A 57,671-nucleotide genomic window follows, 5' to 3' on the forward strand; every position below is an offset into this window, starting at 1 on the left:
GCAGTACCGCGCGCGTCAGCAAGCGGAGACTCAGGGTGTGCCGTATTACGCCAGCGTTGACGCACCGCTTGCTGACGCGCGCGGTACTGCCCCGGAGCGCGCCGCCCGTACATTCAATTGCAAACTGATCTAAGGCTGACTTGACGTTTTCCCAATGTTTTACCAGTAATGATGGGCAAACGGTTTGAGACGTGTCTCGTATAACTGCCGCACCGCTTGCATCGTCGCGTCATCCAGCGCAGGCAAGTCTGCCGCCGCGCAATTCTCGGCGGCTTGGGCAGGGCGGCGCGCGCCTGGAATCGAGCAAGTCACGGCCTCGAACATCTGAATCCATCGCAATGCAAATTGCGCCAGTGTGACGCCGCTGGGCACGAGCTTTTTTAGTTCATCCACCGCCAACAACTGCGTTTCGTAATCAATCCCCGAAAACGTCTCGCCCCGATCAAACGCCTCGCCGTGCCGATTGAAGGCCCGATGATCGTCAGCGGCAAAGGTGCTGGCGCGCGTCAGCCTGCCCGTCAACATGCCCGACGACAGCGGCAAGCGCGCCAGAATGCCGACCCGTTTCTTTTGCGCTTCGGCGAAGAATAACTCCGCCGGGCGCTGGCGAAAGGCGTTGAAGATGATTTGCACTGACTGCACGCCGGGGTATTCGATAGCTTTCAAGGCTTCTTCGACGCGTTCGACGCTGACGCCATAAAAACGCAGCTTGCCTTGTTCGACCAATTTGTCCAGCGCGGCAAACACTTCGGGATGGTAATAAACGTCAGTGGGTGGGCAATGCAGTTGCAACAAATCGAGCGTCTCGGTTTCGAGGTTCTGTAAACTGCGTTCGACAAACGCCGTTAGGTTGGCGGCGGTGTAACCATCAGCTATGTGCGGATTCAAACGGCGACCGGCTTTGGTGGCGATGATGATGTTGGCGTCAGGGCGGGCGCGTTTAAGCTGCGCCAGCAAATGTTCGCTGTGGCCGTCGCCATACACATCCGCCGTGTCAAAAAAGTTGACGCCCAAATCTATGGCCCGGTGCAAGGCGGCCAGCGACTCCTGGTCATCCACCGCGCCCCAGGCGCTGCCGATGGCCCAGGCGCCGAAACTGATGGTGGAAATGCGCCAGCCTGTCCGGCCCAATTCACGATATTGCATCTACGGTCTGCTCCTCATTGATGTACAGGATAGAATTGCGAGGGGCCAATCATCTTGGCTGGCTGCGGTTTTCGCAAGCCGCCTGGGTACGCAGCGCTGCCAGCGTGCGGGACTGATTCAAAGACGCCCTAGTCTCACCGGATTTTGTGGTTTGGTGTTTTCCAGCGCCAGCGGCGCGAAATGTTTATAGCAACCAGCCGAAGCTAGGCGCTGAGCTCCGTTAGGAGCGACATCTGAGCGTCGGCAGATACCGCCCCGCTGGGGCTCGCGTGCTTTTTCGCACTCCAACTATAAACATTTCGCCCCGCCGGGGCTGTCACCACAAAATCCGCTGTGACCAGGAAAATCTGTCAATCCTGTGAAATTGTGACTTGGGTTAGCGGAACTTGGTTCCTGAAAGTGGCGAGCATGAATAGACCCTGGGTGCGTACCCAAGTTGTTTGCCAGAGCGCCGCCCCGTGTGGCAGCATCCGCAACTCATCTCTATACCCTTGTTTCGCGAAGGCATCCCTCGATATGAAAAAGTTACTGTTGGTCTTGCTCGTTTTGCTGTTGCTCGTGCCCGCTTTCCTGCATTACAGCTATCTGCCCAGCCGGGCGAAAGCCATGAATCCCACGCTCAACGCGCCACCTTACGCGGCTTCCACCGCAGCCAAAGCGCTGCATCAAATGCTGCGCGTGGCCGATATGCACGCCGATTCGTTGCTGTGGGGACGCGACCTGAATCAACGCAGCGCCTGGGGCCATGTGGATGTGCCGCGTCTGTTGGAAGGCAACGTCGTGTTGCAGGGCTTCACGGTCGTGACCAAAGTGCCGCAGAACATGAACATCGAGAGCAACACAGGAGATTCAGATCAAATCCGCTTGCTCTCCGTCGCCAGTTTCTGGCCGCCCAGCGCCTGGTCGAGCCTGACCGAACGTGCGTTGCATCAGGCCGCCTTGCTGCACAAATACGCCGCCGCTTCCGGTGGCAAACTGACGATCATCAAATCGCAAGCCGATATGTTTCAGTACATGGAACGCCGCAAACAAGACCCGCATATCACTGCCGGTTTTCTGGGTATCGAAGGCGCGCACGCGCTGGATGGCAAGCTGGAAAATCTGGATCGGTTGTATGCGGCGGGCTATCGCATGATCGGCCTGGCGCACTTTTTCGACAATGAATTTGCCGGTTCGGCGCACGGCGTAACCAAAGGCGGCCTGACGCCGTTGGGCAAACAACTGGTCGAAAAGCTCGAAGAGAAAAAGATGTTCATTGATTTGGCGCACGCTTCGCCCGCTGTCATTAACGATGTGTTGAAGCTGGCCCGGCGTCCGGTGTTGGTGTCGCACACGGGCGTGCGCGCCACCTGCGACAACGCCCGCAACCTGAGTGACGAGCAACTCAAGCGCATTTCGGATTCCGCCGGCGTCGTCGGCATCGGGTTTTGGGACACGGCCACCTGCGGCAAAGATGCCAAAGCCATCGCCCAAGCAATTCGGCACGCCGTGGATGTGATGGGCGTAGACCACGTGGCGCTGGGTTCCGATTTTGACGGGGCCATCGCCGCGCCATTCGATGCGACGGGGCTGGTGCAGATTACTGACGCCTTGCTACAAGAGAAATTCAGCGAAGCCGACATTCGCAAAATCATGGGCGAGAACGTCATTCGGACGCTGCAGTTCTTTTTGCCCTGAATTTATGTGTGAGCCACACGGCTGCCAGCATAAACCAGGTGCTGGCAGAAATGGCCGCGCCGATGAGCAAGCTCAGGGGGCGAAAGCGTAACTCGACCGTATGCTCGCCAGCGGGCAAGACAATTCCGCGAAGCAGGTAATCCACCCGCAATACTTCCGCTGGTTTGCCATCCACCGTGGCGCGCCAACCTGGGAACCACGGTTCACTCAAAACTAAGAGCGCAGTCTGCGTGTGCTTGGTTTGTGCGCGCAGATAGCCGCTCCGACGCGCGGCAATATTGACTTGGCCCGGCGTGGCTGCCGCAACAGGCGTGCTTAACAGGGAACTCACTTGCTGTTGCGCATCCGATTCGATCAAGGCGACGCGCTGTGGATCGAACTCGCCCAGCGCCGCATCGCGCGTTTCACCACGCAGTATGGCCTGCTGTTGAGTTTCATCACGCACGGCGATTTGTGACACTAGCCAGGCGCGCGGCAGGGCTTGCTGATTTTCAAAAATGTAAAAGCCCGTCGTGCCCGCCAACTCAGGACGCGCACGCCAGCGCATCACACCACGCTGGTTGAGCGCGTTAAAGCGTTCGATCAGATGCGGACGCACGACTAGATAACGCACATTCAATAAATCGAGCACGCGGTTTTGCGGTTCAACGAGGTCGAGCCGATGGCTGAAACCGGCTTCGTCAATGCCGGTCAGTTCGCGATAACGCCACAAAATCAACGGGTCACGCCCGACCGTCAGTTCGTGTCCGTAATACCAAAACGGATCGAAGGCATAAGGCCCAGGCTCGCTCAATAAATGATAGCGCAGCGGCTCTGTCGCGTTTTGTTGCGCCGCGAGTTGCGGCGCAAACCCGGTGCCCAACAGCGGCTCAAACCCGGTGCTTGAGCGAATCGGCGTCACCAGCGCGTACAACTGGTAATCTACCAGCAAGGCCAACAACAACAACCAGCACCAGCGTTGCGCCTTCACACGCGTGAAAAAGAGCAACCCCAGCGACGCCACACCTGCCGTGATCACCGGCACCACAAATTCCGCTGGTGCATTACGCAAAAAGCCTGGCGGCAAATCCCAATGCGTTGCGGCGCGCACGCAGCTTTCTACCGCCCACGGCCAACGCCACACGCTGAGTGCGAAGGCCGCACAGAGCACAAACAACAAGCTGCTCGCCCAACGCACGCTACGCCGCACTGCCGCGCCATCCAGCACGTCATTCGAGGCGCGCAACATTCGGTCAACCGCTACACCTGCCAACAGCGCGGTCGTCAGCGCCGCCACCATCCACCAGCGATTGGTGCAGCGGAAGCCGCCCAGCAAGGTGTAGCGTTGATACAACCGCGCTGCTTCACCCAGATATGCGCCACTCGCCAGCAGCAGGGCTATGAATGTCGCGACGAGCCAGAACATGCCTGCCCGGTTGCGCGCACGCACAACCAGCCACGCGCCTGCTAACGCCAGCGCCAAGGCGAGCGGCCCCAGATACAAGACTGTTTCGTTGTGATGCCAGTATGCGCCCCAGAAACCCAGTTTGTACGGGCTGACGTGGCCTACGCCGCCGTGCCAAAACGGGAAGATTGCGGTAAGCCAAGTCACCGGATGCAAACTGTTAAGCGCGAATTCTTCGAAGCGGTAATGTGGGCGAATCGAATAGCGACTGAGTTCAACCGCAGGCAGCAATTGTACGGCAGACAGTAACCCGCCCAAAACGTAGATCAACAAACAACGGCTGAGAAAGGCGAGACGGGGAACGGTAGCGCCCCGATTCTCTGTGCCAGTCTCACCAAAACCCAACATATCTTCAGGCCGCCGCCAAAACGCACAAAAGAGCGCATAGCCGCACGCCAGCAAGGCGCTGTACACCAGCATCTGCGGATGCCCGGCAAAGAATTGCCACGCGACAACGACACCGCCCAGAATGACTTCGCGCCGTCCGCCGCCACGCCAGAGCCGTTCGATGCAGTAAATCACCAGCGGCACCAATGCATAACTGCGCGGCGTGCTGGGATACAAAATGCGCCCGACCAGAAAGCCGTTGAAGGCGTAGATCACTGCTGTCACCGCGCTGGCCTGGCGCAACAATCCCATGCTGCGCGCGCAGGCATACGCCGCCAACAGCGCCAGCACGAAGGTCAAAATCTGCGAGAGCGTCAGCATCGGGCCGGTCGGGCTGAGCAACAGCGGCCAGATAAAAGGATCGAGCAACCCCGCCTGCAAATTGGTGAACAGCGGCAAGCCGCCGAAGGGGCCGGGGTTCCACCAGGGAAATTGACCCGCGCGCAACTGCTCTGCCGCCAGCTTCACCAGCGGGTACAAGAACATCGCCACATCGCCGCTTGCGAGCGTCGTGCGGCCCAGCGTCTCTTGCCAGAAAAAGGCGAAGGGCAGCAGCAGCAAGGCCAGCAGTTTTAAGCGATGTCGTGGGAACGTCGAAAAGAATTGCTTCATCGTTGCCGGGAAATCTCAAGGTCGGGAGTCGAATCTCTCCGGTTCGGCTCAGCGCAAGTGTGTTGCAGGAAACTGATGCCGAGCCGTAACGCCCAGCTATCTTAGCTTGACGCACAGATTTTGGCGACCAGCTAACCAGCGCGAGTGTCCGTCAACATTTTGCGCGAGGCTGCGACACAGCGGGCCAATAGTCGGTGCGGCACGAGTAGCGCAACCCTGCCGAGGTTGCGCGGCTTCAGGTATTTCAACCTGGGTTGTCAGTGACAGAACGGCGAAGCCCGCGCAACCTCGGCAGGGTTGCGCTACGCATGTGCCAGCCGCTCTTCCCCTCAAAACACTCCTCGCAAAACTTTGATAGGCATTCGCTGGCAGGGAATTCAGGCGAGAAACGCGCCGTCAAAGACTTGCGCCCAACCCGCGCGGCGCTGCAACAACGCGGGTTTGATGTCGCCAGCACGTTGCCCGTGCGCCTGGCAATTGGCGAGATACGCATCCGCGCCCTGGCCGCGAATGCGGAAGACGCGCAACGCGCCGAGTTGGCCGAGGTCGCGGCAATAGCGGTAATGGAAATTTTCCTGCAAGGCCGTTTCCAACGCCTCGGCCAGCGCGCGCAACATTGCCGCAGCGGCATCAATTTCGATGTAGAGCGTATAAGCGGGTGGTTGCAACGTGGTTTCGCAGGCGAGCAGCGTGAAGGTGGGCTGTAGCGACAAACGCGCGAGCACTTCAGTCAATGCTGGCGACACATGCCGTTCATTCAACTTTTCGCCGAACCAGTCGGAGACCTGCGCGGCCCGGCCCACAAAACGCAGGCGCGGGCTTTGACCTTGATGACCGGCGACTTCGACCAGGTCTTGCAGTTGGTACCGATACAACCCGCCACTGGTCGTCAGCACTACGGCATAACATCGCCCAGCTTCCAACTCATGCGCGAGTCTTGGTTGCGCTGTCTGGCACGCGCCGGTCGCCGCATCGGCGGGCAGGAATTCAAAAAAATGCGAACGCAGGGCGAGCAATGCGCCCGCTTGGTTCCAGGTTGGGAACGAGACAAAGCCTTCGGTGGCCAGCAAGCCTTTGCCTTGCAATCGGGCGTGTGGGAACACGCGCGCCAGAGCTTCGGCATACGGCGCGGCTTGCGCATCAGCCCAGCAACTGAGCACGCGCAAGCGTGGCCACAAGCGCGTGTGCAACTCGGCGGACGTGCGACTCGCTTGAAAGGCCGCGCTGATTTCAGCCGCGCGTTTTGGCGCGGGGCGCAACGCAGTCTGTAGTTCAGCGCGCACGTCAGCCGCCAACGCCACGCTCAACGTGCCGCGCGCGATGTCTTCAACCAGCGCTTGCCGCCATGCTCCCAAACCTTCCACCAGCAATGTCAGAAAGGTTGGGTTCCAAACCGAAATCAACGCCAGCGCGCGGGTGCGCAAGAGAAACAGCAACGTGACGTAACGAAACGCTTCCATCTCTTCGATCAAGCGCACGCACGACGGCACGGCCAGTACGGCTTGCGCTAGGCGGCGTTGCCAACCGCCCAGATATGCGCTGTCGTCTTCAAACCCAATCGGCACGCCGCCCGCTGTGTGCGCGGCGCGTTGCGTGACCGGCGAGACAGACCAATACGCCTGCCCGCCCAACAAACGCGGTTCGTGCCAATGCAAATCGCAGAGCCAGGCGGCCAGTGCGCGTTGAAATTCGTGTTTCAGTTCGGCGGTGTAGGGAATCAGTTTGGTTGCAGCGCTCGAACCGCTGGTTGGTTCCAGCAACAGCACAGGCGCGCGTGTCAACACCGCCTGTTGCCCAGCGCTGATGGCGGCGAGGTGCGTTGCGTAATCTTCGTAAGTCGAAAGCGGCACGCGCGCTTGATATTCCGCCACCGAATGGATCGAAGCGAAGTCATGCTGTTGTCCAAATGACGTGTCGGTATTGCGGCGCAGATAACGCAGCAGCAATTGCCGTTGCGCGCGTGCCGGATCGCGTTGCGCCAAGCGCAACTGCAATGCTTCCGGCCCACACGAGGCCAGCCAGAGGCCATTAGCGACGAGACGTGTGAGCATGCGCGTTAGGCCTGTTGGGGCTTGCGGCGGAAGAATGCCGCGCCCGCGAGCAAGCCGAGGATTGCGCCAATCACCAAACCGATCAGACCCGACGTCCACAAGACATGCTGTGACACCAGCAGCAAAACCGGATTGTCGAAGGCATCCGTCGAAGCGTGAAAGCTGCGAATCATCCAGCCATCAGTGTCTGTTGGGCCATCCGGCGTTTTGAACACAGTGATGGTGAAGCGGCTGTTCAAACCGAATCGCTTGCCATCCGTCAGCACATATTGATCGTTCATCTGGCCGTAGGAGAGACCGACGTCATTATGCACTGTGCGCGATTCGACAATCGGGTCGGCGGTAAAACTCGCCACCCGATGGCCGGGCGCTTTGAGCATGCGCTCGTAATAATCCAGCAAGGCTTGGCGGCCTTTGAGCACTGCGCCATCGGGGAAGATGATCACCACATCGGGATGCAGGTACCGTGTCAGCGCGGCGGTGTCGCCACGGTTATAAGCTTCTTTGACGGCGCTGCGCAGGCGATCCAGTCCCACCGTCGAAGTGTCGCCAGCCGTGGATGGCGCAGGTTCCGCCGCCGTGACAGGGATAGCGGCCAAGGCAAACAGCAGGCCGACAAACGAGGCGAACAGCAACGTTGATTTTGCGATCATTGGGGCTCCTTTTTTTGGTTGGTTACACCACGTGAAGCGCTGGCCAGCCAGCGCAAATAGTCAACCAGTTGACGATCTGCGCCGATCAGGTGCGCGGGGTCGTAATGCACATCGTTGAGCAATTGCGTGTCCGGTTTGAGAAAGGCGCGAATGAAATGACGTTTGACCCGCACGTCGCATTGATCGAGCGCGCGCCAGCCCGGACGCCGCCGCCGCCAGATGGTCACGCGCACGAGCGACCGCGTGGGCGTGAGCGGGCGGATTTCAGTCATACCGTAACTCGTCGTGCGCGGCGTCTCGTCACGCAAAACATCCGTGTCGTGGAAATGCGCTAGCGTAAAGGCGAGCGTGCCCGACCAAACGGTGACATCCATCGTCACTCTGCGCCCGGCCAAGCGGCGCGTCAGGCGGTCACGCCAATTTGCGCCGCTGACCTCAAAGGTCGCGACGATGCGGCGCGCTGCCGGATGCGGCGTCGTGACCGTTGGCGTGCTGACCAGATGCCGGTCGTGCGCGGCGGCGAAATGTTGCACGTCAAATCCGTTGGTGCCGATCAACCACCACGGGCAATCCAACGTGAATTCAAAGGGCGGCGCGGCGCTCAATTCGGCAGCTTCGGTCGCGGCAAAAAACGGCAGCGGATAGGCCGCTGTTGCCGCCGGAAAGACAAAGACGCGACCGGCGCGTTCAGCGGTGCAATAGGCCTGTTGTTGGGCCGCGCGCGGGATGTGCGCTTGTGTGGGAATCCAGGCGCATTGCCCATCCGCGCCGAAACGCCAGCCGTGGAAGGGGCAAACGATTTGATCGCCGCGCACACAACCTTTCGCCAGGTCAGCGCCCAGATGCCAGCAACGTGCGTCCAGCACGACCGCCTGGCCGCTGCCGGTGCGATACGCCACCAGGCGGCGGCCAAACAGATCAAGACTCAGCGGCTGTTGCGTCACTTGAGCGGCTTGGGCCGCCAGATACCAGCCAAACGGCCACGTGGGAAACGCTGTCGCCGGAGGCGTTAATGCGGACTCAGTGGCAGTTGCGAATGCGCGCGTCATAAGGCTCCTCGTTCAGCCAGGCGTATCGTTGCGGTTGAGCTGCTGCGCCAAGCCCACCAATGCGCCAACCAGCCCAGCGTAATGCCGGGCGGCAGATCCACCCAATAATGCTGCTTGGTGGCGAGCGTCGCGTAACCGATCAACGCGACCCACAGCGGCAGCAACACATTCAACCAGCGCCGCAACGCGCCCGCCGTCACCGCGCTGGCCGTGCAGGCGGAATACGTCGCCAGCGCCATGTGCAGCGACGGAAAGCTATTCGCGGTCGTGTCGTAGCCCACCAGCAAGCGATACAGCGCCTCATCAACAAACGCCGTTGGGCGCGGGCCTGCCACCGGCCAAAGCAAGAAGCAGGTGAAGCCGATCAGCATCACCAGCACAAAGCCGCGCGCATAACGCCGCAACTGCGCGGTGGATTCGCACAGCCACGCCAACGGCAGCAAGAGATAAACGGATTGATAAACCCAAACCCAGCCGGGCGCGAACGGCACGGCGCGATCAACGCTCGTCAATTCAAACTCGGTGGCGGGCCGCCACGGATAATACTCAAGCGCAAAGTAGCCCGCGCAAAAGACCACGGTCAGTGCCGTGCCGAGCGCGAGTTTCAGCGGCCAATGCGCCAGCAAACGATTGCGCAGATGACTAGGCATTGTCTCTCAAAGGATCAGTCGGCGGCTCAACTTTGCGCCCATCCGCCCAACCGGCAAAGGGCGTGAGAATACGACGGCCCGGTGAAACCTCGCCGGGGCCGACCCACGAACCCGGCAGCAAGATTGAATACGCGCCGACCAGCGCATCATTGCCGATGCGCACGGGCGCGGCCAGCAACACTAATTGGCCGCTGTGATTGGGCAGCATCAAATGCGGGCTAATTTTGACGCCCGCGCCAAAGGCTACGCGGTCGCCGATGTCGAGCAACGAACGATCGAGAATCTGCAAGCCCGGTGTCCAGTAAACGAACTTGCCGACGCGCGCGCCCCACAAACGCAGCCAGGTTGAATAGAGTCCCGGCACCAAGCGCAGTAGTTCTTCGAGCCACGGCAGCCGGTTGAAAATCACCTGCCATTGCGAACTGAGCCACCACGTCAGAAAGGGCGCGGAACCGAACGCCATTTGGCCGTCGGGCAAAGGCCGCCACTTCAGCAGCGCGCGCACGGCCAGCGGCGGCAGCAGCAATAACCACGCGGGCGCGAGACACCACGTCCAACGCGGCCAGCGCCCCGTGGCGGGCAAGAAAACGAGCAAGACCGTGCAGACGACATTCAGAAACGGGACATAGCCAGCGGCGATCATCAGCAGGCGTTGGCCCAGCGTCATCGTTAGCGCCGGGTTCGCGGCGCGCGTGCCTTCGCGCAAAAAAGGTTCGGTGGTGGATGGAGTCATAGCGTTTGTTCAACGAATCACTTTGCCCGCAAATCGGTTTTCGACACGCTCCGTGGCCTTGCGCGGCCCGGCCCACATGCGCAGATAAACCCAGGGCAGAAAGACGCGATCATCGCCCGCCGCCCGGCCCAGCTTTTCCAGATGAAGCCAGGAAACCGTCGGATGTTCGTGATGCACGCGATGCCAGTTGTGATTGAGCCACAATTTATCCAGCGGCCACCACAACCAAACGTTGCGCGCGCCCCGCGTGATGTGGCGTTCGGTGGCGTAATGGTGGAGGTATTGCAACCCCGACCACAGCGCGCCGAACACGCCATAAATGACGAGATAATGCGCCAGCGGAATCTGCATCCACCAAACGATCAGCCCGTGCAATACACAAACGCCGAGAGCTTCGAGTTGAATCAGACGGCGGTATTTCGGATTGAGCGCCTCCATAAACGCCGCGCTGGGCCGGTCAAACGCGAACCAGCGGCGTTTGAAGACAAAGGGCAGCAGCAAGACGGCCAAATTGCCGAGCACGATGATCAGATAGAACAGTCCGGTCAAAATGCCGATCCATTGCGTCCATTTCCAGAGCGGTGCTTCGCCCTCGAACCACAGATCAAAGGCCTCGTCATCCGAACGGTTGCGCAGGTGGTGGCCTAGATGGCCCTGCCGCAACAGATGAAACTGCACGGGGAAGAATGCTGCCATCACGACGCCGCCCGCCAGATTGGCGCGCGCGTTGGTGAAGAGCATGCCGTGTTCAGCTTCGTGGATGATGCTGTAAACGCCCACCATCAAGAGCGCGAAGCCGCACGCCAACGCCGCCAGCGCCCACGGCCCAACCACCACGGCAGCCGCGTGAAAGCACGCGAAGATGGCCAGCAGTTGCAACACCATGATCGCTGCATTCAAGCGGTCGGGGATGCGCCAGATGTCGGCAGGCAAACGCTGCAAGGCCGCCGTGTCGAGTGTTTCGCGATAATCCGCTTCGCCTGGCAGCTTGGGCGTGGCGTTGAAGGCGGCGCTGTTCATGCGCTGCCTCCTTCCGCAAAGAGGCGGCGGCGCAAATGGGCGAATTCCGGCAGCCGGTCAAACAACGCGCGGCTGATCGGCGTGGCTTCGGGCGAATACATCATTTGGCGGTAGCCGGGATTCTCAGCCAAGCCCGCCACGGCGTTGAGCAACTGTGGCCGTCGCGTCTCCAAGTCAGGGAATTCCGCCAGTAGTAATTCAATCAGGCGGACGTTGGTGCGTTTCGGTTTGAACAGGAACGCCGTCAAAACGCCCGTCAGCAGCCAGACATTCAAGCGTCGCAACCAGGCCGGGCGGCGTTGATAAAACGCTTCGAGCAAATGCCAGTCGAGTTGCACGTGCCTGATTTCGTCTTCGGCGTGCGCGCGATAAGCGGCCTGGAATTGCGGCTCAACCGTTTCCGCCGCCAGCGCCGCGTAACGCTTGCTCATCATGAGCGAACGCTCCTCCATCAACAGCATCAGCCACAGCAGCAGCGGGAACACACGCGGCCGCGCTGTCATCTGGCGCAGCAACAGCAGGAACAGGCGTGGCAGCCGCACAATGTGATAATCGCTGGTGGCGTACCATTGGCTGGTGGCCAGTTGATTCAGGCGGCGAAACATTTGGGTATGTTGCTGCTCTTCGGTTTGAAAGTTGCGCAAAGCCGTCGCGAGTTCCGCTGGCAGCGGGTTGCGCAACAAACTCGTGAGCACAGGGCCGCCGATTTCCAGTTCAAAAAAACAAATGAGTTCGTTTTGCAGCAGCCCGACCAGTTGGTTGTAGCGCCGCTGTTGCGCGGGGCTGAGTTCGGCAAAGACCGCCGTATGCGCTAGCGGAGCCAGGCTCGGACAAGTGAACAGCCGCGTGTGATCTAGCGGGCGTTCCAATGCCAGCCGCGCCGTCGCCGTGCCGTGCTGGGCGGCTTGGGCGTTGATGCGTTCGATAGGCATGCGGTTGCGCTGGGCAATAGTTAGGTTCATGGGCGGCACATATTGTTCATTGTTCATTTGTCATTGTTCATTGGTGATTGTCAGAAGCGCGTCTGGCTCAGTCGCACTGACAATGAACAATGAACAATGACAAATCCTCAAAAATCATACCTGGTATCTCATCCGCCAACCATCCGCGCGCCTGCGGGCGTCAGGTTGGCGCGCGTCAATTCCGTCAAACATGCCAATTCATCGCCGCGCGCGTGCCCCGGATTCGCCTGCGCAAAAAAGGCGACGTGCGGGTCTTGCAGGCGTTGCGGCGTGAGTTCGGCCACGCCCGGTTGCAGCGGCGCGCTTTGGTTGAATCGAATTACGCCGCCGGTCGCGTCGTATTGCGCACCGAATTTCTGTTGCCCCAATTGATCGAGCAAGCCTTTGAGCGGCGGCGGCGTGGGTTGTTGATAATTCGGATAAAACGCGCGAAAGAAGAGCGGCAGATAGCGATAGGTTTTGTAACCCGAACTGATGAGGAACCAATATGCGCGCGCCGCAGGGATTTGCTCGGCCAAGCTGAAAACATGGCGGCTCCACAAACGCGGCAGCGCCGTTTCGCCCCAATACTCACGCTGAATGATCGTGTCGCCGGAAAAGAACGCGACGACCGGTTGCGCGTCGAGCGTCGCTTGCAAGCGCATCAGCGTCGAAAAGCCGCGCACCCGTTCGGTCAGCGCATCGCGCAAAATGATGGCCCATTCTTTTTCGGCCAGATCGCTTTCAAACTGTTGGCGCGTCGGCCCGGCAAAGTAACGCGCGAGCAGCGCATACATTTGCTCAAGCTCGCGCGCACGCAATGCACTTACGCGCAGCACCTCACCCACCAGCCGGTTTTCGCCCGGCGTTTCAGAGTGTGGCGATTTCGAGCCATGGGGTTCGGTCATCAAGTCGCGCATAAAACTCCTCTCCTCCTTCCCAAAAAGCCAGATAGAGCTGACTCGGATAAGCGATGTGCGCATAGGCACGTGCGGCGGGCAATAGCGCATCGCGTTCCGCCAACCCGATCATCAGATAATCGTGGCCGCGCCGCACCGCCGAGTTATAAAGGGCGCGCAGCAGCGCCTGAAAAATTTCAACGTCGTCATCGGCGATGCAAACAAAGGCGGCATAACCATAGCGAATCTCAGCGCCGATGGGCGGCAAACGCGGCCCGCCCCGCAGCCGCGCCCAGGCGTTGTAAAACGGTTTCGCCACGCGCAGTCCTGGCGCATAACCGCGCACCACTGTTTGCTTGTATGCGGATTGATCCCACAGCCCCAGCACACCGACGATGGCGCCGTCGCGCCGTGCAACGAACAAATCTTCAATGCGAAAGCCAAGTGTCGCAGGGCCGCCCAGCAAGTCCTGTGTCTGCCAAACTTGATAGAATTGCCTGCGCGCGCCGTGCTGTTGCAAAAAGGCGGCGATGGCGGGTGCGTCTGCTGCCGTGGCTGTCGTGATGTCAGCCTGGCATTGCAACGCGGGTTTCATGCGGCCCAACGCGAGCGCGAGCGTGTAAAGCCGCCCCAAGGCACGAAATTCAGGAAAGTGCGGACGGCGTTGACTGACCAAGACGCCCAGCGCTTCTGTATTGCCTTCGATCAATGAAACCAGATAGGCGGGCAGCGGATCGGCCTCGTGCAGTTGTTTCAAAAAGCGGAAGCCACGCGACACCAGCCAACGCCCGCGCTGCGCTTGGGCCACACGCAACTGCCCCAGATAGCCCAGCCGTTCGGCGCGTCCGTTGACAAAGACCGCGCGGCTGGCGCGACAGGCTACACCCACCACTTCGCCCGCGCCTTCATTCGGCATTGCATGTGCCACCAGCACCTGACAGTTCTGCCCCAGCGTCGCGCATCCGGCGAAATACTCAGGCTCGCGCTCAAAGCTCACCGTGATGCGGCCTGGCACCGGGTTGTGCGCCAGCAAGTGCCGAATTGCCAGGTCGTCGCCAGAAGCTGCCAATTCAACCGCAAAATCCATCTTTTCCTAGAGGGTGTTATTAACTTTCCCGCTTTGTTTTCAGCGGTTTGCTAACGCCCACCGGCCCGCTTGACGACTTTGATAGGCTTTCTCCAGGGGCAAGAAAAGCTTATCCGAGTGATGTTAGTGATGCCGCATAGGCGCCCTCTCGCACCATACCTAACCTTGATGACCGAAGACGCTCCGCAAGGCAATTATCTATTGCGCAAGGTCTTCAACGGCCTGCGCTGGATAGTGCGAGGCGGCTCGTCCTGGCGAATGCTGCCGCACGCTGTGTCGCCCTGGGCTGTTGTCCACCAGCAACCGCAACATTGGTTCAAAGTCAAAGTCTTTGCAGCGATCGCCCACGACTGCGAACTGTCTGACGGATCGCCGCTGGCCGGCAGGACGTGCCGATGGCTGCGATCTTCGACAGTCGGCACTGCAATCAATGATTGAGTGCGACGCGCGCCGGTTACGACGGCGCCAAACGCCGGAAAGGCAATAAAGTCCATCAGGTGGTCGACACGTTAGGACTCCTGCTTGCGTGATGTGTGACTGCGGCTGATGAAGAGGATTGCGCTCAAGTCACTGAACTCGCGTGAGCGTATTCAAGCCGAGACCGGCGGGATGGTCGAGATCGCCTTCATCAATCAACGGCAACAGTTCGCCAGGCAGTGTCGGCATAATGAAGACGCTCGTGTAAAAGAAATCTTCAGAAGCATACGTGGCCTGCCATTTCTCTTTCAAAGATCAGAAATTGGCAAAGTCGAGCTAAGAATACGAATTACGTACATGTTGTTTGTTGAACATACAGCAACTATTGGCACTGTATGGCTGAAAAACAACCATTCAATACTAAAGCAAAGTAAATGCTAAATTATCCGAATAAATCTGGTGCTTTCTCCCCGATATTTGTGGCATTAGACTTGCAAAATACTGAACGTGTTTGATTAAGACCTAGGAGAATGGACAGCATAACGAAATGCTGTTGGAACGTAATTCTGTGGGGGGCGTTCCGCATTTGCTCTCGGGTCATTATAAACCTGGGCCGGCCGCAAACGGGTGATCGGTTGGCTCAGGCTTTTTTATAAAGTCCTCTTTCGTGGAACTGTAAGAGTTCAAACGCACCATACCTAACCTTGATGACCGAAGACGCTCTGCAAGGCGATTATCTATTGCGCGAGGTCTTCAACGGCCTGCGCTGGATAGCGCGAGGCGGCTCGTCCTGGCGAATGCTGCCGCACACTTGCCGCCCCGGTCTGTTGTCTACCGGCAACCGCAACATTGGTTCAAAGCCAAAGTCTTTGCAGCGATCGCCCACGACTGCGCACTGTCTGACGGATCGCCGCTGGCCGGCAGGACGTGCCGATGGCTGCGATCTTCGACAGCCGAACACTGCAATCGCGCGGCGCGCACCGGTTACGACAGCGCCAAACGCCGGAAAGGCAATAAAGTCCATCAGGTGGTCGATACGTTGGGGCTCCTGCTGGCCTTGGCGGAGCGCTGCGCGGCTTCTTTCATAGCAGGCAAGGATGCCTGCGCTCCCAGGATAGGCGCTCCCACCTTTAGCAACTCGCCCTTATACGCCTCATCGCCCAGCGGATAATCTTTGCGCTGCATGACCTCGCCGCGAAACATCAGGTTGATCGTGAAAAAGCTCGACCACATAAACCAATTACCCGCGTTTACCTGCGGGTCAAGGCTGCGTTTGAAAATCGAAGGCAGGCTGTAAAACGCCTGGCGCGCTTCGATGCAACGCTGCTTGACCAGTTCGGCGCTCATGCCGCGCGGCACAAACGGCACCATGCCGTAACGGTATTCGGGATGCAGCCACCATTTGTCATACAGCAAGCGCCCCTCGCGTTCGAGCCGTTCATACAGCGGCGTGCCGGGAAACGGGGTCAGGTGATTAAAGGCGACGATATAAAACTTGTGGCGCATGGCGAATTCCAGCGTCGTTTGCAGCGTGTCGCCATCGTCATCGTCATAGCCCAAAATAAACGTCACATACAGACGAATGCCATGTCGGCGCAAATTCGCCAGCGCCTGTTCATAGCCGCCTTTCATCGTGTTGAACGACTTGTGCATCTTGCGCAGGTTGTCTGGGTTGAGCGATTCAAAGCCGATCAACAGGCCCTGGCAGCCGCTGGCTTTGATGAGTTGCAGAAACTCTTCATCGTGCGCGGCGTTGATGCTGGCTTGCGACACCCAGCGAATCTTGAGCGGAATCAGGGCGCGGAAAAACTCCTTGGCCTGTTCCATATTGGAGGTGATGTTGTCGTCCACAAAAAAGATCAGCGGCTTCTTGACCTGGTTGATCTCTTCGATGATCTCGGCCACGGGACGGCGCGTTTGTGTGCTGTTGAAATAAGACTGAATCGCGCAGAACTCGCAACGGAAATGACAGCCGCGTCCGGCTTCGACCAAGCCGACGGGCAGATAACGCTTGCCCGCGAAGATCGAACGATCAGGCCGCAGGCCGCATAACGATGGGCGCTGCGCCTGTTTGTAAACACATTGCAGACGGCCTGCCCGAAAATCATCCAGCACCTGCGGCCACAATCCTTCGGCCTCGCCCACGACGATGCTTTCGGCATATTCGCTGGCTTCTTCGGGCACCAGCGTCGGATGAAACCCGCCCATCACCACCGGCACGCCGCGCCGCCGGTATTCCGATGCGATTTGATAGGCGCGTTTGGCGGTATAGGTCTCGACGCTCATCGCCACCAGATCGGTCGGTTCGTCATAAGGGATGCGCTCCATCCGGTCGTCATAGAATTTGACCTCTACGTCACGCGGCGTCAGCCCCGCCAATGTCGCGGGCGCGAGCGGCTCCATTTGCCACGCGCGTATGTAGGGCTGCCTCACGCGGCGTCCGATGCAAGGATGTACGAGCGTCAGTCTCATCGTTTGTCCCCAGCAATCGTAGGACGGACTTTAGTCTGTCCGGCTTACACAAACAGGACAGACTAAAGTCCGTCCTACGATTGCAAACCCAATTGCCAATCGCAGGTATAAAACTTGTCGAGGTGATAGGCGTAAAAGCGATAGCCCAGGTTGGCCGACAGCGCGACCGGCAATTGCGTGCGCGCGCCCGCCAAGCGTTTGAGGATCGAGCCGTAGCTGTAAGTCTTGCGCCAGGCGCGTCCTGTGTTTTGTAGCAACTGTTCGGCGGTCATTTGTTTGGGTTGATAGACGACGTGCTGGCCGTCATACAGGCTCCAATTTTGCGTGTTGATGCGGCCTTCAGCCAACAGCCGTTTGTAAACGCCCGTGCCGGGGAAGGGCACCTGAATCGCGTAACGCGGCAAATCCACTTTGGCTTCCATGACAAAATCAACCGTCTCATCAAACGTATCCAACGTGTCGTGATCGAAGCCGAAGACGAAACAGCCCATGATCGCAATGCCGCGCGCGTGCAATTGCCGCACGACGAAATGGTAATCGCGCCGCATGTTGAACGACTTCTTGGTTTCATCGAGCGAAGCTTGCGAGAGCGATTCAAACCCCAGCAAAAGCCCCCGGCAACCGCTGCGCGCGGCCAGATCGAGCAATTCATCATCCCAGGCAATTGTTGTCGTCGCCAATCCGCCCCACTTGAGCTTCAGCGGAATCAGCGCGGTGAACAGTTCTTTGGCGTATTCCAGATCGGCGATCAGATTCAAGTCGAGAAAGATCAAGCGCCGCGCACCCATCTGGCGAATGTCGGCGATGACATCGGCGACGGGTTTCTGAATCGGCTTGCCCCAGGCCGCCGGGACGACACAGAAATCGCACTGATAGATGCAGCCGCGCGTCGCTTCGATGGTGTGCGCGACGTTGACCAGATTGGTGTCGAACAGTTCGCGTTTCGGCAACGGCAGATTGGCGAGGCTCAGCGTGGGGCTTTGGTCGTAGCGTTTTTGCATACGGCCCGCGACGAAATCGCGCAACAATTGCGGCCAGGATTCTTCGGCATAACCGACAACCAGCGCATCGGCGTGTTGTTGCGCTTCGTGCGGCAGCAGCGTTGGATGGACGCCGCCGAGCACGACGGGGATATTGCGTTTGCGCAACTGCGCGGCGATTTCATAGGCGCGCGGCGCGGTGCCGGTAATTGCGCTGATGCCCACCAAGTCAGCATCAATTTCGTCCGGGCGGATCTCATCAATGCCTTCGTCAAGCACGCTGACTTCGTGCGGAATGTCAGGCGGGATCAGCGCCGCCAGCGTCGTCAGCGTCAGCGGCGCATAGCGCATCGTCTTTTTCCAAATGCCGCCGCGATGGCGATACAGCGGGCCACGCGGCGAGAGCAATTTGATCCGCAGCTTGTTCGTTGAATTCGGCGCAACCTGCTTGGCGCTGGCTTCCATAAATCTCCTCCCGAGTTTTGCTGTCGCAAACGGCAGTTCAGAGAATCTCCAACGGCGATAGGAACGAGCCGTGGCTGACTGGCTCGACTAGCTCTCCGGCATCGCCGCAAAGTTGTAATGTGTGTGTGTTAAGGCGGGCGGAAAATAGCACACGTTGGCGGGCATTCCAATCTTGCCGCGCGTGCCAGCGCTATGTTTCGCCACGACGGCGCAGAGTATAATCAGATTGGTTGGCGGCGTCAGGTTGAGTTGTGACGCTTTTGAAATCGCCACAGACGGCTGAGCAAGTGTCACAAATACTGCGGCGGCGGCTTCAGACTTCCAAACCGATGGCGCGCATCAATTCCAATGCATTGCTGCGTTCGACGACGCCCGCGTGCATGTGGTAATCGAAATACATCTGGCCGTCTTTCAATTCATCCTGGAAATGCACATTGCGCGCGCGCCCATTCAGGTCCGCTTCCATACGTGTCAGCGCCAGATCGTGCGTCGTCACCAGGCCTAGCGCGCCGCGTGCGACCAGCCCTTTGACCACGGCGCTCGCCCCAATCGCGCGGTCGTGCGAATTGGTGCCGCTCAGAATTTCATCCAGCAAAAACAGCAGCGGCAATTCGTGGCGAGTCAATTCGACGATTTGCCGCAAGCGTGTGATCTCGGCATAGAAACGCGAGGCGCCCGCCTGCAGCGAATCCAGAATATGAATCGAAGCCCCAACGTTCAGCCGTGCCAACCGCAAACGTTTGGCCCGCACCGGCGCCCCGGCGAGCGCCAGCACGACATTGACACCGACCGTGCGCATCAGCGTGCTTTTGCCGGACATATTCGAACCGCTGATGATCAGCAATTGGTTTTGCGCGTCAAGCCGGACATCATTGCGCACACAACGCGCCGCCGGAATCAGCGGATGCCCAAGCTGTGTGCCTTCATAGCAACACACGCCTTCGACTAACTCCGGGAACGGATCATCGGGATGCTCGTAAGCGTACCCGGCCAGCGAATTCAATGCTTCCAATTCAGCCAACGCATCCAGCCAACGCGCAATCTGGCGTCCATATCTGGCGCGCCAGCGTTCGATGCCCAGCGCAATATGCACCGGTATCAGCAGCACAAAGGCGAGGGGCGCGACGAGTTGATTGCGCGTCCAATCCAGTCGTTCGCACAGCCGATGCAGGCGCGCGATCTGTTGCGAAGGTGACAACCCTTCGGCCTCCAATTCAGCGCGCAATTGCTTCAGCCGTGGCGAAACAAAGCGTTCCTGCTCAAAACGCGCCAGCAGTTGCACCAGCAATTTCAAATCGCGGCTGGGCCGTTCAACCGCGCTGATGGCGTGCGCCACGTCAGCGCGCACGCGCAGCAGAAAGAGCGTCAGCAGCAACAGCGCCGCAAATGCCAATTGCCCCCAGCCATACACAAACCACAGCGCCACCGCCGGCAAGGCGAACAGGCTCAGCAGCAACGCGCAAAGCTGAATACCGCGTGAAGTAAACGTCGGCGTGCCATTGCCCCACGCCGCCAACTCTGTGTGATGAATGCCGGTGCGCATCTCTTCACCCAGCAAAGCCAGGTCTTCGCGCAAATCCAACTTCGCGCGCAATTCGTCCACGGCCTGTTGGCGTTGGTTGATCTCTGGGATAGACGTAGGGGCGAGCAGCCAACCGGCCAGCCGCTCTTCGCCTGCGCGGGTGCGCGCCGTGCACAGCAATTCAAACAGCGAACCCTGCCCGAACAAATCCAGGTCTTCTGCATAAGGGTGCTGCGGATTGGCGAAACGCGCGCCCAGATTACCGCGCCCAGCCCAACTGAGTTGCTGCTCATCCAGGCGCGAGAGGCAGTATTCATAAAATTGCACTGCACGTTCCGCTTCGGCTTTGGCCTCGCGCATTTGCTGATGCTTGACCATCAGCGCGATGAACACGACGACTGGCAACGCCAGCCACCAAGCTGATAACCAGCCTGCAAACCCGATGGCCAGGGTGGCGAGGCCAATGACGAAGACGATACGCCGCCATTTCCAGAGCGTTTGGCTACGGGCCTCTTCGGCGGCGACGCGGGCGCGGCGTGCAGCGAGACGGTTAGTGTATTCGGCAAGAGGATCGGTTATGAAGGCCGGTGGCGTTTCACTGTTCATCTAAGATTGGTTGCACCTTTCGTAAGCGTCGCAGCAAAGTTCGTTTTTTGGGCGAGTCACTGCAAGTAATCAGAAAACACTTCAGCCATTCTTTGGTTCTTTTGCGCTTGCTGTTTGCGAGTCGGGCAAGCTGCTGGTAATTGTACCGTAACACCTCATCCTTGGTTGGCTCTTCGCTCTCATAAATCGCAGCCATCTCCTTTTTCGATACTTGCGACGCTTGTTGGTCAAAAACAAATCCATTCGCGCCGCAACATCGTTTGTATTTAACTGTCTGTGTTTTGCTCCAAAGTTTTAGATTTGGTCCCAGGGCCGGCCAATGCTCATTATCTTCATAAGCGATAGTGAAAGAAATCGTGACTGTAGTCACGCCATCTGCTTCGGTGACTTTTGGTGTAGTTGTAGAGAAGAAGATTTCAGGTTGAGCGCCGCCCCCGCTCATGTATCTCTCCACTGGATAATTCAGCACCTGCTTGATGCCCCGAGAAGTAATCTCATACCAGTTGGAATCCCACATGCCAAAACCTGTGCCATGACCGGTCTGAGGGGTAATGACCAGCCATTGCTGGTTTGTCCTTCGAATTAGCCGATGAGGGGGTGGATGCCATCTTTGTTCAATATCAATCTTGCCAAGAAATTTCCATTTGTGGTGGTTGCTGGAATCAATAGGTTTGAAGATCAAGTACCGGCAAAGCCCGTCGGTGAATATCCGAAGCATGGTTTCATCCCCTGACTCGGCATCAAGCGGCAAACGAAAAATATCGGCTTCGCACATGCAGTAAGGTCTGGAAAACCTGTCATCCTGGATTCCCAATCTCTGCCAATAATTCAATAGGGAAAAATCGGAAGATTGGTTGTGCGTTCTTACATAGCGTCTCATCTCGAATGGCGAGACTGGCCCTCGTCGCCTGGGTTGTGGTGTTGGCGTGACCGTTGGTGAAGGCGCAGGCCTTGTTGGCGGTTGAAGCAAAGTCAAAGCCGATGGTGAAGGGGAAACTATTACTCGTGGCGCTGGGCTGGGTTGAAAACGCACCCACAACAAGCCGCCAACGCTCGCAACCAGCAAGCTGACGATCAACACACGCACGCCGAATGGGAAATCCATTTACGCCTCCTGAAGCCGGAGATAAGAGGCGTCAGAAGTATCACTGTTCGGCGAGACGATGTAGGCGTGAGACCGCACTCATGGCCTGTGGCTATCCGCAGGAGTTCGGTTGCAGGGCTGGCGAATCAACGCAAACTGCACTTCGTGGGAATCAATGGTTATGATTTGATGACTGAAGCCGGGTCACTTTCATCACGTTCGTCTTTGGCCCGCATGAGGTCAGCTTCCAGATAAAGGCTTTTCATATCCTGAATGGGCCAGTAGGCGCCGCGCCCAAAGAGCACGCGTAATAACTGTGCTACTTTATCGCGGTCAACCAGCCCATCCTGGCGTAACAGCCAAAGCAGGTCGAGATAATCTTTCCCGCGGTCAGCCAGCTTTTTCATGATGACTAGCCATTCAGGAGTAACGACCGGCAGTCCTACACCCGAAGACACAGCGTCGGCGAGCGCTGCCTGATAAACTTCTGCCGTGTCGTCGTCGCGCACGATCCAGTCCACGTTAATCACGCGCTCGCCCACTTTGGCTGGATAAGTTACGCCGCCAAAGGTCAAGTTGCGGGTGGCTTCCAAGCTCAGTACCGCCGCCGCGATCAAATCCACATCCGTCGTCGCCCGCGTGAAGCCGTACAAGTGCATGGCGATGCCGCCTGCCAACGCGCACGCGACGCCTTCGCGCTGGGCAATCTCGGCAATCTGCAAAGCGGCGGCCAGTCCATCATCGGTCGAGATGGATTGCGCTTCGGGCGAACTTTGGCGGCGGATAGTGGCGCGTGCGACGGCGGATAAACCCGCGACACGGCCCGTTAAAGATTCATCGTTGAGATTTGGGTTTGTCATAATGTTGCCCTTGCTACCTTATTCGCCGTTGGTCGTTTTGCGCAACGCCCGCCCGGCGAGCGCGCCCGTATACTTGCCGTCTTCCACCGCCAGCTTCCCATTCACCACGACAAACTTCATCCCGACGGCCAGCTTCTCCGGTTGTTCATACGTCGCCGTTTCCGCGACCGCCTTTTCATCGAACACGACCACGTCGGCGAAATAGCCCGTGCGTAATGCGCCGCGCGCTTTTACGCCAAAGGTCTCGGCGACTTGGGCGCTGCTGGCTTGAATGAAGCGGGGTAGCGAGATGACGCCGCGTTTGAGGACGTAATCGTTGAGCTTGCGCGGATAGGTGCCGTATTTGCGTGGATGGCCGCCCGAACCGTCCGAGCCGGTCATCACCCATGGTTGTTTCATAAAGGCTTCGATGTCCTGTTCGTTCATGTTGAAAGAAGCGACGGATGCGCCGCCCGTTTTGATGATGTCAATGGCGGCTTCGACGGGCGACTTGCCGGCGGCTTTGGCAATCTCGTCGAGCCGTTTGCCGGTGAGCGCGCGATTGCGGCCCGACGTGATGAGCAGGGAATTCGCGCCACCGCGCCGCCGCATGTTTTCTTCCATTTCTTTGACGAGGCGCGGGCGAATGGCGGGATCGTCGAGGCGTTTGAGCATTTCGGCATTGCCGCCCGCTTCGGCCCAGCGCGGGACGAGCGAGTCGGTGAGCGAAGTGCCTGATGCGGTGTAGGGATATTGATTGGCCGTGATGTTGATGCCTGCGGCGCGGGCCTTTTCGATCAGGGCGATGGCGTCTTTGCTCTGGCCCCAGACATCAACGCCGAGGGCTTTGATGTGCGAAATGTGGACAGGCAATTTGGCTTCGCGGCCAATGCGGATGACCTCTTCGATGGAGCCGAGCAGGCCGATGTTGTAGCTGCTCTCGTCGCGCATGTGCGAATCATAAATACCACCGCGTGCGGCGACGACTTTGGCGAGTTCGATGACCTCTTCCGTTTTGGCGAAGCTGCCGGGCGCGTAATACAGCCCCGTGGACATGCCGAAGGCGCCGTCGTCCATCGCCTGTTTGACCAAGGCTCGCATCTTTTCGAGTTGTTCGGCGGTGGGCGCAATGTCAGCCGCGCCCAGCACCGCGCCACGCACGCTGCCGTGGCCGACGAGTTGGATAGCGTTGGTGCCGATGCCTTGCGCGTTGAGTTGATCGAGTTTTTTGCCGATGGGCAGCGGCGAACGGCCATCGCTGCCGATGACGACGGTGGTTACGCCTTGCAGCAGGTAATTGAGATTGGCCTTGCGCTGCGCGTTCGACAGATCTTCGTCGGCGTGTGTGTGCGGGTCAATGAAGCCGGGTGCAATGACGAGGCCGGTGGCGTCAATGGTACGCGTGGCTTTGAGATTGGCTTGGCTGGCGTCGCCGATGAACGTGATGCGGTCGCCGGTGATGCCAAGGTCGGCGCGGGTCTCATTCGCGCCGGAGCCGTCGAGCAGACGGCCGTTGCGGATGAGCAGGTCAACGCGGGTGGGTTGCGTGGGTTGTTGCTGAAGCGCCGCGCGATTGGGTTTGGGAGCGATAGTTTTGGTTCGTGTGGATTTTTCGATCTTCAGAAAGCCCCAACGGGGCGCAATTGGATAACCCAGGGCAATGCCCTGGGTTCTTGTATGGTGGAAACTGGCAGCCCTGAAAGGGCGCAATATGCTCAGTTGGTTCGCAGACCAAGCCGCATTATTTCGCCCTTTCAGGGCTTCGCTCGTTATGTTGCGCTTACCCAGGGCGTTGCCCTGGGCTTTCGTATGTCGCCCCGTTGGGGCTTTTAGACGATGCGCCGATTTCACCTTCGCTAAATTGAAAGGCGACCTGGTTTGGTTTGGTTGAGCGGGCGCAAGATGGTTGCCTGGGTTGCCGATTGAACTTGTCTGACGCGGCTTCGCGTTCTTCAACTTGCGTTCGAGGAAATCAAAGGCTGCGTTGAAGGCGGCGACCCAAGTCCGATGCAGCAGAAAATCGTGCACTTCATCGGGGAAGACCAACTGCTCGAATTCGACTTTCTGTTCGCGCAAGCGCCGCGCGAGTTCGGTCGTTTGGTTAAAGGCGACGTTGCGGTCGTCGTCGCCGTGAATCAACAAGACCGGCGCGCGCCATTTCTCGACCGCATACATCGGCGATGAGTCACGCGCGATCTTTACGGCGTCGCGGTCGCTGGCCTCGCCGCCGGTGATGCGCGAGGCCCAATCGTGGACGCCGTGGATGTCTACGCCAGCGGCAAACAGATCGGAGTTGCGTGCCAGGCCGAGCGCCGTCAGGAAGCCGCCATAACTGCCGCCCCACAGGCCGATGCGATTGACGTCAATGTCCGCGCGTCCACGCAAATACTGCGCGCCCGCGACGATGTCTTGGTATTCAGACGCCCCGCGTCCGCCACGTTTGGCTGCCTCACGAAAGGCGCGTCCGTAGCCGATGCCCCCACGATAGTTGACCGACAGCACCGCATAACCCCGGCTCGCCAGGAACTGATTAAACGCATAGGTGTTGTGGTAGTAATACATCGAATGCCAGCCCAACAGCATCTGCCGCATCGGGCCGCCGTGCGAGAAGATGACAGCGGGCAGCTTTTCGCCGGGCTTGGCGTCTTTGGGTAAGAAGAGTTGGCCGTGAATGTCGAGGCCGTCGGCGGCTTTGAATGTAACTACTTCAGGTGAAATTAGCTGTAGATAAAAACGGGGATTGGGAAGCTCAGTTATGGCACCAGTATCTTTCAACTCTTCAACCGAAGGGGTTTTGGGTCTAAAGATTGCGCGAGGCGTTTGCAAATCAGCAATCTTTACCCGGGCAGGGAGTTGGGCGTTCGAATCGAAATACGCGAGTTTGGAACTCTTGCCAATGGGTATTGGGTTCCACTGAATCCCTGTCATAACCATTTGCTCAAGATCATCACCGTTCACACCTATACGCCATAAACGTCTTCCATCAATGTGTTGATAGTTTGATGAGAAAACAATTGTCTGTTTATCCGGTATCAGCGCGATTTGTTCAACCTCGCATTGGCCCAGCGTCAGCAATTTCGCTTCGCCACCGTTGGCTGAGACGGCATACAAATGCATCCACCCATCCATCTCCGACCGAAACACAATCTGTTCATCCGCCGCCCACTGAATCACATCGCTGCCCGCCCAGCGCGGCAACGAATCGTCTAGTTTGTTGCCGCTGCGCCAAATTTCTTTGGCTTTCAATGTCGCCACGTCTGCCACCCAAATCGCCCAAGGATCAGGTTGCTCTTCGCCTTGCGTGCGCCGTGCGGTGCCGCGCGTGGGTTGGCGCACAAAGGCGAGGCGTTTGCCATCCGGCGACCAGCGCGGATAGCTGTCACGGTCAAGCGTGGGCGCGAGATAGCGCAACTGCTCCTTTGCCAAGTCGTAAATGCCGATGAAGCTGTGATCGTTGCGATTGCTGACGAAGGCCAGTTGCTTGCCATCGGGCGACCATTGCGCCGAACCCAGATTGCCGCGTGCGCTAAACAGCGGTTCGGCCTTTTTCGGATCAGCGCCAATCGTGTTGAGCCAGAGCTTGCCGTTGCGGCTGTATACGACTTTGTTATCGGCTTCAACCGCAGGCGAAACGACCGGATCATTGCCGAGCGCAACGGGCACGATATTGCCCTTGTCAACATTGACGGCATAGATCGCTTGCAAGGTGCCGCCGGGATCGCTGGTCGGATTGGGGATTTCGCCAGCCTGGTTCTCTTCGCCACCGCGCACAAAGACGATCCACTTTCCATCATGCGTGAAGGCGGGCGTGAGCAATTCCTGCCCGTCATCGTCGTTGAATTGCGTCAACTGGCGCGCTTTGAAATCCGGCCCGTCAGCAACCCAGATGTTGCGCTTGCCTTCGATGTTGAAGACCCAGGCGATGCGTTCACCTGTTGGCGCGGCGATCAAGTCGGAAGCGAAGGGCGCACTCAGCACTTGTTCGACCGTGAAGCCAGGCGATTGGGCCGAAGCTGCACGCTGTTGTGTTATGCCAAACAAAGCGGGCACCGCGAACAAGGCGATGAGCAGATGAGTCTTGCGCATACGGGAATCCTCTCTTGAAAACCGGGTCTTGATAAAGCGAGTGTTGTTGGTAACTGTGCGGGCACGATAATACAAGCCCCGCGTGCGAGACAACGGCGTTGGCAAGGGTACCGGGCAGGCTTATAATTCGCGGCGTCTTCAACCTTGTTTATGGAGTAACAACAATGGCATTGGCAAAATCAGTTCTCGAACGGATGCAGACTGCCGCCAACGAACATCAGCAGTCCGTGGTGTTGCGCGAAGTCATTCCCTCGCTGGAAAACGGCGACCGGCTGACGCGCGTGGAATTTGAACGCCGTTATCGCGCGATGCCGCCGCACATACGCGCTGAACTCATTGAAGGAGAGGTTCATATGTCTTCCCCAGTCAGACACAAACACCACGGTGGGCCGCACTTTCGCTTGGGCGGCTGGATTGTGAATTACGTTGAAGCAACGGCAGGCACGGATGGCAGTGATAACGAGACCGTGCGGCTTGATTTGGATAACGAGCCGCAGCCTGATGTCGTGCTGTTTTTGTTGCCCGAAGTTGGCGGACAAATGCGGCTTAGTGCGGACGGTTATCTGGAGGGCGCGCCGGAACTCGCCATCGAAGTCGCCGCCAGCACGGTCTCGATTGATCTGCACGCCAAGTTGCGTGCTTACCGCCGCAACGGCGTGCGCGAATATCTGGTCTGGCGGGTTGAAGACGCGGTGTTGGATTGGTTTCGTCTGGAAGAAGGCGAGTATGTGCCAATGCGGGCCGATGCGCGTGGCATTTTGCACAGCCAATGTTTCCCCGGTTTGTGGCTTGATACGCGGGCCGTTATCAAGGGCGATTTGAAAAAGTTGCTGGCGACCTTGCGACATGGCTTGGCAAGTAAGGAACACGCCGCCTTCGTTAAACAATTAAAAGCGCGGCGGCGCGGCAAGGCCAAATAGCGCCAAGCCCCAAGCCATAAAATTTCTTCCGCCCTCTTTGCAAGAATCTTCTAAGCCTGCCGTTCAAAGGGGCGTCAACAGTGCTCACGGTGAACTCTTCCAACTCCTAACCGGCGGCGCCGCGAACAAACAATCAAACGAAATTCACAGAGGAGTCACAGCGATGAAAGTCTGTCCCAAATGTCAGGCCAGCTTTGCGGAGGGGTTCGTCTATTGCCCAAACGATGCCGAGTTGCTCAGGCGTTATGATTTGCGGGCACGCTTGCGCCTGGAAAGCGCGCCCGCGTGCAATTTCTTATTAACCACCGATTCGCTGCCACAACGCTTGCGCGAGGGAATGCAAGGCGCGTGGCTTGAGTTGCGCCGTGACCCGCGCGGGTTTTGTGCGGCATTGTTTTATGGCGAAGACAATCCGCAGCGGCGCAAACAGCTTTTGCAACGCGGCGCGGCAGTGGCGGTGATCACTTATAGCCTGCTCGTCACGATGTTCGCTTTGCTTGGTTTGAGCGCTTCGACCATGACGGCGCAGTTGGTCGAAGCGCGGCAAATCCCTGCATCAAACACCGCGCTTGTCCGCTTGATTTTGCCGGTGGCGGCAAAGCGCGAATTCACCAAAGGCCGTGAGGGGCATCTGGGCGGCAGTGCGTCACAACCGTTGCGCGCGCACGGTGGCGGCGGTGGCGGTGAACCGGAGGCCGCGTCGGCTAGCCCCGGCAATCCGCCGCGTGCTGAATTGCTGCCGCAACAACGCTTGCCTGATCCTGAACCGCCCAAGATTCCGCAGCCGGCGCTCATTCAAGTCCCCACGATTGTGGCCGATCCGCTGGTGGTGAAATTTACCAGCGGGCCAACCGGTGTGCCCAACGCTCCGCCCGCGCCGCCGGGCAAAGGCGCGGGTCTGCACGGTGGTTTGGGCGGTGGCGATGGCACAGGAGTTGGGCCGGGCAGAGGGCCCGGCTTTGGGCCCGGCGAAAACGGGAATGCCGGGACGGGCAGCTTTGCCATTGGCGGTCATCCTTCCACTGGCGATGGTAATCAATCGAATGCGCCGCGCCTGGCCACTGCGCGTATGCGTCCGACCATTCTCTATCGCGAGAAAGCCCGCTATTCCGAAGAAGCGCGCCAGCAACATGCACAAGGGGCAGTCGTGCTGATGGCGACCTTTACCGCGAATGGGCAAATCACCGACATTCGCGTCGTGCGCGGCCAACCTTTTGGCTTAACCGAAGAGGCCATCCAAGCGGCCAAACGGATTCGCTTTCAACCCGCCGTGGAAAACGGCGTGCCGGTGACGGTGCGCGCGCAATTGGAATACAACTTCGCGCTTTATTGACCGCCGCCTTTTCAAGTCACAGCGTCTTCAGCCAGTGGGGTAACCATAGCCAGCGCGTGCAACCATAGAAAGACGGAGACACAGAGCGAGTTGGACAGTTGGTTCGGGCTTCCTCTTGCTATCGCATAAGCCTTTCGACGCGTCATACTTCGGCTTGTGCCATTGCGAGAGCAAGCTGACCGGCTGCCTCTGTGTCTCCGTGTTTTTATGGTTGTGATTGAAAAGGGTAGTGGTGATTGAGACCTTTGAGGTTTGATCAATGCCGAGGGCGGGAATCGAACCCGCACGCCCCGCAGGGGCTCAGGATTTTAAGTCCTGTGCGTCTACCAGTTCCGCCACCCCGGCAATGAACGACGACGAGTGTACGCATGGCCCGTTAAAGTTGCAAGCTGCGGTTTTCACGCGGGTGTACTTCAAAGTTTTGCATAAAGGTAGCATTCAAGGGGCAACAGATGGTTGATGCCGGAGTAGCGCAACCCGCCGAGGTTGCGCCACGTCGCAAGTGTAGCCAGCGCCGAAATTTCGACGTAGCGCAACCTCGGCGGGTTGCGCTACCAGCGCTCAGCGTTTTCTTTCCGCGCCTGCGCAAAACTTTGACGGACACCCTTTTCACGCGGCGCTTGCTGCCGCGCGCAGGCTGGCGACAATCCGCGCGCTCGCCTGGCCGTCGCCATAAGGGTTGACTGCGCGCGCCATCCGTTCGTAAGCATCGGGTTCCGTCAACAGGCGCGTCGTCTCGTTCACAATGCGTTCGATGTCAGTGCCAACCAGTTTGACTGTCCCTGCTTCAACTCCTTCAGGCCGTTCGGTGGCGTCGCGCAAAACCAAAACAGGCTTGCCTAAGCCCGGCGCTTCTTCTTGTAATCCGCCAGAATCGGTCAGCACGAGATGTGAGCGTTTGAGCAATTGCACCAGGGGCAAGTAATCAAGCGGTGGTAACAAGGTGATATTCGCCACGCCGCGCAAATGCGTGTTGACGGCGCGTTGCACATTGGGATTCAAGTGCACGGGATAGACCAATTGCACAGCCGGGAAACGCGCGGCGATTTGCAGCAGCGCCGTGCAGATGTTTTCGAGCGGTTGACCGAAATTTTCGCGGCGGTGGGCGGTCACCAGAATCAGGCGTTTGTCCGGCGGCACTTGCGCCAATTCGTCTGCTTGCCAATCGTAAGGACGCGCGGCGACATCCAGCAACGCATCAATCACCGTGTTGCCGGTAACCACGACACTGGTGGAAGGAACGCCTTCGCGCAGCAGATGGGCACGTGATTGTTCAGTGGGCGCGAAATGCAGATCGGCCAGCGCATCGGCAAAGATGCGATTGATCTCTTCGGGGAAGGGTTGGGTTTTGTCGCCTGTGCGCAAGCCGGCCTCGACGTGGGCGACTTTGATGCGGCGGTAAAACGCCGCCATCGCCGCCGCCATCGCCGTGGTCGTATCGCCCTGGACGAGCACCCAATCCGGCTGTTCTTTGACCAGCACGGCGTCCACCTGCGTCAGGATATTCGCGGTGAGTTGCGCCAGCGTTTGTTCGCGCTGCATCAGGTCGAGATCGTAATCCGGTTGCAAGGCGAACAGGGTCAGCACCTGATCGAGCATTTGGCGGTGTTGCGCGGTAACACAAACAACACTGGTGAACTCGCTAGGGTGTTGTTGCAGCGCCTGCACGACCGGCGCCATTTTGATGGCTTCGGGGCGCGTGCCGAAGATGGATAGGATTTTAAGCGGCATTAGCGTACCCGTTTGAGAAAGCCTTTCGGATTCCAAGTGAGCAGAAAGTTCTCCCGCTCCCGCTCGATCACGAAATCGGTTGTTTCCCGTATGAATGTTTCGATGGCTTCGTAGGGGCCGGGGTTTGGGCCTTCGTCCAAACCGTGGTGGCAGATGCTGTCTTCAACGATGAAATAGCCGCCGGGTTTGATTAGGCGCTGGTAGGCGCGCAACACCTGCAACGTGTTGTCATAGGTGTGTGAACTGTCTTCAATCACTAAAACGTTTGCGTGCGGGGGGAAGAGGCGCTCGACCTGTTCCAGCAGCACACAAGCGTCGCCTTCCAAGAGGGTGATACGTGCGTGTTGGCGGACGATGTCAGGGATGCGGCTGTGAATAATGTCCAGGCCGATGACCTGTCCATGATTTAGCTGATCGCACACGTGCGCCAGTGCCAGTGTGCTGCCGCCATAATAATTGCCAATTTCGATAATGACATCGGGGCGCAATTCACAGAGCAACTCTTGATAGACCCAGAAATCGAGCGGGTTCTTGAAGGTTTGAACGCCGAAATAATAGGTGTGATGGAGAATGCGCTGTTGCATCAACGCGAGTGCTTCTTTCACTGAAAGATTTAGTGATTCTTCTAAAACGGCCATTAACTTTTTTCCTGCTTTCTGTGTGGGTTAGCGGCTCGGCCAAACGGCACGGCGTAACCGCCAAAGCAATTGCATGAACTGCCACGCGCGGCTCTTCGTGATTTGTTGCAACTGTTCTTCTTGCGCACGGAGTTGCGTTTGCAACTGTTCGGCCAATTGCTCCAGGGTGCCGGTGTATTGAGTCAATTGCTTGATAGGCACTTCAGCTTCGCGGGTCGCGCGTTGATGGTACTCTTGCGCGGTCAGTTGCAATAGATCGGTTTGCTGATCCAGATACAGTGAAACCGCAGTCAACGCGATGGGTAAGGGCTGCTCCGAACAAAGAGCGATGTAGTAAAGCGGCTCGGGCAGGCTCGGTACTTGTGCGCTGACGCCAGGTTCCGCAGGGCTAAACACGGGCAGGTTGGCTGCGGGTTCATTTCCCAGCGGATAGACAAGTGAGCCGACCGTGACTTTCTGACCGAAAATCTTCACGTGCGTAAAATGCTTCCGCAACAAGGCGCATAGCTCAGAGAAATACAGCTCTTTGATATGGTAAGGGCTGGTATAGTTCAGCTTGTCCGTGAAAATTGCTTTGTTGGGGGACGAGAGGATCAGCATTCCATCTGGTTTGAGGACGCGCTTGACCTCGCGCATCATTTCCTCGTGTTTGTCATGATGCTCAATCGTCTCAAACGAAGTCACGACATCCACCGCCGCTGCTGGCAGCGGGAGGCTTTCGCACGAGCCAGCAAGAAAGCTCAGATTGCTTAACGCCTGATAGGCTTGCTCGGCGTGCGCAATGCTTTCCGGCGCGATGTCTACGCCCACGACGGTCTTGGCCTGACGGGCCAGCAAGGCCGAGCCGTAGCCCTCGCCTGACGCGATGTCGAGCACTTGTTTGCCCGTGACAAATGGCAAAGACAGCGCGTAGCGGTGCCAATGCTCGAGTTTTATCTGCGCAAAAATCAGCGCCGAGTTAAGGTTCGGTTGATCCGGATTGGGAACGTAACGTTCACCTGTGAATTCCACTGACTCAAACCTCCTGCAATTGATTCGCCTACTAAAACATCCGCCCAAGACCTTGACTGAATCCCGGTTCCTGACCCCTGATTCCTGACAAATTGAAAATCAGCCGGTATTTTCGGTTTATCAGGAACCAGGAATCAGGAATCAGGATTCAGCGTAACCGCTCAAGTGTCTCTGCTGGCGACTTTGCAAAAGCCCTGGGTTGGCAGTGCTCTCAAAGATAGCCCGCGATCACCACGCGTTGGCCCGCCGTGAATTGTTCGTGCGCCGCTGGCGCTGGTGGAATTACTTCTATCGAGGTAAAGCCCAGTTTTCCCATCACGTGCCGTAGCGCTTTAAGCCCAGGCACCAGCGCCCACGAAGTTAAACTGCCGTAAAAACTGTCTACGTCGTCTGTACGGTCAATCAGCGCGAACGAACCGCTCAACGGCATGAATGCATGCGCCGCGCCCCAATTCATGCGGCCTTCAACTTCGGGCGCCAACTGTGTTTCGATAATCACTGCCTTGGTGGCAAGCGACTTGGCCACGCGTAACGCGCCCAAGGGGTTTTCAAGCTGATAGAGCATGCCGAACAGTAACACGACATCAAACTGCCCTATGTCCGACGGTTTCAGTTCCAATAGATCAGCCTGGCGGAATTCCAAATTTTCCAGCTCATAAATTTGCCGCATCAGGTTCGCGTCCCGGATATTACTACTGCGCGCATCCACGCCGGTTACGTGCTGACAGCCGAGTTGCGCCAATTTTACGGAAAAATAGCCCTGATTGCAGCCCAGGTCCAAACAGCGCAGCTTTTCCCATTGCCCCGCGCAGAGAGGCTCAAGCGCGTCCAGCAGCAAGTTCCAACGGGTGTCGTGCAGCGCTTGCGCTTCGGGCGGCAGCAGGCAGATCGTTGGCTCGCCGCAGGGCAGTTCAAACTGGTAGAGCCACTGCTTCTGCAACGCCGTCTTTTCCAGTTGCGTCATGGGTTTCAGCGGCGGCTGTGGCGCCGCTTTGATAGACTGCGCCCGCATACTGCTTTTGCGCGGCGGCGCAGGGGACGTGTTCTGAATACCTTGTTGTTCGCTACTCTTGTTGTGGTAGGCCTCGACCACTTCATGCACTTCGCCCAGCAAACCAATCTGGCCGTGATCCAGCCAGACCGCCCGGTCGCAGATTTTTTTGATTACTGCGGAGGCATGTGTCACCAGCAAAATCGTAGTTCCACCCTTCCTATACTCCGTCATCCGCGCCGCACATTTTTCCTGAAAGCGTTCATCTCCGACGGAAAGGACTTCGTCAACAATCAGGATGTCAGGCCGCGTGGCGGTGGCGACCGCAAACCCCAGCCGGACAGCCATACCGGTTGAATAGGTTCTGAGTGGGGCATCAATAAAATCCCATAGCTCGGCGAAATCAACGATGCTGTCAAACAACTCTTTCATCTCAGCATGTTTATAGCCGAGCAAAGTGCCGTTGAGAAAAACATTTTCGCGTCCGCTCAATTCAGGATGGAAACCCGCTCCCAATTCAAGCAGCGGCGCCACGCGCCCCTTCACCCAGACCCTGCCGCCAGTCGGTTTCATCACGCGTGAGATCACCTTCAGCAGCGTGCTTTTACCGGCTCCATTGTTTCCGATAACCCCAAAAACTTCGCCCTGGTTGATGTCGAGGCTGACGTTGCGCAAGGCCTTGAACTGGTTTTGCTGCACGCGTCGTTGCAGCAACCGGATGGCGTACTCTTTGAAAGTGGTGATGCGCTCGCTGGGCGCGCGATATTCAACCGAGACGTTTTCCAGGCGGATGATCGGTTGCGCCTGGTGCTCGATAGTTCCAGCCGCAACGCGAAGTTCAGATTCGGTAAGCAAGCTCATCCGCCTTTCTGGAAAAATACCACCAGCCAAAAGCGAGCGTAACAAACGCCGCCAGCGTGGCTGCCGCCACTGTCTTTGGCCCCGCCAGCCAGCCAATAAAGAGCGGGGCGCGAAAGATTTCGATTAGGTGAAACATCGGATTCAAATTGAAAAGCCAGCGCAAGCGGCCTGGGATGATCTCTTTCGGGTAAATGACGGGGGTCAAATACATCCAAGCCAGTAACAGGATTTGATACATCTCAACCACATCCGCAAAGTACGCCGCCAGCCGCGAGAGAATTAACGCCACGCCGAGGGAAAACATCGCCGTCAGTATAATTGGGATAGGCAGAATCAAAATCGTAGGGCGCACGGGCACGCCGGTAATCACCATAATCACGAACAGTGGCAGCAACGATAACAGAAGGTTCACCAGTCCCGTGCCCAACGCGCTGGCCGCGAAAATGGCGCGGGGAATATAGATGCGATTGAGCAAGCCGCCACCCCAGATCAGTTCACTCATTGCGCCAGTAGTTGTTTGGGCAAAAAAATTCCACAACGATAAGCCAGCCAGCGCATATACCGCATAGTTTTTCGTCGAAAAGCGAAACACCTCTGAAAAGACGAAGGTCAGGACGAGCATCATCAATAATGGATTGAGCATCGTCCAGAGAATCCCCAAGACCGAGCGTTTGTAGCGTGTCTTGATATTGCGCGCGATCAACTGGGTCAATAAATCCCGGTAGCGCACGAGTTCCTTGAACTCGTCAATGAGTGGCAGGCTTCTCCGCGCCGAATCATAAACCGGCATCTCCGCATGGTTTCGCGCTAACGCGGGCGCGCTTGAAGTGGCCGGATTGTGCTGCACAGACATCACACTTCTCCTCAGACTCAGGCTAACGTCGGTAATCTTAGCGGGTTATTGGGGCGACACGGGAGTTCGCTAGTCGGGGACTGCCAAAATGGAATTGGGGTGACAAATTGGCGAGTGCTGCGCTAGACCGTTCAAAAACGAGCGGGTGTTATAGGGCACACCACCAATTCTGTCAAACGCCGACCGCCGTGCAATTTGTCTTCTTTCAAAACCAAACCAGGCAGAACCAAACCAGGGTTGAAAGCAGCTTCAAAAGTCTTTTTGCCTTTTGGATTGTAGCTCAGTATATTCGCGCCGTTTAAGAACAGTTGCGTCCGATTATTCAAACGCGCTGTTGACCTTTTCAGGCAGTGCCCGCAAAGAGTACCCCGTAGCGTTCCATCCGGTGCCTTGAAATCATCTGGTAGAGACAGACTGGCTGATGCTTTTCGTGCCGCTTGCATGCTGGCCAGCCTAGGCCCGGATGAGTGCCCCCAGTTCCCAAGTTTAGCCAGACGTGTTGCGGCTGGGGTAGCTATTTATGAGAAATTCTAACTCGCAATTTTCAGCACAGGTTGCCGCACTAACTATATTCTGGCGACGCGTCCAAGGGGCGGCCCATCAACATCGCGGAAAGCCTTATGCGGCTTTCCGCGAAATCGTTCGGCTCATCATGCCATACGCTTGGCGGCGGCGCGCAGTGCACTTTGTGCGCAGCCGCGGCGGATTGTTCACACTGCGCGATTGGCTCCAATCGTTAGGGACTGATTCCCAGGTGACGCCAGTCTCGTCACCGCTACAATCCGGCGATTTTTATCATGGGATTACGCTTTTGCCGCATCTGCCGCCCAGGGAGGTTAAAGCCATTCTCAAACAGCCAGTAATTGAAATCACTCCCCCCGGCCCGGACATTATCTGTTTTTCGATCATTGATTGGTCGTTCCGCTTTCAGCGACCGCAGCAGTTGATGGCGCAGTTTGCCGCGCGCGGACAGCGGGTCTTTTATCTCAGCGTATCGCACTTTCGCAGTCTGCATGCCCGCCCTAAATACTCGGTGCAGCCGATTTCGCATGGCGGCGCAGGGCAGCGCTTGGAGAACCTTTACGAGGTCACGCTGGCGACGCGCTATCCACTGGATCTATTCAATAATGTGATCTCGGCCAAGGAAGCGGGCGACTTGCTGGCCAGTCTTGATGAATTACGGCAGGCGTACAACATCAATGAAGCGATTGGCTACGTGATGATTCCCTCGTGGACACGCGTGGCTTGCGCCGCGCAAGAGCAGTGGGGTTGGCGTGTTATTTATGACTGCATGGATGAGTGGGAAAACTTTCCCCGCGTTAAGGCTGACGCGCTCGCCCTTGAAAAAGACTTGGTTCAATCCTGCGACCTGTTGGTCGTGACGGCGCAGCGGCTTTACGAAAAATGGCAGCCCTACCAGCGCCCGATGACATTGGCACGCAATGCGGCTGATTACGATTTTTACGGCTTACGCTGTCAACCCAATGAATTATTGCCAGACATCACGCATCCGGTGATTGGTTACTTTGGAGCGCTGGCAGACTGGTTTGACGTTGAATTGCTCGCCGCCGTCGCCCGTTTGCGCCCCCATTACACGTTTGTATTATTGGGGGGCGTTTTTGATGTGAACGTTGCACCCCTGCAGGCTCTGCCGAATATAAAGCTGCTCGGGCAACAGCCCTACGAAACGATGCCGCAGTACCTTTATCATTTCGATGCGTGCATCATCCCGTTCAAATTGAACCCGATTACCGAAGCCACCGATCCGGTGAAGCTTTATGAATACTTAAGCGGCGGCAAGCCGGTAGTTTCGGTCAGATTACCGGAATTGGAACCTTACGCTGATTATGTCTATCTGGCGGACGGCGCGGCAGAATTCGCCGCGCAACTGGATGCCGCGCTGACTGAAGATTCGCCGCAAAAAGCGGAGCAACGCCGCGCGCTGGCTCGGCAGCATACTTGGCGACAACGCACCGAAATGATCTCTGCCGCGTTATCTTCGATTGTGCCGCGCGCCAGCATCGTCGTTGTTACTTATAACAATCTGGCCTTGACCAAACTTTGTCTTGAAAGCGTGTTGCATAACACGGCATACGCCAACTTTGAAGTCATTGTGGTGGATAACCATTCCACCGATGGCACGCCTGCTTACTTACGTGAACTGGCGGCTCGCCAAAGCAAGCTGAAAATAATCCTCAACGCGGTGAATGCCGGTTTTGCAAAAGCCAATAACCAGGGGATCGCACAGGCCGCTGGCGAATATCTTGTGTTACTTAACAATGACACGGTGGTTCCGCCGGGCTGGCTGACCCGGTTACTTCGGCACCTGGCTGATGCGGAAGTCGGGCTGGTTGGGCCGCTGACCAATTTTGTCGGCAACGAAGCGAAGCTGGAGGTGCCCTATGCCACCTGGTTTGAGATGGAAGAATTCGCGCGCCAGCACACCTGGGCTCACAAAACATTGCATGCGGATATTCAGGTGTTAGCCATGTTTTGTGTGGCGTTTCGGCGCGCGGTGTTTGAACAGATTGGCCCGCTGGATGAACGCTTTGGCGTCGGCATGTTTGAGGATGACGATTATTCGGTGCGGGTGCGCCAGGCGGGCTTGCGCGTAGCTTGTGCGGGCGATGTCTTTGTGCACCATTTTGGTCAAGCGGCGTTTGGCAAACTGATCGAAAGCGGCGCTTACAACGCCATCTTTGATGAAAACCGGCGCTATTACGAAAGCAAGTGGAATGTTGTCTGGCAACCGCACCGCCACGCCGAATTGAACTTTGAACCCCATCATTATCCGGCCCTGAAACCAAAGCCTATTTGAGCCTAATCGGATGTTCATGGCTTGCCTTGTGGCAGGTTCGTAGTAGTCGCGTAACGAGACAGAAAATGAGTTTGGCCTTCAATCCCTTAAATCATCCGGAAGTTTTTATCGAACCTGCGAGCACACGCTGTACAGCGGCGGAGTGCGAGCACTTAGCTTTCATTGTCTGTGCCATTAGTTTGCTGAACCCCAAACTGATCGTCGAATGGGGAACCGGGAATGGCAACATGTACTCGGCAATTTGCCAAACAGTTAAGGCCCAAGGATTGGAGGCTGTTTGCTATGCCATCGCTTTCAATCAAGGTGTGGAAGACGCGGCTGTCATTGCCGAATTGCGGCAGTATCATCAGGAACACTACGGAGCTTATTCGCGCATTCTTGAATTCGTTGAGCGCGAGGAAATTTCTGACGGCGAGAGGCAAGCCGGTGATGTGCCCAAACCGGACGGGTTGCTGGCAGGGTTGGCACAATTTGCTGATGGCTCAATAGATTTGCTATGCCTCAATAGCCTGCCTGCGGGCGTCTCTGCTGCACAAGTTTTGAGCGCTTGGCGAACCAAGCTCAGCCCGCGCGCTGTCGTGTTGATGCAGGGACAACCGGCGCTGGATCGGCCTGAATTCCCGCACTTCGAGTTTACGCATGGCAATGGTTTGGCAGTTTGGGCCGTGGGCGAAACGCTTCCGCTTGAGTTTCAAGCGTTTTTAGCGACGGCCAATTCCGAACCTGAAAAATTGCGTGGCTTCTTTGAACAGTTAGGCCGGGCCTTGGCGGTGCGTTGTGAATTGCCGCAATTGCTGCGTGTGCAGCAGGCAGAGAACAAACGGTTACAGACAGCGCTTGCCGGCCAGGAGCAGACGCTCGAGGTTTTGCAGGGACAATTGGCGGCGCAGGCGATTGAGCTTGAACACGTCACCAACTCGCTGCTGTGGCGATTAAAAAACCGTTTGCTGCCGATTTATATGCAGTTGCCCTATCGGTTGCGGGTTGCCATTGCAAAAGGTGTACGAGGGCTGTTGGCCCTTGGGAAATTGCGCTCAAAACATGCCATACCACTGGCCCGCCTGGATAATCCGGCGTCACCCGCAACGCCCGCAGTGGTCGGCAATACGGCTAACGTTCGGCGCGCCAATTTGCCAATTAACGTTGAGAGGTGTGAGCAGCTTGTGCAGGCGTTGCTGGCCGAACTCGGCACTCTGAAAGACAAGTCGGCGCCGCCCAAAATTGATGTGATCGTCCCCGTCTATCGTGGCGTTGAAGAAACCCTGGACTGTTTGGCTAGTGTGCTGCGGAGTCGCCCGGCAGTGGGTTACGAGTTAATCGTGATTGACGACGCCGGGCCTGAACCGGAATTGAGAAAATATCTGGCCGCGTTAGCCGCGCAAGGGTTGCTCACGTTATTGCACAATGCTGAGAATTTGGGCTTCGTGAAGACGGTCAATCGCGGCATGAGACTGCACCCCGAACGTGATGTGGTGTTGCTCAACTCTGATACCCAAGTGACAGGCGACTGGCTTGACCGGCTAACGCGGGCAGCCGTGTCCGCACCGGAGATCGGCACGGTGACGCCGCTTTCGAATAACGCCACGATTTGCAGCTACCCCGCAGCCTTTGAAGTGAACGAGTTACCGGTGGATGCTAATCTCGCCAAACTTGATCAGCTTTGTGCCCAAATAAATCCAGGCAAAGTTGTGGAGGTTCCGACAGCAGTTGGTTTTTGCATGTACATTCGCCGCGCCTGCCTGAATCAGGTCGGCTACTTCGATGAACAAAACTTTGGCCGAGGTTATGGCGAAGAAAATGATTTCTGTATGCGTGCACTGGCGCATGGCTGGCGGCATGTTTTAACCACCGATACTTTCGTTTACCACGCAGGCAATATCTCATTTGGCGCCGAGCATTCACCCGCCAAGCAAAAGGCTGCAGCGATACTCAACAAGTTGCACCCAACCTATTCACGCCGCGTGCAGCAGCATGTGGCTGACAACCCAGCCAAACCGGCGCGCCGCCGCCTGGATTTGGCGCGTCTCTCAAACGTCGGCGCTGGCCCCACCGTGCTTTTCATCAACCACAATATGGGCGGCGGCGTCGCGCGTCATGTGCGCGATTTGGTAACAGCCTTGGCGCGAGACGGTATGCGTTCGGTCATTTTGCAAGCCCTCGGATTAAACCAAGTGCAGTTGCTTCATCCTGACATTGGCCCGTTGCCAAATTTGGTTTTTGATGTACATAGCGAGTTTAACGATTTATTGGGAGCGCTGAGGGCCTTAAACATCAGTCACGCCCACATTCACCACACCGTTGGCTTGCCCAAGGAAGCCTTGCTCGCGGTGCGAACCTTGCGGGTGCCGTATGACTGGACGATCCATGATTACTACTCGATTTGTCCGCGTCTTAATTTACTGGACGGGGCGGGTCGTTATTGCGGCGAACCTGACGCCCCGGTCTGCGATCAATGCATCAGAAAAAACGGAGCGTTCGTGGGAGCGTTTTCTACGCCGGAGCTAAGCATAACGCCGTGGCGTGAAGCCCACGCTGAGTGGCTGGCTGGCGCGCGCAAAGTCTTTGTGCCGCACCACAGCGTGGGGGCGCGCCTAAAGCCGTATTTTCCGCTGGTTGATTTTGAAGAGCGCCGCCATATAGAAAGCTACCCACAGGCCAAATCACTAGCTTTACCGCGCTTAGAGGGCGAACCATTGCGCGTGGCCGTGCTAGGTGTTCTCGTTCCACATAAGGGATCGGAACTCGTGTTGGCTTGCGCTAAAGACGCCGCCGCGCGCCGCTTGCCGCTGTCCTTTCATCTGATTGGCCAGGTGCATCATCCGGAGCGTTTCGCCGCTCTCGGCAACGTGACGATGACAGGCGAATACAAAGAGGAAGAAGTTTTTGCGGTGCTGGAAACACAACGCTGCCATTGTGCGTTTTTCGCCTCAATCATTCCTGAGACCTATTCGTTCACGCTCTCGATTGCCCTGGCTGCGCGGTTGTTTCCCGTGGCTTTTGATCTGGGCGCCATTGGCGCACGCATTCGTGAAAGCGGTTGGGGGCATCTGTTTCCTTTAGCCGCCACAGCGGCTGAAATTAACGATTATCTAGCCGCGCTCTCACCCGAACCACCGGCAATGAGCCAGTATGGAGAACCGCAATTGACAGCGTCATTGATTGGCGGAATTGGTTAGCGGTAAACGATTGGGCCTTGCCAAAATCATCTGTTGATTTTAGGTTCTTCGCCGTGATGGCTTTCAAGCTTAATCAAGCCGCTTCGGAAAATTAAACTCGATGGCTAAGCGCGCAATTGCACCATCGCCCTTAACGCGCCCGTCGCTGATCAACTAAATCAACGCATAACATTGAAGCTATGACTACCGCTCATCCCCAGCCCGAACACAATTTTCACACTGCCTATCGCCCCGATATTGATGGCCTGCGCGCACTGGCTATTCTGCCGGTGGTGGCTTATCACACCGCTTCGCATTGGGCACCTGGCGGCTTTGTGGGGGTGGATATTTTCTTTGTTATTTCAGGTTATCTTATTTCTTCCATCATCTTCCGAAGCCTCGCCAAGGGGGATTTTAGCTTCTCCGAATTCTATACGCGCCGGGTCAGACGCATCTTTCCGGCACTGTTACTTGTTCTGGCTTCATGCTATGTGTTGGGCTGGTTTGCGTTGTTACCCGATGAATACAAACAGCTAGGCAAGCATATTGCAGCCGGTGCGGGGTTTGCGCAGAACTTCGTACTCTGGCAGGAAGTTGGATATTTTGATGTCGCTTCGGGACTCAAACCCTTGCTACATTTGTGGTCGCTGGCAATTGAAGAACAGTTTTACCTTATCTTTCCGCTGTTAGTCTGGGCGGCTTGGCGCGGCGGCTTAAATGTGTTGACGGGAGTTATCCTGATTGGCTTGGTTTCTTTCAGGTTGAGCAGAGCGGGCATACATACCGATGCCATCAAAGCCTTTTACGCGCCGCATTATCGTTGGTGGGAACTGATGGTGGGCGCAACGCTTGCCTATGTTCAGGGTTTTCAGTGCTGGCCGTCTTGGCTGACGCGCTGGCTGCACGTTGTCGCATTTAACCGGGTGCTGTTCAAAACCCCGCCAGCCGAAGAAAATCGTGGCATGTGGCTTGCTAATGTGCTCTCATTTTTCGGACTTGCGCTGATCTTCGCTTCTATTTTCGGATTGGATCGCAGCATGCCTTATCCCGGCGCGCGGGCTTTGGCTCCGGTGCTGGGGGCGTGTTTCATTATCCTTGCGGGGCCAGCGGCTTGGGTGAATCGCCAAATCCTGTCCAGGAAAATAATGGTGTGGGTGGGGTTAATTAGTTACCCGCTCTACCTGTGGCACTGGCCGCTGTTGTCTCTCGCGCGGATTGTTGAGTCAGAAACGCCTTCGCTCCGCATCCAGCTCACTGCTGTGGGCATCAGCTTTTTGCTGGCGTATCTCACTTGGCGCTTGATTGAAAAACCTATCCGTGTTAGCAACCCAAATTGGCGCAAGACGGTTACGTTGTGCGTGTTGATGTTATTGGTGGGGTGTGTCGGTTATAGCTGTTATCAAAAAAATGGCTTGGCCTTCCGCATGACTGCGTTTGAGCAACAAAACAAGGCCTTTACTTACGATAGCACGGGAATGGGAAATCCGCCGGATCCGAAAGTAATGCTGCTGGGAGACTCTCATGCGCAACACTATGTTCCGGGCTTAAATAACGAACCGGTCATTTTTAGATATGGGGGGATTCCGTTTCGCGATGTTGATCACTATGACTTGCGCATAAAAGTTGGGACAACCAAAAATGCAGTAAACCGTGCGCTGGATGAGTTAGAGAAAAGCAGTTCCTTAAAAACGGTCATTCTAGCAAGTATGGGTACCGTATATTTGAGTGGCAAGATATTCGGTGATTTCGATAGCGCAAGAGTAACCGGTCTCGGGGTTACTTTAGCCAGCAGACCAGACATCCAGGATCGCTGGGAGGTTTACGGGCTAGGGATGAGAAATACGCTAAATGAATTGATTGCGAATAACAAAAATATCATTTTTGTTATAGACAATCCCGAACTGCCATTCAATCCTAAATCCTGCGTAGACTCTCGCCCTATTCGCTTAACTAGGCGAATACTCAAGCCCTGTGCTTTTCCCTATAAAGATTACGAAGAGCGAAATAACAGGTATCGCGCCCTGGTCGCAGAAGTTTTGAAAGACTATCCGCAAGTCAAAGTTTTTGACGCTGCAAAATACCTGTGTGACAACGCGCTGTGCTGGGCAATGAAAGATGGCAAAATGCTTTACCGTGACCCCGATCACCTCTCAATAGACGGATCAAAATATCTTGCTCAATTTTTGACTCCGCTCATCCACGAAACTTTGACGGAGACACCAGCCCAATAGATTGGTGGTAACATCTGACGCAATAATAATAACAGCGCCGGGTAACAGCTAGACGATCAGGCAATGGCATGACTGAATTTTTCGCCAACTGGAAGTTAAAAAGGACTGCAAAGCGGCGGCTGGGCGCTTATCTGGACTTGACCCCGCGACTGAGTCTCAAAGAAAAAATCAGGTTGCAACTTTGGCAAAACCCCAGACTCTATCGCTTGTTACGTTCTTCGGTTGTTACGCTTCAAAAGTTGCTCCAATTGACGGCGGGAAGGCCAGCTAACCAAGACCTTCTTTTAGTCGAGCATACGCCCCCAGCGGTTATTGTTGAGCGCGCGCCCGAATGTGAGCCTCCGGCTGTCGCTATATTTTCTGGTACTGTTGGCGCCGCTCGCCGCTATCGTTGTGAGAATCGGGTTGACGAATTGCGGCTCGCGGGGATAACTGCCAGCGTCTTTGAATGTGACACTGAAGGGTTTACCCAAGCCCGCCAGTCAGAGGTGGTTGTCTTTCACCGCGTCCCCTGGAGCCAGGACGTGGCACAGTTGATCAGTGCTATTCACCAGCGGGGCGGCAAATGTCTCTTCGATCTTGATGACCTACTATTCAAGCCAGAGCATATTCGCTGGTTGCGGTTTAGTGGGAAGCATAACCGCGCCCTTGAAGACGAACACCGTCAGTTGACGGCCAGGTATTTTGCTACATTGGAGCAATGCGATGCTGTACTGGCCTCTACCCAGCCGCTGGCAAATCTCATTGCCAGCGACACTGGAAAATTAACGCACGTCCTCCGCAATGCGCTTTCTGTTACTACAGTGAACGTCAGCAATGAGTTGATGAATGGATTGCCTGTGCCAACAGAGCAGGCAATTCTGATAGGGTATTTAAGCGGTACGCCCACTCACGATTATGATTTGCAGGCCGCGATTCCTGGTTTGGTGCAATTGCTTAAGGAGAACGCACAAACGTTCTTGGTGCTAGGGGGATTCTTCGACATCCGCGTCTTTCCAACCGAGTTACGCAAGCGTATTTTCGGCGCTCCTTTTCAGGATTGGCGTTTGTTGCCCGGTCTAATTAAACGGCTTGACCTGATTATTGCGCCATTGGAGTCCGCAAACATCTTTACTGCTTGTAAGAGCGAGGTGAAATACATTGAAGCTGGTATTGTCGGGGTTCCGACAATTGCCACGGCAACAGAGGCCTTTCAGACAGCGATTGTTGATGGGCAGAATGGCTGGTTGGTTCATCCTACATCTTCACAGGACTGGTATGGGAAACTCGCGCTGGCTTGTACGGATCACGGTCAGCGACTAGCGTTGGGGCGAGCTGCTCGCCAAGATTGTTTAACGCGCTATACAGCGGAGGCTCGTGCTACTCAAATAAAACAGATTTTGGAGCATATTATGGGAAACATTGCCTGAGCTTAGCATATGAATATCCCGGGTTCTTATAATCAGATCGGTAAGAATAGCTGCTTATCTTATAGAGGGGTTCAATATTATGAATCTGTTCGGGCGGTTTAGTAAGGCAACCAACAAGCAGTCAATTGAGAGTCCGCGAGAGCAATATGCTCGAAAGTACATTAATGGTTGGGGCATTGAGATCGGTGCGCTTAATCAGCCTTTGGTTAACCCTAACAAAGCACGCATCTCATATGTGGACAATCGTAACTATATCGGCTTATGCGAAATATATCCGGAAATTGATGCTAAACAGATTATCCCGCCGGACATTATCTGTTCGGGCGACAGGCTGGAAGCCATAGCGGATAAATCATTTGACTTTGTAATAGCCAATCATGTGCTTGAGCACTTAGTTGACCCTCTCGGCGCTCTTCAACACTGGGCACGTGTCTTAAAGCCGGAAGGGGTTTTATATTGCTCTGTGCCTGACCACGAAAATATGCTGGATAGGGGAAGGTCGCTAACGACTTTGAACCATTTGATTGAAGATCATGAGAACAGAGACCCGGCTAGAGACATCGTTCATTATTTCGAGTGCGCTTATTATTGGGGCAAAGCTAAAAACGTTGCTGAATGCATGTCTTATGTAAATAAATACTGTGTGGAGCAACGCTACCCTATCCATTTTCACACTTTTGATAAAGCTCTTCTTGAGGTATTTTTTGATTACTACATGCGGTGTGAGAGTAATTTGAAGCTTGTTGAAGACATCGCGGAAAATACTATTAACGGCACCAAAGAGTATATATGCGTATTAAAGAAAATATTACTCAGATGAATGCTAGATCAGCATTGCTGCATTTCTCGTTGGGCTTTATTGGTTAGGGGCATGTTGATGGAATTTACCGGCGAACGGTACCAGCCCGCATTGAGCGGGCAGATTAAATACGAACACTGGCATCGTTACGCGCTTTCTGCACAGTTCGTAACGGGTAAAACCGTGCTGGACATTGCCTCGGGAGAGGGGTACGGCGCGGCTTTGCTGGCCGCTCGCGCTCAGTTTGTGTATGGGGTTGATATTGACTTACAGGTTGTTGAGCACGCCAATCAACGATATGGCAATAATTCCAAGCTGCGCTACTTAGTTGGCTCCTGTGAGGCGATCCCTTTACCAGACCATTCAGTTGATGTTGTTACTTCTTTTGAAACTATTGAGCATCACGATAAGCATGAAGAAATGATGCAAGAGATCAAGAGGGTGCTTAAGCCAGAGGGCATTTTGATCCTCTCTTCGCCGAATAAACTGACTTACTCTGATTTACCGGGCTACCAAAATCCTTATCACGTAAAAGAGCTTTATCACGAAGAATTTATCAATTTGATAACGCGTTACTTTCAGTATTTTCGGGTTTACGGTCAAAGATTCGCTGTTGGTTCGTTTGTCTACGGCCTGCAAGAGGTAGACTCGACTAGCCTGGACACTTATACATTAAACGATGAGCAGCTTACGCAAAAGATTCCATGCTTAGATAACCCACTTTATTTTATCGCAATCTGCGCAGACGAACCCCTACCGCTCCAACCTTCCTTAGACTCGATCTATATTGATAACACCGATGATTTATTAAAGCTGCAAACGGATGACCGTTTGGCAATGGAGCAAAAACTTCATGAGGAATTGAGCCTGTATCACGAAACAGTGTTACGGCAAAATCAACACATCGCTGAGCAAGAAAGACTGGTAGACTCGCTGATGCAGCAAATTACTGAAGTTAATGACAGTCAGGCTTGGCAACTAATGCAATTACTTTGGCGCTGGCGGTTACGTCTCGCCCCGCCGCAAAGTATACGTGATCGGATTCTTCACTTCTTGCTCAATTCGCTGCGGCCTCGAAAAAAAATGCAAACTGAGCCGTCATTGCAACAGGATGTGGATGAAATCTTGGCTCAAGTGGAAACGGAAATTCCTCGCAACCTGGTTACAGGAAAGGGCACTGAGTTATATTTGAGCGGCTGGTGTTTCCATCTGAAACACCAGCTTAGCAAACTTGAGATATTGATCAACGAAACAGCCTACCCTGCTACCGTCTTTGGTGCAGCTCGCGCCGATGTCAAAGAACATTATTACCCCAAGTTGGACATGCAGGGGTATAGTTATAACAGCGGATTTTGGGCCACCATCCCCATTTCCGAGCCGCCCCAACCCGAAACCGTCGAGCTTAGCCTGCAAGTTACCTTAAGTAATGGAGCCAAGTTGAAGAAAAAGATTACCGACATTACTGTTTCTCCAAGCGGCCCTGCCGATCCTCAAAAGCCGTCGCTGGGTAGAAACGCGGCAGGTCTCACTCCCCCCATAGTTATCTGTATGGCCACCCATAATCCCCCGCTCGCTCTTTTCTGTCGGCAGATAAAATCTATTATTGATCAAAGCTACCACAATTGGGTTTGCATTATTAGCGATGATGCTTCGAGGCCGGAAGTAATTGTGGAAATGCAAAAAATTATTGCCCAAGATTCGAGATTTATTTTCTCCCCAGCGCCAAACCGGTTTGGCTTTTATCTGAACTTCGAAAGATGTTTGTCATTAGTGCCTGAGCAAGCTGAGTTAGTGGCGCTCTGTGATCAGGATGATTATTGGTACCCGGACAAATTACAAACACTGATTGCTCATTTTGATAGTGAGACGCTGCTTGTTTACAGCGATATGAGAATCGTAAGTGAACAGGGTGAGATTCTTGCCGATAGTTACTGGATGGTACGACAAAATAACTCAACTGACCTATGGGCGTTATTGTTAGCCAATACGGTACCTGGCGCGGCCTCGATGTTCCGTAAAGAGTTGCTTGATTACCTTCTGCCTTTTCCACCGAAGCTGGGTGATCTCTTTCATGACCACTGGATTGGTGTGATGGCGTTGGCGTTGGGAAAGATCAGGTCTATTGCGCGGCCTTTGTATGATTATACGCGTCATTCTGGGAACGTAAGCGGGTATGGTGAGCAGTTACGGAAGCCTCCCTTGGTTATGCTACATGATATTTTTCGGCAACTTATGAGTCCAGAGGGGCGCGCAGGCGCTAGGAATATTTATTACGACCATGTATTGAGAACAGGGCTAATGGCGCGCCTGCTGAGCAAGCGCGCAGGCCCGAAGTTAACCAAAGAAAAACAAAAAACACTTGAAGTGCTCGGGTCTCTGGATAATTCCGCCGCTACATTATTTTGGCTTGCAGTGAGAGGCTTACAGGATTGGCGCCGTATAGGAGTTACTAATGGGGCGGAGTTCCGCCTCATTCAGGGAGTGATGTGGCGATACTATCTGGAACTTATCTCACGCTTTGAATGGCAACGCTGATGCCGGAGGGCCGAAGCACGCCAAAGGCGGTAAGCGATCCCGTTTATTCAAGTTGGCGACGGTTCAGATAACTGTTGAGTTGTTTGGCAAAAATTGGTACTGGTAGGATCAAGGTGACGACAACTGTCCACCAGTACATCCTGAAATCGCAGGTGGGGGCAATAAAGAAATAAGAAAGGGCGTAGAGCAACGCGCTACTGCCCAGCGCAAAAACAGTGGATGCGTGCTCTCTGAATTTTGGCAAAGCGGCTACGGCCAACAGCGCCAGTAACAGCACCAGATAAAACCAACCGCGGAAGAGCAAGCTGTCTTGAATTCGTTCCAACCGCCAAGCCAACGCGCGGTTTAACCGGGAAGGGCGCACGGATAAGCCCAACTGGTTTGGATCAATGCCTTTTTGGAAGGGCAAGCAAACTGAGCTTTGGCCAATGCTGTATAGAGTTTTGAAGACGGCCACCCGGTGAAGTAAGTAGTCTTGCAGATGACTTCCAATTACGCTCAACCAAGTTTTTTCCAACTGGGCGACATCCGTGCCCTGATTGGTGATAACCAAGTGCCGTGGCGCCGCATTACAACAAAACAGGGGGACTACCTCTCTGGGTGAATAGATGGTTTTTAGCTCTTCAATGCTCACTCCTTGGCGTGCGTAGGGCGGTATATACATTTGCTCCTCCGCAATTGAGACGGCGGCCAAATCGTGTAAGAGGAGGGTTTGAAAGACATACGTTTTCCGCCCCTGGATCAGAGCCAGGCTAACAGCTTGAGACAGTATCACCAGCATCACCAAAATCAGCGTCCCAAACAGCGTTGCCGCAATGACAGGTTTTTGCCTCCTCCACCAAGATTGGCTTTGCCACAGGCGGCAGCGGCTTTGCCACTGGCCGCAAGCGATGCCGCCCGCCCAGATGGCTAAAGGGAATACAGCGAATATCCCATTGTGTCTTACCGAGAGACCGTAGAAGAGCGCCAAAAGCGCAGTTGCCCAATACCCCTTGCGCCCTGTTTGGTGGGCGCTATAAAGCAGCCCGCTGGCCAGCATCAATGAGGCCGCCAAGCCCACGTCCTTCCAGATTGTACCGAGCAGTGCGAGCACTGGCGGGAAAAAGCCGATGCTGAATACCAACAACATTGCCAGCAGTTTGCGATTGATTAAGCGAGAAATGAAGAGGGCCAATCCGGACCAAAATAATAGGTTGTGAAATAACAGCATGCTTGCCGGGCCAGGCGCCACGCGATCCAGGAAATGCCAAATAAAACTCATCAGCGGCGGATGCCAGTCATTAAGTATCCCGCTTCTGGCTTGGTTAAGCTGTTCGATTGAGTCGAAGGAAAGATAGCCGGGGTAAAAACTGAAGGTGATGAATAAAACACCGGTGGTGATCGTCAAGAACAGCCAAAGCCGTCCGGTCAAATTGTCGCCTGGGGCAGAAATGCTCGGCATAATCGTTGAATGATAGCGAATTGTGTTAGGAAGCGGTTTTTCAGGAAACGCCGATGATCTGATCGAACTTGATCGGAAAACAGCAAATAACTCTAACCGCGACGATCAAAACAGACCCGTTGCTCTTTGGCAAGCTGCCGGAGTCGCTCCAACCAAGACGTGCTGCTTGCGCCCGGCAATTGCTGTTGCAAGCAACTCGCGCTTTGTTGTTGGGTCTAATTCACCACACAACTCTTACTGACCGAGCAGGACTGTGTTACTTTTCAGGCAAGCCGAAGATGCTGCGGCCGGTTGTCCGGCATCCAGCTAATTCATCAATAAGCAGATAAGGAGCTAACAATGAGCATTGTGGAGAAAGCGCTGGCGACACAGTTGGCAAACATTGAAAAACGCACCGGCAAATCGTTGGCGGAACTTGCCGCTTTGGTGCGGAACAGCGGCCTCACTAAACACGGCGAGCTGCGCGATATGCTCAAACGTGATTTAGGACTTGGGCATGGCGATGCCAATACACTCGTGCATCACGTGTTGAAATCCGCGGGACAGAGCGCCGTGGCTGAAAAGAACCGCTCGACCGATGACGTCGTGGCCGCTTTATATGCCGGACCTAAAGCTGCGCTGCGGCCTATTCACGACAAGCTGATAGCCGCAATCAACAAGTTCGGTGAATTTGAGATTGCGCCGAAAAAGACCTATCTCAGCCTGCGGCGTAAGAAACAGTTCGCCATGATCGGGCCTGCGACGAATACACGCGTTGAGGTCGGCTTGAATATGAAAGGTGTCGCCGCCACGGAGCGTTTATTAGAGATACCGCCCAACAGCATGTGTAACTACAAGGTCAAGGTGATGAGCGAAGCGGAAGTGGATCAAGCATTGATTGCGTGGCTTCGCCAGGCCTTTGATAACGCTGGCTAGGGGCTGGCCGCTTGGTGGCTGGCGTCGTGAGAAAACATGCCATCTGGTCGAGTTGCCATCCCATATCGTAATTTCTGCGTACAGCCAAGCCTTAGATTCAATGTTGCGAGAGGTTGGGGATAACTACGTAACTGCTTGTCACAGAATGATTCTTGCCGCCGCGTGCAAGCGCCGCTGAAATTGGCACAGCGGTTGTTATAGCTCTGCCCGAAAGGGGGAGCAATCCTAATGACAACCAATAACCGCTATGCACCTTTCGCCTTAGTCGCGCTGGTCGCCAGTGTGATCGGGTGGGGGGCTTCCAGTTGGATGAATCGCGAGCAGACGGCGGCGCAAACGCTGCCTGCCGCCAGTAACGTTGCCGCGTTGGGTTTTCAACCAAACGCGCCAGCCGCCTTACAACCTTTGCCCCAACAACCCGTTGTTCCGCTGCCAGTGGCCGGTGCGCCGATCACTTATGTGGCTGTACCCGTGCAACCTGTCGCGCAAGTTGTGCCCGCACAGGTCGTGACGACTCGCGCGGCGGCCACGCCCGTGAGAACGCGCACGATTGTGGCGGCGAATGAAGCGCCTGCTACCTCGACAACTGTACGTAAGAGAGGTTTGAGTAACAAAGCCAAAGCTGCGATTGCGATTGGCGGCGGCGCTGGTTTGGGGGCGGCCATCGGCGGCATTGCCAAGGGCGGTAAAGGCGCGGGCATCGGTGCGCTGATTGGCGCTGGTTCGGCGGCTGTCTATTCCGTAATTCGTCACAAACAGAATAAGCCGGTCTTTTAATCGGCAGGCTTTGGCAATAGTTGCCAAGCGCAGAAACCGAAAACCTTTCACCCGAACGCTGACTGTTTCTTCTTGCCGGGTTGTGTCCTACACCCGTGTCAGAGAAACCAGCCTTGGGGTGAAAGGTTTTCGGTTTTTTGGTTTGTATCAGTGTCAACGCCAATAGCTCATAGGTATTTCCGGCTAGGCATCGGTAAAGCCTGTGCTATAGTGCGCCCGCCAATTTCCTATCGGTTGGTGTTTTGACTTTGGATGGAGGAAGTTAGGAAATGAAGACACTCTTCTACACTGCCTGTCTTTTGATGGTGCTGTCAGGCTACTCGCAGTGGCAAGCGTTTGCCCTGCAGGTGGTGGAACTGGCTCGCCAACAACTCCCGCAACCAATCGCAGAACTCTGGCCTGTTCAAACCGCCGCATACCAACGGGTCACTGTGGCGGGCAAGGAAGAGGCCATTGCTGCACGTCTGAAAGAGACCTTGCGCGAGCTCAGCGAGAGCGAAAGCTTGAGCGGCGCGCGCGTAAGCCTTAAACAAGTTCGTTTCATTCCCACGAAGGCCGCAACCCCCGCAAAGGCTGCTGCATTCTTGAATGTTCCGGACAAGGCGCGTCGTGAAGAAGACGCCCCAGAGTCGGTGTCGTCCACGGGTTATTACGTGGCGACGATCAACTACGATTTAATCAGTCCGCTGACGGTTGAATCGGGGGCGACGGTTTTGACGGCGGCCTGTTCCTGTGGCGTCGCCCAAGTTCGCTTGAGCGACGGCTTCGGGGTGATGAAGACTTTCAGATGCCCCAAGGTGAGGAACTGATCGAAAAGTTCCTTTGGTGAAGTCGTCATCCTCTGATGGGAAGCAAAAGGCGGAGCGTGCACAACGCGCCGCCTTTTTTATTGCGCCAACCGGTGGTTGCCTTGTGCTCTTCCAAAACGGCCTGCTTTGTGTAGAATGCCTGAACACTCCCAACCAACGCTGTGAAGAGATAATCCAGAAAAAAGCCCGCAGCAAAAAAACCGTGGGCGGCCTTGCTGGCAAAAGGAAATAAACAGTCTTTGTAATTAGAGGTTTGCATTAAGGAGGCATTTGTTATGTGTGTGCATCACGCCCCTGAAAGTCCCGCCGAGCGCCGGACGTTTTTGGGCATTTTATCCGGCTTGATTGCCGCCGGGATTTCCGCCGTGCTCGGCGTCAACATTGGCCGGTTTGCGCTCGGCCCGGCTTTTACCAAAGCCGACGCGGAGGACTGGTCGGACGTGGGGGCTTTGACTGGTATTCCCGAAGGTCAGTTGACCAAGCGCAATCTGCTTGTTGCGCGCGTGGCGGGCTGGGGCAATTTCACCGCCGAGCGCGCTGTCTGGGTGGTGCGCAACGGCGCTGAGGTCAAGGTCTTCACAGCCGTTTGTCCGCATCTGGGTTGCACCGTCAATGCCAACGCCGAAGGGTTCCTGTGTGCCTGTCACAACAGTCAATGGAACACCAGCGGGCAGACGCTGGCCGGGCCTGCGCCGCGCGGTTTGGATACGCTGGAACATCGCGTCGAAGGCGGCAAGCTGCAAGTCCGTTACGCGGATTTCAAACAGGGGATTCCGAACAAAGAGGCCATCGGCTGATAAAGGTCATTCGCTATGAACTTAGAAAAAATCACTGCGCGGTTGGCGGCGGCCTACGCTTGGCTGGATGAGCGGACGGGCGTCAAGGCGGCGGTTGATGCGGCGCTCTACGAACCGATTCGCGGCGGTGCGCGTTGGGCCTATGTCTTTGGCAGCGCGCTGCTTTTTCTTTTTGCCATGATGGTCGTGACCGGCATTTGTATGACGCTCTATTACGTGCCGAGTGCCGACCACGCGCACACGAGTGTCGCTTATATCCAGAAAGTCGTGCCCGGCGGCGCGCTCATTCGCGGCCTGCATCATTACGGCGCCAGTACGATGATCATTGTCGCCGTGCTGCATCTGGCGCAAGGCTTCCTGTTCGGCGCCTACAAACAACGGCGCGAATTGATTTGGTTGACGGGCGCGGTAATGTTGCTGCTCTTGCTGCTCTTTTCTTTCACCGGCTATTTGCTGCCCTGGGATCAGGCGGCGTATTTCGGCACCAAGGTGGGCGCTTCGATTGCCGGTGAAATCCCGCTCATCGGCCCGCTGCAACGGCGCATTTTGCTGGGGGGCGAAGACCTTTCGACGCTTACGCTGTCGCGCTTTTTCACCGTCCACGTGTTTTTGCTGCCACTCGGTTTGGCTGGGCTGGCGGGGCTGCACCTGTTGTTCTTTCGCCGCTCAGGCCCGGCGGGGCCGTACCATAACCGCGACGATAACCGGGTCGAACGCTTCTATCCGGGCCAGGTCTTTAAGGATTCGGTGGCCATGCTCGCGGTCTTTTTGGTGCTGGTGTATTTGGCTTACAGTGCGCCAGCGGAATTAGGGCCGGTGGCTGATCCGACGGCGGATTATCTGGCGCGTCCGCCCTGGTTTTTCATGCCGCTGTTTCAGATGCTGAAGTATTTTGAAGGACAACTCTCGCTGATCCCGATTATGGGTGTGCCAGCCTTGTTATTCGGGCTGTTGTTCCTGCTGCCGTTTTTCGACCGCAACCCTGAGCGCCATCCGCTCAAGCGTAAGCTGGCCGTCGCCTTGCTGGCGCTCTTCCTCATCGGCCCGGTTGCGTTGATCGCTCTGGCGCGCTATCAGGACACGCATCACCCTGAGTTCGGGCCGAAGCTGCAAAAGCAGGAAGAAGAGATGCGCGCCTTTCTCAAAGCTCCCTTTGAACCGCAGGTGGTTGGCGGTAAGAGCGCGGTGAAAGCCGCCGCCGCGCCGCAGGCTTATCTGGAAAGCTGTGCGGCCTGTCACGGCGAACAAGGCGAAGGGGCCGCGTCGTTTCCGAAACTGATCGGCGTAACCGCCAAGCCGCAACGCACCAAAGAAGATTTGTTGAAGATTCTCGACGATTCAGAGGCGTATCAATTGGAATTGCCAATGCCGAAGTCGTTTCCGAAACTGAGCGCCGAGCAGAAAAAAGAAATCGTTGAATGGTTGGCGACGCTGAAATAATTTTGAGTAGGCAGGCCTCGCTGGGCCTGCCTACTCCACCCTTCTCTCCTTGCTTGATTTACTCGCCCGCCCGCCGTTTCGCATGGCGCTGACGCTCGCGCTCGCCGATTTCCTGAAAGCGGTCGCGAATCCAATTGCCCACATCCTCTAGCGAAAAGTCTTTCGTCTCACCGCAAGGGGTTTTGAACCCGGCGGCAAAGCCCGGTTTCCACCAGTCCTCTTCGATGCGCACTTCATCCTCGAAATACGAAACGACCTGGCGGCAGGCCAGCGCGACGGTCGTCAATGAACTGTCTTCGGGCAAGGGCGCAAAGACTGTCTTAACATTGGGGTCGAGTTCGCCCAGCCGCGCCAAAATGCGATTGAATTGCGCGGCGGCAAAGCGCGTTTCGCTCTCGCCCACCTGCGTCCATTGCACGCGCACGGCCATGCGCGCCGTGCGGTGCAAAACGTTGATCAATTTTCTCAGTTCCTGTTCACGTTCCATTTGATACTCCTTCAAGATGTCAAAGTTTGGCTTTGACGCGCGCACGTTTGGTTTTCTGCGCCGGGTTTGCCTCCGGCGCCGCCAGTTGCTGGCGCAGTAATTGTTTGGCGCGATGCAAGCGCCATTTGACCGTCGTCAGCGGCAAATCCAGAAAATCTGCGATGCGCGCCAACGGCACTTCGTCATAAAACCGCAGTTGCAAAATCAAGCGGTACTCTTCGGCCAGGGTTTCAATCGCCGCCCGCACCCAGGCCGTCTCGATACTTTCCGCTGGTTTGAACGGAATGGCCAGCACGCTGCTGTTCTCAAGCAAGGCCTCATCCAATTCGACACGCTGGGCGCGTTCCCGCCGCGTGCGTTGTCCCAGGCGATACGCCGCGTGCCGTGTGATGGCATAAAGCCACGAGGCAAATTTATCCGGCTCTTCGATGGACGGCAGCGCTTTGAAAGCCAGCAACAAGGCCTCTTGCACGATGTCTTCGGCCAATTCGTTGCCAGCGATGGTTTGCGCGACGCGATAGGCCGCCGTGCGGTAACGCAGCGCCAGCACGTCGAATGAACGCAGATCGCCCAGAATGGCGGCCAGCACCAATACGGCATCTGGCGCGGCCTCAGCTAAATTGTCGAAGTTGGAATCCGCCATCCTTTGCTCTCGCTTGCACCTTACTAGAGACCGGGACTACGAAAAAGGATAGCGGCGGGATTGAAAAAAGTCGCGCGCGGTACTGTCACTGCCACGCATTCCTGATTTAACCGCTGATTGACTTCACCCAACATGCGTTCAAGAATACGCGCGCAATCGCAAACATTTCCATTTCAACAAACCATCAATTGAGGCTTCGTTATGAGTGAGAAACCGAATCTGGTTGAACGGCGGCAGTTTTTAAGCACCACGCTGGCAGCCTTGACTACCGTTGGGACGACCGCCGGGGCGACGGCAGGGATGACGGCGAAATCCTACGCGCGCATCCTCGGCGCAAATGATCGCCTGCGTCTGGGCGGCATCGGCCCCGGCGACCGTGGCAGCGGACGTTTGGTCACCGCACAAAAGCTGGGCGCGCAAATCGTCGCGTTGTGCGATGTCAACAAAGGCATGCTCGCACTGGCGCAGAAAAAACTGAGCGCGCCGGTCGAGAAGACCTATGTGGATTACAACGAATTGCTCGCGCGCAAGGACATTGACGGCGTGATCATCGCCACGCCCGATCATTTGCATCACGATTGCCTGCTCGCGGCGGTCAAAGCGGGCAAGGATGCCTATATCGAAAAGCCGCTGGCGCGCACCATCGAAGAAGGCGAAGACATGGTCGCCGCCGTCAAAGCCTCGAAACAGATCGTCCAAGTCGGCAATCAACGCCGCAGCGGCGATCATTTTCGCAAAGCGCGCGACATCGTCGCCAGCGGTGGCATTGGCGAAATTCGCTTCGTGCGCATCTGGGATTTTCGCTATCGCCCGGTTGACCCATACATCAAACGCAGCAAAGACCCATCGTTGTTTGCACCCGAATTGGTGGATTGGCCTCGGTTCCTCGGCAAGGCGCCGCAGCGACCATACGACGCCAAGCGCGCCTCGGGCTGGCGCTGGTATTGGGATTACGCGGGCGGTCTGATGACCGACATCGGCCCGCACTGGCTCGATGTCGCGATGTGGATCACCGGCTGCGACGGCCCACGCTCGGTCGTTTGCAACGGCGGCAAGTATCAAAACATGGATTGGGAAACGCCCGACAACGTCCACGCGATCATGGATTGCGGCAGCTTCTCGCTGGTGTTTATGGTGCAGTTCATGAACGGGCAGGAATACGACGGCGGCGCGTTTTACGGCCTGGAAGGCAGCATCGTGCAGGAGAACAATCGCAACCTGATGGTGCGCTACGACAAGCAACGCAAAGAGGTCGAGTCGTGGCCGATCACGGATGAAAATACGCCGCACATGCAAAACTTCCTCGATTGCATGAAGAGCCGCCAGCAGCCACGTTCGCCCGTCGAACTCGCCAGCCGCGTCATCATCGGCGCGCATCTGGCGAATGAAGCGTTTCGCACGGGCCGCAAAGTGGAATGGGATGTGACGAAGTGGCGGCACGCAGAACGACCGGAACGCACGGCGGGCTACCGGCAGGGCGCATGAGCGGCTATCGTTGGCATAATGACAAACACAGCAGCACAAACCGTAACGCAAGATTCGCACCAGTTTCTGGACAGCTACAACTTGCTCTATCACATCGAAGTCGCGCGGCGGCTGCACGCGAACCCGCAAACGATTCTGGCGCGGGCGCGACAGAACCTCGAACGCTGGCTGCCCGCTCACGCCGGCAGTTTTTCGGAGCACGCCTTGCAAGAATGGCGCGGCTTGCTGGATCAATTGAACGTCGTTGACTTGATGAAACTCATCACCGAAGACTCAGATGAAGGGCAGCGCTTACGCCAGTCTACGCCCTTTACCGGCATTCTCACCGAAACGGAGCGCGCTGAATTATGGAGGCGTTGTGCGGCAGGAAACCTTTCTCGAACTCATCCAGCGAGTGAAAGAAGTTCGCGGCATTGCTTTGCCGATTTCGGTGAATCAGCAATTGGGCATCACCAGCGCCTTTCATGATGAGCACGGCTATTATGCCGACAGCGGTGGGTTGGCGACGGTAGTCTTGCCGTCAGACTGGCAAGAACGATTGCAACCACTGGCTGACGATAGCGGCCAAATCATCGCGCATTGTCTTGAGCTTTATGATGTCGCCGTCAGCAAGCTGATGGCCAGTCGCGACCAAGATTGGGGCTTCCTGGCTTAGCTGCTCGCTGCGCAATTGATTGCCTTGCCAGAATTGGCTACACGGGCCGAGATGATCTTGCAAACGGCTGTCGCGCGCGCCTTGCAACCGCGACTGGAAAAGTTGGTCGCCAGTTTG

General features: G+C 56.2%; 46 protein-coding genes and 1 tRNA gene (1 of these 47 running past the window's edge). 18 read left to right on the forward strand and 29 right to left on the reverse strand.

Annotated elements, in window-relative coordinates; genetic code table 11:
- Nucleotides 1-159 precede the first annotated feature (159 nt).
- Entirely contained in the window at nt 160-1,146 is a 987-nt protein-coding gene (locus tag HY011_11705) for an aldo/keto reductase (GenBank protein ID MBI3423594.1), read from the reverse strand.
- A gap of 516 nt (nt 1,147-1,662) precedes the next feature.
- Here HY011_11705 and HY011_11710 point away from each other — a divergent pair.
- Nucleotides 1,663-2,823 (forward strand): dipeptidase, encoded by a 1,161-nt coding sequence (locus HY011_11710; protein MBI3423595.1) that lies wholly within the window; start codon nt 1,663-1,665, stop codon nt 2,821-2,823.
- Here the strand turns inward: HY011_11710 and HY011_11715 are convergent.
- From HY011_11715 to HY011_11760, 10 genes are all read right to left on the reverse strand, one after another.
- Complete coding sequence (locus HY011_11715) at nt 2,792-5,266, reverse strand: YfhO family protein (GenBank protein MBI3423596.1); 2,475 nt, start codon at nt 5,264-5,266, stop codon at nt 2,792-2,794. The two genes, HY011_11710 and HY011_11715, sit on opposite strands and share 32 nt — an antisense overlap.
- A gap of 377 nt (nt 5,267-5,643) precedes the next feature.
- Nucleotides 5,644-7,317 (reverse strand): GH3 auxin-responsive promoter family protein, encoded by a 1,674-nt coding sequence (locus tag HY011_11720; GenBank protein ID MBI3423597.1) that lies wholly within the window; start codon nt 7,315-7,317, stop codon nt 5,644-5,646.
- 5 nt (nt 7,318-7,322) lie between these two features.
- Nucleotides 7,323-7,970, reverse strand: a complete 648-nt coding sequence (locus tag HY011_11725; GenBank protein MBI3423598.1) for a nuclear transport factor 2 family protein — start codon at nt 7,968-7,970, stop codon at nt 7,323-7,325.
- A complete protein-coding gene (locus HY011_11730; GenBank protein ID MBI3423599.1) occupies nt 7,967-9,019 on the reverse strand; it encodes a Rieske 2Fe-2S domain-containing protein in 1,053 nt (350 codons plus the stop codon). The genes HY011_11725 and HY011_11730 overlap by 4 nt, the downstream gene beginning before the upstream one ends.
- Nucleotides 9,016-9,669, reverse strand: a complete 654-nt coding sequence (locus tag HY011_11735) for a phosphatase PAP2 family protein (protein ID MBI3423600.1) — start codon at nt 9,667-9,669, stop codon at nt 9,016-9,018. Before HY011_11735 ends, HY011_11730 begins: the two co-directional genes overlap by 4 nt.
- On the reverse strand, nt 9,662-10,402 hold the full coding sequence (locus tag HY011_11740) for a hypothetical protein (protein ID MBI3423601.1): 741 nt from the start codon (nt 10,400-10,402) through the stop codon (nt 9,662-9,664). Before HY011_11740 ends, HY011_11735 begins: the two co-directional genes overlap by 8 nt.
- 9 nt (nt 10,403-10,411) lie before the next feature.
- Nucleotides 10,412-11,422: a fatty acid desaturase gene (locus HY011_11745; GenBank protein MBI3423602.1), complete on the reverse strand. Its 1,011-nt coding sequence runs from the start codon at nt 11,420-11,422 to the stop codon at nt 10,412-10,414.
- A complete protein-coding gene (locus HY011_11750) occupies nt 11,419-12,411 on the reverse strand; it encodes a diiron oxygenase (protein MBI3423603.1) in 993 nt (330 codons plus the stop codon). Before HY011_11750 ends, HY011_11745 begins: the two co-directional genes overlap by 4 nt.
- Before the next feature lie 101 nt (nt 12,412-12,512).
- The gene (locus tag HY011_11755) at nt 12,513-13,271 is read right to left on the reverse strand and encodes a hypothetical protein (protein ID MBI3423604.1); all 759 of its coding nucleotides are present in this window, start codon (nt 13,269-13,271) and stop codon (nt 12,513-12,515) included.
- The gene (locus HY011_11760; GenBank protein MBI3423605.1) at nt 13,234-14,349 is read right to left on the reverse strand and encodes a hypothetical protein; all 1,116 of its coding nucleotides are present in this window, start codon (nt 14,347-14,349) and stop codon (nt 13,234-13,236) included. Before HY011_11760 ends, HY011_11755 begins: the two co-directional genes overlap by 38 nt.
- Nucleotides 14,350-14,514: 165 nt before the next feature.
- Between HY011_11760 and HY011_11765 the strand changes: the two genes are divergently transcribed.
- The gene (locus HY011_11765) at nt 14,515-14,787 is read left to right on the forward strand and encodes a transposase (protein ID MBI3423606.1); all 273 of its coding nucleotides are present in this window, start codon (nt 14,515-14,517) and stop codon (nt 14,785-14,787) included.
- Nucleotides 14,788-15,789: 1,002 nt separating this feature from the next.
- On the opposite strand, the gene HY011_11770 is transcribed toward HY011_11765, so the two are convergent.
- The 7 genes from HY011_11770 to HY011_11800 form a co-directional block, all read right to left on the reverse strand.
- Nucleotides 15,790-17,238: a B12-binding domain-containing radical SAM protein gene (locus HY011_11770; protein MBI3423607.1), complete on the reverse strand. Its 1,449-nt coding sequence runs from the start codon at nt 17,236-17,238 to the stop codon at nt 15,790-15,792.
- Nucleotides 17,239-17,312: 74 nt separating this feature from the next.
- Nucleotides 17,313-18,683 (reverse strand): B12-binding domain-containing radical SAM protein, encoded by a 1,371-nt coding sequence (locus tag HY011_11775; protein ID MBI3423608.1) that lies wholly within the window; start codon nt 18,681-18,683, stop codon nt 17,313-17,315.
- Between the two features lie 87 nt (nt 18,684-18,770).
- Entirely contained in the window at nt 18,771-18,956 is a 186-nt protein-coding gene (locus HY011_11780; GenBank protein MBI3423609.1) for a hypothetical protein, read from the reverse strand.
- Between the two features lie 40 nt (nt 18,957-18,996).
- Nucleotides 18,997-20,811 (reverse strand): DNA mismatch repair protein MutS, encoded by a 1,815-nt coding sequence (locus tag HY011_11785; protein MBI3423610.1) that lies wholly within the window; start codon nt 20,809-20,811, stop codon nt 18,997-18,999.
- Nucleotides 20,801-21,916 (reverse strand): hypothetical protein, encoded by a 1,116-nt coding sequence (locus tag HY011_11790; GenBank protein ID MBI3423611.1) that lies wholly within the window; start codon nt 21,914-21,916, stop codon nt 20,801-20,803. The genes HY011_11785 and HY011_11790 overlap by 11 nt, the downstream gene beginning before the upstream one ends.
- A 158-nt stretch (nt 21,917-22,074) precedes the next feature.
- Entirely contained in the window at nt 22,075-22,755 is a 681-nt protein-coding gene (locus HY011_11795; protein ID MBI3423612.1) for a nucleotidyl transferase AbiEii/AbiGii toxin family protein, read from the reverse strand.
- 18 nt (nt 22,756-22,773) lie between these two features.
- Nucleotides 22,774-26,820, reverse strand: a complete 4,047-nt coding sequence (locus tag HY011_11800) for a prolyl oligopeptidase family serine peptidase (protein ID MBI3423613.1) — start codon at nt 26,818-26,820, stop codon at nt 22,774-22,776.
- Between the two features lie 164 nt (nt 26,821-26,984).
- On the opposite strand from HY011_11800, the gene HY011_11805 reads away from it, so the two are divergent.
- Together HY011_11805 and HY011_11810 are read left to right on the forward strand one after the other, a co-directional pair.
- Nucleotides 26,985-27,740 carry a Uma2 family endonuclease gene (locus tag HY011_11805; GenBank protein ID MBI3423614.1) on the forward strand — a complete coding sequence of 252 codons (756 nt, stop codon included), beginning with the start codon at nt 26,985-26,987 and terminating at the stop codon, nt 27,738-27,740.
- Between the two features lie 163 nt (nt 27,741-27,903).
- Entirely contained in the window at nt 27,904-29,073 is a 1,170-nt protein-coding gene (locus tag HY011_11810; protein MBI3423615.1) for a TonB family protein, read from the forward strand.
- Nucleotides 29,074-29,333: 260 nt separating this feature from the next.
- Here HY011_11810 and HY011_11815 read toward each other — a convergent pair.
- From HY011_11815 to HY011_11845, 7 genes are all read right to left on the reverse strand, one after another.
- A tRNA-Leu gene (locus HY011_11815) sits at nt 29,334-29,418 on the reverse strand.
- A gap of 264 nt (nt 29,419-29,682) precedes the next feature.
- Nucleotides 29,683-30,804: a UDP-N-acetylglucosamine 2-epimerase (non-hydrolyzing) gene (wecB, locus tag HY011_11820; GenBank protein ID MBI3423616.1), complete on the reverse strand. Its 1,122-nt coding sequence runs from the start codon at nt 30,802-30,804 to the stop codon at nt 29,683-29,685.
- On the reverse strand, nt 30,804-31,442 hold the full coding sequence (locus tag HY011_11825; GenBank protein MBI3423617.1) for a class I SAM-dependent methyltransferase: 639 nt from the start codon (nt 31,440-31,442) through the stop codon (nt 30,804-30,806). Before HY011_11825 ends, wecB begins: the two co-directional genes overlap by 1 nt.
- Nucleotides 31,443-31,469: 27 nt before the next feature.
- Complete coding sequence (locus tag HY011_11830) at nt 31,470-32,453, reverse strand: methyltransferase domain-containing protein (protein ID MBI3423618.1); 984 nt, start codon at nt 32,451-32,453, stop codon at nt 31,470-31,472.
- A gap of 211 nt (nt 32,454-32,664) precedes the next feature.
- A complete protein-coding gene (locus HY011_11835) occupies nt 32,665-34,305 on the reverse strand; it encodes an ATP-binding cassette domain-containing protein (GenBank protein MBI3423619.1) in 1,641 nt (546 codons plus the stop codon).
- Entirely contained in the window at nt 34,283-35,158 is an 876-nt protein-coding gene (locus HY011_11840; protein MBI3423620.1) for an ABC transporter permease, read from the reverse strand. The genes HY011_11835 and HY011_11840 overlap by 23 nt, the downstream gene beginning before the upstream one ends.
- Before the next feature lie 131 nt (nt 35,159-35,289).
- Complete coding sequence (locus HY011_11845; protein ID MBI3423621.1) at nt 35,290-35,601, reverse strand: hypothetical protein; 312 nt, start codon at nt 35,599-35,601, stop codon at nt 35,290-35,292.
- A 368-nt stretch (nt 35,602-35,969) separates the two neighbouring features.
- Between HY011_11845 and HY011_11850 the strand changes: the two genes are divergently transcribed.
- The 6 genes from HY011_11850 (at nt 35,970) to HY011_11875 (ending at nt 48,105) form a co-directional block, all read left to right on the forward strand.
- Nucleotides 35,970-37,976: a glycosyltransferase gene (locus tag HY011_11850; protein ID MBI3423622.1), complete on the forward strand. Its 2,007-nt coding sequence runs from the start codon at nt 35,970-35,972 to the stop codon at nt 37,974-37,976.
- A gap of 878 nt (nt 37,977-38,854) precedes the next feature.
- Nucleotides 38,855-41,152 carry a glycosyltransferase gene (locus HY011_11855; GenBank protein MBI3423623.1) on the forward strand — a complete coding sequence of 766 codons (2,298 nt, stop codon included), beginning with the start codon at nt 38,855-38,857 and terminating at the stop codon, nt 41,150-41,152.
- Nucleotides 41,153-41,331: 179 nt separating this feature from the next.
- On the forward strand, nt 41,332-43,362 hold the full coding sequence (locus tag HY011_11860) for an acyltransferase (GenBank protein ID MBI3423624.1): 2,031 nt from the start codon (nt 41,332-41,334) through the stop codon (nt 43,360-43,362).
- 68 nt (nt 43,363-43,430) lie between these two features.
- Nucleotides 43,431-44,771: a glycosyltransferase family 4 protein gene (locus HY011_11865; protein ID MBI3423625.1), complete on the forward strand. Its 1,341-nt coding sequence runs from the start codon at nt 43,431-43,433 to the stop codon at nt 44,769-44,771.
- Nucleotides 44,772-44,850: 79 nt separating this feature from the next.
- Nucleotides 44,851-45,591 (forward strand): methyltransferase domain-containing protein, encoded by a 741-nt coding sequence (locus HY011_11870; protein MBI3423626.1) that lies wholly within the window; start codon nt 44,851-44,853, stop codon nt 45,589-45,591.
- 57 nt (nt 45,592-45,648) lie between these two features.
- Nucleotides 45,649-48,105, forward strand: coding sequence for a methyltransferase domain-containing protein (locus HY011_11875; GenBank protein ID MBI3423627.1), 2,457 nt, complete (start codon nt 45,649-45,651; stop codon nt 48,103-48,105).
- Between the two features lie 43 nt (nt 48,106-48,148).
- Here the strand turns inward: HY011_11875 and HY011_11880 are convergent, their stop codons facing one another.
- A complete protein-coding gene (locus HY011_11880; protein ID MBI3423628.1) occupies nt 48,149-49,546 on the reverse strand; it encodes a hypothetical protein in 1,398 nt (465 codons plus the stop codon).
- 339 nt (nt 49,547-49,885) lie between these two features.
- On the opposite strand from HY011_11880, the gene HY011_11885 reads away from it, so the two are divergent.
- The 3 genes from HY011_11885 (at nt 49,886) to HY011_11895 (ending at nt 52,047) form a co-directional block, all read left to right on the forward strand.
- Nucleotides 49,886-50,461, forward strand: coding sequence for a DUF4287 domain-containing protein (locus HY011_11885; GenBank protein ID MBI3423629.1), 576 nt, complete (start codon nt 49,886-49,888; stop codon nt 50,459-50,461).
- Between the two features lie 228 nt (nt 50,462-50,689).
- The gene (locus HY011_11890) at nt 50,690-51,238 is read left to right on the forward strand and encodes a hypothetical protein (protein ID MBI3423630.1); all 549 of its coding nucleotides are present in this window, start codon (nt 50,690-50,692) and stop codon (nt 51,236-51,238) included.
- A gap of 269 nt (nt 51,239-51,507) precedes the next feature.
- Nucleotides 51,508-52,047, forward strand: a complete 540-nt coding sequence (locus HY011_11895) for a hypothetical protein (GenBank protein MBI3423631.1) — start codon at nt 51,508-51,510, stop codon at nt 52,045-52,047.
- Nucleotides 52,048-52,072: 25 nt separating this feature from the next.
- Here HY011_11895 and HY011_11900 read toward each other — a convergent pair whose 3' ends face one another.
- Nucleotides 52,073-52,306: a hypothetical protein gene (locus HY011_11900; GenBank protein ID MBI3423632.1), complete on the reverse strand. Its 234-nt coding sequence runs from the start codon at nt 52,304-52,306 to the stop codon at nt 52,073-52,075.
- Nucleotides 52,307-52,322: 16 nt separating this feature from the next.
- Here HY011_11900 and HY011_11905 point away from each other — a divergent pair, with 16 nt between their 5' ends.
- Together HY011_11905 and HY011_11910 are read left to right on the forward strand one after the other, a co-directional pair.
- Nucleotides 52,323-52,844: a ubiquinol-cytochrome c reductase iron-sulfur subunit gene (locus HY011_11905; GenBank protein MBI3423633.1), complete on the forward strand. Its 522-nt coding sequence runs from the start codon at nt 52,323-52,325 to the stop codon at nt 52,842-52,844.
- Between the two features lie 15 nt (nt 52,845-52,859).
- Nucleotides 52,860-54,284 carry a cytochrome b N-terminal domain-containing protein gene (locus HY011_11910; GenBank protein ID MBI3423634.1) on the forward strand — a complete coding sequence of 475 codons (1,425 nt, stop codon included), beginning with the start codon at nt 52,860-52,862 and terminating at the stop codon, nt 54,282-54,284.
- Nucleotides 54,285-54,342: 58 nt separating this feature from the next.
- Here HY011_11910 and HY011_11915 read toward each other — a convergent pair whose 3' ends face one another.
- Together HY011_11915 and HY011_11920 are read right to left on the reverse strand one after the other, a co-directional pair.
- Nucleotides 54,343-54,771, reverse strand: coding sequence for a hypothetical protein (locus tag HY011_11915; GenBank protein MBI3423635.1), 429 nt, complete (start codon nt 54,769-54,771; stop codon nt 54,343-54,345).
- A gap of 19 nt (nt 54,772-54,790) precedes the next feature.
- A complete protein-coding gene (locus tag HY011_11920; GenBank protein MBI3423636.1) occupies nt 54,791-55,414 on the reverse strand; it encodes an RNA polymerase sigma factor in 624 nt (207 codons plus the stop codon).
- A gap of 201 nt (nt 55,415-55,615) precedes the next feature.
- On the opposite strand from HY011_11920, the gene HY011_11925 reads away from it, so the two are divergent.
- The 3 genes from HY011_11925 to HY011_11935 all read left to right on the forward strand — a co-directional run.
- A complete protein-coding gene (locus HY011_11925; GenBank protein MBI3423637.1) occupies nt 55,616-56,899 on the forward strand; it encodes a Gfo/Idh/MocA family oxidoreductase in 1,284 nt (427 codons plus the stop codon).
- A 358-nt stretch (nt 56,900-57,257) separates the two neighbouring features.
- Nucleotides 57,258-57,554 (forward strand): hypothetical protein, encoded by a 297-nt coding sequence (locus tag HY011_11930; GenBank protein MBI3423638.1) that lies wholly within the window; start codon nt 57,258-57,260, stop codon nt 57,552-57,554.
- A gap of 24 nt (nt 57,555-57,578) precedes the next feature.
- Nucleotides 57,579-57,671, forward strand: the 5' portion of a protein-coding gene (locus HY011_11935; GenBank protein ID MBI3423639.1) for a hypothetical protein. Its footprint extends 75 nt past the window's final position; only the first 93 of its 168 coding nucleotides appear in the window; it begins with the start codon at nt 57,579-57,581; its stop codon lies off the right edge, out of view.

It is taken from the genome of Acidobacteriota bacterium, from assembly GCA_016196035.1.
Classification (GTDB): Bacteria; Acidobacteriota; Blastocatellia; order RBC074; family RBC074; genus JACPYM01.

What these genes read in the sequence shown, in the direction of transcription:
- HY011_11705 (MBI3423594.1), bottom strand. Translation starts at nt 1,146, where the DNA reads ATGCAATATCGTGAATTGGGCCGGACAGGCTGGCGCATTTCCACCATC.
- HY011_11710 (MBI3423595.1), top strand. Translation starts at nt 1,663, where the DNA reads ATGAAAAAGTTACTGTTGGTCTTGCTCGTTTTGCTGTTGCTCGTGCCC.
- HY011_11715 (MBI3423596.1), bottom strand. Translation starts at nt 5,266, where the DNA reads ATGAAGCAATTCTTTTCGACGTTCCCACGACATCGCTTAAAACTGCTG.
- HY011_11720 (MBI3423597.1), bottom strand. Translation starts at nt 7,317, where the DNA reads ATGCTCACACGTCTCGTCGCTAATGGCCTCTGGCTGGCCTCGTGTGGG.
- HY011_11725 (MBI3423598.1), bottom strand. Translation starts at nt 7,970, where the DNA reads ATGATCGCAAAATCAACGTTGCTGTTCGCCTCGTTTGTCGGCCTGCTG.
- HY011_11730 (MBI3423599.1), bottom strand. Translation starts at nt 9,019, where the DNA reads ATGACGCGCGCATTCGCAACTGCCACTGAGTCCGCATTAACGCCTCCG.
- HY011_11735 (MBI3423600.1), bottom strand. Translation starts at nt 9,669, where the DNA reads ATGCCTAGTCATCTGCGCAATCGTTTGCTGGCGCATTGGCCGCTGAAA.
- HY011_11740 (MBI3423601.1), bottom strand. Translation starts at nt 10,402, where the DNA reads ATGACTCCATCCACCACCGAACCTTTTTTGCGCGAAGGCACGCGCGCC.
- HY011_11745 (MBI3423602.1), bottom strand. Translation starts at nt 11,422, where the DNA reads ATGAACAGCGCCGCCTTCAACGCCACGCCCAAGCTGCCAGGCGAAGCG.
- HY011_11750 (MBI3423603.1), bottom strand. Translation starts at nt 12,411, where the DNA reads ATGAACAATGAACAATATGTGCCGCCCATGAACCTAACTATTGCCCAG.
- HY011_11755 (MBI3423604.1), bottom strand. Translation starts at nt 13,271, where the DNA reads ATGACCGAACCCCATGGCTCGAAATCGCCACACTCTGAAACGCCGGGC.
- HY011_11760 (MBI3423605.1), bottom strand. Translation starts at nt 14,349, where the DNA reads ATGGATTTTGCGGTTGAATTGGCAGCTTCTGGCGACGACCTGGCAATT.
- HY011_11770 (MBI3423607.1), bottom strand. Translation starts at nt 17,238, where the DNA reads ATGAGACTGACGCTCGTACATCCTTGCATCGGACGCCGCGTGAGGCAG.
- HY011_11775 (MBI3423608.1), bottom strand. Translation starts at nt 18,683, where the DNA reads ATGGAAGCCAGCGCCAAGCAGGTTGCGCCGAATTCAACGAACAAGCTG.
- HY011_11785 (MBI3423610.1), bottom strand. Translation starts at nt 20,811, where the DNA reads ATGAACAGTGAAACGCCACCGGCCTTCATAACCGATCCTCTTGCCGAA.
- HY011_11790 (MBI3423611.1), bottom strand. Translation starts at nt 21,916, where the DNA reads ATGGATTTCCCATTCGGCGTGCGTGTGTTGATCGTCAGCTTGCTGGTT.
- HY011_11795 (MBI3423612.1), bottom strand. Translation starts at nt 22,755, where the DNA reads ATGACAAACCCAAATCTCAACGATGAATCTTTAACGGGCCGTGTCGCG.
- HY011_11800 (MBI3423613.1), bottom strand. Translation starts at nt 26,820, where the DNA reads ATGCGCAAGACTCATCTGCTCATCGCCTTGTTCGCGGTGCCCGCTTTG.
- HY011_11805 (MBI3423614.1), top strand. Translation starts at nt 26,985, where the DNA reads ATGGCATTGGCAAAATCAGTTCTCGAACGGATGCAGACTGCCGCCAAC.
- HY011_11810 (MBI3423615.1), top strand. Translation starts at nt 27,904, where the DNA reads ATGAAAGTCTGTCCCAAATGTCAGGCCAGCTTTGCGGAGGGGTTCGTC.
- wecB (MBI3423616.1), bottom strand. Translation starts at nt 30,804, where the DNA reads ATGCCGCTTAAAATCCTATCCATCTTCGGCACGCGCCCCGAAGCCATC.
- HY011_11825 (MBI3423617.1), bottom strand. Translation starts at nt 31,442, where the DNA reads ATGGCCGTTTTAGAAGAATCACTAAATCTTTCAGTGAAAGAAGCACTC.
- HY011_11835 (MBI3423619.1), bottom strand. Translation starts at nt 34,305, where the DNA reads ATGAGCTTGCTTACCGAATCTGAACTTCGCGTTGCGGCTGGAACTATC.
- HY011_11840 (MBI3423620.1), bottom strand. Translation starts at nt 35,158, where the DNA reads ATGTCTGTGCAGCACAATCCGGCCACTTCAAGCGCGCCCGCGTTAGCG.
- HY011_11845 (MBI3423621.1), bottom strand. Translation starts at nt 35,601, where the DNA reads ATGCAAGCGGCACGAAAAGCATCAGCCAGTCTGTCTCTACCAGATGAT.
- HY011_11860 (MBI3423624.1), top strand. Translation starts at nt 41,332, where the DNA reads ATGACTACCGCTCATCCCCAGCCCGAACACAATTTTCACACTGCCTAT.
- HY011_11865 (MBI3423625.1), top strand. Translation starts at nt 43,431, where the DNA reads ATGACTGAATTTTTCGCCAACTGGAAGTTAAAAAGGACTGCAAAGCGG.
- HY011_11870 (MBI3423626.1), top strand. Translation starts at nt 44,851, where the DNA reads ATGAATCTGTTCGGGCGGTTTAGTAAGGCAACCAACAAGCAGTCAATT.
- HY011_11875 (MBI3423627.1), top strand. Translation starts at nt 45,649, where the DNA reads ATGGAATTTACCGGCGAACGGTACCAGCCCGCATTGAGCGGGCAGATT.
- HY011_11880 (MBI3423628.1), bottom strand. Translation starts at nt 49,546, where the DNA reads ATGCCGAGCATTTCTGCCCCAGGCGACAATTTGACCGGACGGCTTTGG.
- HY011_11885 (MBI3423629.1), top strand. Translation starts at nt 49,886, where the DNA reads ATGAGCATTGTGGAGAAAGCGCTGGCGACACAGTTGGCAAACATTGAA.
- HY011_11890 (MBI3423630.1), top strand. Translation starts at nt 50,690, where the DNA reads ATGACAACCAATAACCGCTATGCACCTTTCGCCTTAGTCGCGCTGGTC.
- HY011_11895 (MBI3423631.1), top strand. Translation starts at nt 51,508, where the DNA reads ATGAAGACACTCTTCTACACTGCCTGTCTTTTGATGGTGCTGTCAGGC.
- HY011_11900 (MBI3423632.1), bottom strand. Translation starts at nt 52,306, where the DNA reads ATGCAAACCTCTAATTACAAAGACTGTTTATTTCCTTTTGCCAGCAAG.
- HY011_11905 (MBI3423633.1), top strand. Translation starts at nt 52,323, where the DNA reads ATGTGTGTGCATCACGCCCCTGAAAGTCCCGCCGAGCGCCGGACGTTT.
- HY011_11910 (MBI3423634.1), top strand. Translation starts at nt 52,860, where the DNA reads ATGAACTTAGAAAAAATCACTGCGCGGTTGGCGGCGGCCTACGCTTGG.
- HY011_11915 (MBI3423635.1), bottom strand. Translation starts at nt 54,771, where the DNA reads ATGGAACGTGAACAGGAACTGAGAAAATTGATCAACGTTTTGCACCGC.
- HY011_11920 (MBI3423636.1), bottom strand. Translation starts at nt 55,414, where the DNA reads ATGGCGGATTCCAACTTCGACAATTTAGCTGAGGCCGCGCCAGATGCC.
- HY011_11925 (MBI3423637.1), top strand. Translation starts at nt 55,616, where the DNA reads ATGAGTGAGAAACCGAATCTGGTTGAACGGCGGCAGTTTTTAAGCACC.